Annotated in this window: 54 protein-coding genes and 3 tRNA genes (2 of these 57 only partly in view); 20 read left to right on the top strand and 37 right to left on the bottom strand. The window is 54.3% G+C overall.

The features are described from left to right. On the top strand, positions 1–980 hold the 3' portion of the coding sequence (lpxB, locus tag HF931_RS12955; RefSeq protein ID WP_035555090.1) for a lipid-A-disaccharide synthase. Its footprint begins 187 nt before the window's first position; only the last 980 of its 1,167 coding nucleotides appear in the window; the start codon falls outside the window, past its left edge; its stop codon occupies positions 978–980. Between the two features lie 11 nt (positions 981–991). Here lpxB and HF931_RS12950 read toward each other — a convergent pair whose 3' ends face one another. The 4 genes from HF931_RS12950 to HF931_RS12935 all read right to left on the bottom strand — a co-directional run bounded on the left by HF931_RS12950 (position 992) and on the right by HF931_RS12935 (position 5,667). Continuing rightward, on the bottom strand, positions 992–2,077 hold the full coding sequence (locus tag HF931_RS12950) for an FAD-dependent oxidoreductase (RefSeq protein ID WP_273240416.1): 1,086 nt from the start codon (positions 2,075–2,077) through the stop codon (positions 992–994). Between the two features lie 6 nt (positions 2,078–2,083). Then, the gene (rlmJ, locus tag HF931_RS12945; protein ID WP_051602893.1) at positions 2,084–2,881 is read right to left on the bottom strand and encodes a 23S rRNA (adenine(2030)-N(6))-methyltransferase RlmJ; all 798 of its coding nucleotides are present in this window, start codon (positions 2,879–2,881) and stop codon (positions 2,084–2,086) included. 60 nt (positions 2,882–2,941) lie between these two features. Then, the gene (locus HF931_RS12940; RefSeq protein ID WP_273240414.1) at positions 2,942–4,678 is read right to left on the bottom strand and encodes a M28 family metallopeptidase; all 1,737 of its coding nucleotides are present in this window, start codon (positions 4,676–4,678) and stop codon (positions 2,942–2,944) included. 95 nt (positions 4,679–4,773) lie between these two features. Further along, on the bottom strand, positions 4,774–5,667 hold the full coding sequence (locus HF931_RS12935; RefSeq protein ID WP_273240412.1) for a pirin family protein: 894 nt from the start codon (positions 5,665–5,667) through the stop codon (positions 4,774–4,776). A gap of 229 nt (positions 5,668–5,896) precedes the next feature. Between HF931_RS12935 and HF931_RS12930 the strand changes: the two genes are divergently transcribed. The 3 genes from HF931_RS12930 to clpX all read left to right on the top strand — a co-directional run bounded on the left by HF931_RS12930 (position 5,897) and on the right by clpX (position 9,014). Beyond that, positions 5,897–6,889: an alpha/beta fold hydrolase gene (locus tag HF931_RS12930; RefSeq protein ID WP_273240410.1), complete on the top strand. Its 993-nt coding sequence runs from the start codon at positions 5,897–5,899 to the stop codon at positions 6,887–6,889. Between the two features lie 112 nt (positions 6,890–7,001). Beyond that, positions 7,002–7,625: an ATP-dependent Clp protease proteolytic subunit gene (locus tag HF931_RS12925; protein ID WP_035555101.1), complete on the top strand. Its 624-nt coding sequence runs from the start codon at positions 7,002–7,004 to the stop codon at positions 7,623–7,625. A 126-nt stretch (positions 7,626–7,751) separates the two neighbouring features. Beyond that, positions 7,752–9,014 carry an ATP-dependent Clp protease ATP-binding subunit ClpX gene (clpX, locus tag HF931_RS12920; protein ID WP_035555104.1) on the top strand — a complete coding sequence of 421 codons (1,263 nt, stop codon included), beginning with the start codon at positions 7,752–7,754 and terminating at the stop codon, positions 9,012–9,014. Positions 9,015–9,188: 174 nt separating this feature from the next. Here clpX and glnA read toward each other — a convergent pair whose 3' ends face one another. Together glnA and HF931_RS12910 are read right to left on the bottom strand one after the other, a co-directional pair. After that, positions 9,189–10,598, bottom strand: a complete 1,410-nt coding sequence (gene glnA / locus HF931_RS12915) for a type I glutamate--ammonia ligase (RefSeq protein WP_370171250.1) — start codon at positions 10,596–10,598, stop codon at positions 9,189–9,191. A 60-nt stretch (positions 10,599–10,658) separates the two neighbouring features. After that, positions 10,659–10,997, bottom strand: coding sequence for a P-II family nitrogen regulator (locus HF931_RS12910; protein ID WP_027837435.1), 339 nt, complete (start codon positions 10,995–10,997; stop codon positions 10,659–10,661). Between the two features lie 355 nt (positions 10,998–11,352). Between HF931_RS12910 and HF931_RS12905 the strand changes: the two genes are divergently transcribed. From HF931_RS12905 to HF931_RS12890, 4 genes are all read left to right on the top strand, one after another. Continuing rightward, complete coding sequence (locus tag HF931_RS12905) at positions 11,353–11,892, top strand: histidine phosphatase family protein (RefSeq protein ID WP_035555110.1); 540 nt, start codon at positions 11,353–11,355, stop codon at positions 11,890–11,892. A gap of 9 nt (positions 11,893–11,901) precedes the next feature. Beyond that, entirely contained in the window at positions 11,902–13,344 is a 1,443-nt protein-coding gene (locus HF931_RS12900; RefSeq protein WP_035555112.1) for an NAD(P)H-hydrate dehydratase, read from the top strand. A gap of 66 nt (positions 13,345–13,410) precedes the next feature. After that, positions 13,411–13,495: transfer RNA gene (locus HF931_RS12895), tRNA-Leu, on the top strand. A 111-nt stretch (positions 13,496–13,606) separates the two neighbouring features. Beyond that, positions 13,607–14,404: a crotonase/enoyl-CoA hydratase family protein gene (locus HF931_RS12890; protein ID WP_035555115.1), complete on the top strand. Its 798-nt coding sequence runs from the start codon at positions 13,607–13,609 to the stop codon at positions 14,402–14,404. Here the strand turns inward: HF931_RS12890 and HF931_RS12885 are convergent. Beyond that, entirely contained in the window at positions 14,401–15,600 is a 1,200-nt protein-coding gene (locus HF931_RS12885; RefSeq protein WP_035555118.1) for a CaiB/BaiF CoA transferase family protein, read from the bottom strand. The two genes, HF931_RS12890 and HF931_RS12885, sit on opposite strands and share 4 nt — an antisense overlap. A 110-nt stretch (positions 15,601–15,710) precedes the next feature. Continuing rightward, a tRNA-Ser gene (locus HF931_RS12880) sits at positions 15,711–15,800 on the bottom strand. A 224-nt stretch (positions 15,801–16,024) separates the two neighbouring features. On the opposite strand from HF931_RS12880, the gene HF931_RS12875 reads away from it, so the two are divergent. The 6 genes from HF931_RS12875 (at position 16,025) to HF931_RS12850 (ending at position 21,683) form a co-directional block, all read left to right on the top strand. Continuing rightward, positions 16,025–17,245, top strand: coding sequence for a septal ring lytic transglycosylase RlpA family protein (locus tag HF931_RS12875; protein WP_035555121.1), 1,221 nt, complete (start codon positions 16,025–16,027; stop codon positions 17,243–17,245). 119 nt (positions 17,246–17,364) lie between these two features. Next, entirely contained in the window at positions 17,365–18,516 is a 1,152-nt protein-coding gene (locus HF931_RS12870) for a D-alanyl-D-alanine carboxypeptidase family protein (protein WP_035555123.1), read from the top strand. After that, the gene (gene tmk, locus HF931_RS12865; protein WP_273240405.1) at positions 18,509–19,165 is read left to right on the top strand and encodes a dTMP kinase; all 657 of its coding nucleotides are present in this window, start codon (positions 18,509–18,511) and stop codon (positions 19,163–19,165) included. The genes HF931_RS12870 and tmk overlap by 8 nt, the downstream gene beginning before the upstream one ends. Continuing rightward, positions 19,162–20,097: a DNA polymerase III subunit delta' gene (locus tag HF931_RS12860; RefSeq protein ID WP_051602897.1), complete on the top strand. Its 936-nt coding sequence runs from the start codon at positions 19,162–19,164 to the stop codon at positions 20,095–20,097. Before tmk ends, HF931_RS12860 begins: the two co-directional genes overlap by 4 nt. Before the next feature lie 9 nt (positions 20,098–20,106). After that, entirely contained in the window at positions 20,107–20,880 is a 774-nt protein-coding gene (locus tag HF931_RS12855) for a TatD family hydrolase (RefSeq protein WP_035555126.1), read from the top strand. After that, a complete protein-coding gene (locus tag HF931_RS12850) occupies positions 20,880–21,683 on the top strand; it encodes an MBL fold metallo-hydrolase (protein WP_035555130.1) in 804 nt (267 codons plus the stop codon). The genes HF931_RS12855 and HF931_RS12850 overlap by 1 nt, the downstream gene beginning before the upstream one ends. Before the next feature lie 209 nt (positions 21,684–21,892). Here the strand turns inward: HF931_RS12850 and HF931_RS12845 are convergent, their stop codons facing one another. From HF931_RS12845 to HF931_RS12775, 15 genes are all read right to left on the bottom strand, one after another. Continuing rightward, positions 21,893–22,816: a 5-oxoprolinase subunit C family protein gene (locus HF931_RS12845; RefSeq protein ID WP_162176019.1), complete on the bottom strand. Its 924-nt coding sequence runs from the start codon at positions 22,814–22,816 to the stop codon at positions 21,893–21,895. 7 nt (positions 22,817–22,823) lie between these two features. Further along, positions 22,824–23,450 (bottom strand): 5-oxoprolinase subunit B family protein, encoded by a 627-nt coding sequence (locus HF931_RS12840; RefSeq protein ID WP_051602899.1) that lies wholly within the window; start codon positions 23,448–23,450, stop codon positions 22,824–22,826. Then, positions 23,447–24,211: a 5-oxoprolinase subunit PxpA gene (gene pxpA, locus HF931_RS12835; protein WP_035555135.1), complete on the bottom strand. Its 765-nt coding sequence runs from the start codon at positions 24,209–24,211 to the stop codon at positions 23,447–23,449. Before pxpA ends, HF931_RS12840 begins: the two co-directional genes overlap by 4 nt. Then, a complete protein-coding gene (locus tag HF931_RS12830) occupies positions 24,208–25,416 on the bottom strand; it encodes an Nramp family divalent metal transporter (RefSeq protein ID WP_035555367.1) in 1,209 nt (402 codons plus the stop codon). The genes pxpA and HF931_RS12830 overlap by 4 nt, the downstream gene beginning before the upstream one ends. A 42-nt stretch (positions 25,417–25,458) precedes the next feature. Beyond that, on the bottom strand, positions 25,459–26,874 hold the full coding sequence (gene lpdA, locus HF931_RS12825) for a dihydrolipoyl dehydrogenase (protein ID WP_035555138.1): 1,416 nt from the start codon (positions 26,872–26,874) through the stop codon (positions 25,459–25,461). Continuing rightward, entirely contained in the window at positions 26,871–27,113 is a 243-nt protein-coding gene (locus tag HF931_RS12820) for a hypothetical protein (protein WP_155842007.1), read from the bottom strand. The genes lpdA and HF931_RS12820 overlap by 4 nt, the downstream gene beginning before the upstream one ends. A 140-nt stretch (positions 27,114–27,253) precedes the next feature. Further along, a complete protein-coding gene (locus tag HF931_RS12815) occupies positions 27,254–28,579 on the bottom strand; it encodes a pyruvate dehydrogenase complex dihydrolipoamide acetyltransferase (protein ID WP_035555144.1) in 1,326 nt (441 codons plus the stop codon). A 1-nt stretch (position 28,580) separates the two neighbouring features. Continuing rightward, on the bottom strand, positions 28,581–28,904 hold the full coding sequence (locus HF931_RS12810) for a DUF5076 domain-containing protein (protein ID WP_162176020.1): 324 nt from the start codon (positions 28,902–28,904) through the stop codon (positions 28,581–28,583). Beyond that, positions 28,894–30,285, bottom strand: a complete 1,392-nt coding sequence (locus HF931_RS12805) for a pyruvate dehydrogenase complex E1 component subunit beta (protein WP_035555148.1) — start codon at positions 30,283–30,285, stop codon at positions 28,894–28,896. The genes HF931_RS12810 and HF931_RS12805 overlap by 11 nt, the downstream gene beginning before the upstream one ends. 55 nt (positions 30,286–30,340) lie before the next feature. Then, on the bottom strand, positions 30,341–31,354 hold the full coding sequence (gene pdhA / locus HF931_RS12800; RefSeq protein ID WP_272983129.1) for a pyruvate dehydrogenase (acetyl-transferring) E1 component subunit alpha: 1,014 nt from the start codon (positions 31,352–31,354) through the stop codon (positions 30,341–30,343). A 68-nt stretch (positions 31,355–31,422) separates the two neighbouring features. Further along, positions 31,423–31,722 (bottom strand): FtsB family cell division protein, encoded by a 300-nt coding sequence (locus HF931_RS12795; protein ID WP_035555154.1) that lies wholly within the window; start codon positions 31,720–31,722, stop codon positions 31,423–31,425. A 66-nt stretch (positions 31,723–31,788) separates the two neighbouring features. Next, on the bottom strand, positions 31,789–33,069 hold the full coding sequence (eno, locus tag HF931_RS12790) for a phosphopyruvate hydratase (RefSeq protein WP_035555156.1): 1,281 nt from the start codon (positions 33,067–33,069) through the stop codon (positions 31,789–31,791). Between the two features lie 108 nt (positions 33,070–33,177). After that, complete coding sequence (gene rpmF, locus HF931_RS12785; protein ID WP_035555369.1) at positions 33,178–33,363, bottom strand: 50S ribosomal protein L32; 186 nt, start codon at positions 33,361–33,363, stop codon at positions 33,178–33,180. Between the two features lie 128 nt (positions 33,364–33,491). Next, the gene (locus tag HF931_RS12780) at positions 33,492–34,736 is read right to left on the bottom strand and encodes a dipeptidase (protein ID WP_241764246.1); all 1,245 of its coding nucleotides are present in this window, start codon (positions 34,734–34,736) and stop codon (positions 33,492–33,494) included. 229 nt (positions 34,737–34,965) lie between these two features. Then, positions 34,966–36,060 (bottom strand): CaiB/BaiF CoA transferase family protein, encoded by a 1,095-nt coding sequence (locus HF931_RS12775; protein ID WP_035555159.1) that lies wholly within the window; start codon positions 36,058–36,060, stop codon positions 34,966–34,968. Positions 36,061–36,236: 176 nt separating this feature from the next. Here HF931_RS12775 and HF931_RS12770 point away from each other — a divergent pair, with 176 nt between their 5' ends. After that, the gene (locus HF931_RS12770) at positions 36,237–37,433 is read left to right on the top strand and encodes a nucleotidyl cyclase domain-containing protein (protein WP_035555160.1); all 1,197 of its coding nucleotides are present in this window, start codon (positions 36,237–36,239) and stop codon (positions 37,431–37,433) included. Here HF931_RS12770 and mfd read toward each other — a convergent pair. Both mfd and HF931_RS12760 read right to left on the bottom strand, forming a co-directional pair. Next, positions 37,430–40,891, bottom strand: coding sequence for a transcription-repair coupling factor (gene mfd / locus HF931_RS12765; RefSeq protein ID WP_035555161.1), 3,462 nt, complete (start codon positions 40,889–40,891; stop codon positions 37,430–37,432). The two genes, HF931_RS12770 and mfd, sit on opposite strands and share 4 nt — an antisense overlap. A 40-nt stretch (positions 40,892–40,931) precedes the next feature. Beyond that, entirely contained in the window at positions 40,932–41,192 is a 261-nt protein-coding gene (locus HF931_RS12760; RefSeq protein WP_051602900.1) for an FAD assembly factor SdhE, read from the bottom strand. Between the two features lie 96 nt (positions 41,193–41,288). Here HF931_RS12760 and recG point away from each other — a divergent pair, with 96 nt between their 5' ends. Next, a complete protein-coding gene (recG, locus tag HF931_RS12755) occupies positions 41,289–43,361 on the top strand; it encodes an ATP-dependent DNA helicase RecG (protein WP_035555374.1) in 2,073 nt (690 codons plus the stop codon). Here recG and HF931_RS12750 read toward each other — a convergent pair. Beyond that, positions 43,333–44,076 carry a DUF502 domain-containing protein gene (locus HF931_RS12750; protein WP_081806250.1) on the bottom strand — a complete coding sequence of 248 codons (744 nt, stop codon included), beginning with the start codon at positions 44,074–44,076 and terminating at the stop codon, positions 43,333–43,335. The genes recG and HF931_RS12750 overlap by 29 nt on opposite strands. Here HF931_RS12750 and HF931_RS12745 point away from each other — a divergent pair. The 3 genes from HF931_RS12745 to HF931_RS12735 are packed head-to-tail and all read left to right on the top strand — an operon-like array spanning position 44,035 to position 46,400. After that, positions 44,035–45,156, top strand: a complete 1,122-nt coding sequence (locus tag HF931_RS12745) for a phosphotransferase family protein (protein ID WP_273240394.1) — start codon at positions 44,035–44,037, stop codon at positions 45,154–45,156. The two genes, HF931_RS12750 and HF931_RS12745, sit on opposite strands and share 42 nt — an antisense overlap. 4 nt (positions 45,157–45,160) lie before the next feature. Beyond that, entirely contained in the window at positions 45,161–45,529 is a 369-nt protein-coding gene (locus tag HF931_RS12740; protein WP_035555162.1) for a DUF6285 domain-containing protein, read from the top strand. Between the two features lie 40 nt (positions 45,530–45,569). Then, positions 45,570–46,400, top strand: coding sequence for a DUF3089 domain-containing protein (locus HF931_RS12735; protein WP_035555163.1), 831 nt, complete (start codon positions 45,570–45,572; stop codon positions 46,398–46,400). Here the strand turns inward: HF931_RS12735 and maiA are convergent. The 11 genes from maiA to HF931_RS12680 all read right to left on the bottom strand — a co-directional run bounded on the left by maiA (position 46,397) and on the right by HF931_RS12680 (position 56,529). Beyond that, positions 46,397–47,035: a maleylacetoacetate isomerase gene (gene maiA, locus HF931_RS12730; protein ID WP_035555164.1), complete on the bottom strand. Its 639-nt coding sequence runs from the start codon at positions 47,033–47,035 to the stop codon at positions 46,397–46,399. The two genes, HF931_RS12735 and maiA, sit on opposite strands and share 4 nt — an antisense overlap. After that, positions 47,035–48,357, bottom strand: coding sequence for an N-succinylarginine dihydrolase (locus HF931_RS12725; protein ID WP_035555165.1), 1,323 nt, complete (start codon positions 48,355–48,357; stop codon positions 47,035–47,037). The genes maiA and HF931_RS12725 overlap by 1 nt, the downstream gene beginning before the upstream one ends. Positions 48,358–48,374: 17 nt before the next feature. Further along, a complete protein-coding gene (astD, locus tag HF931_RS12720) occupies positions 48,375–49,829 on the bottom strand; it encodes a succinylglutamate-semialdehyde dehydrogenase (protein ID WP_273240391.1) in 1,455 nt (484 codons plus the stop codon). A 2-nt stretch (positions 49,830–49,831) separates the two neighbouring features. Next, the gene (locus HF931_RS12715) at positions 49,832–50,815 is read right to left on the bottom strand and encodes an arginine N-succinyltransferase (protein ID WP_241764250.1); all 984 of its coding nucleotides are present in this window, start codon (positions 50,813–50,815) and stop codon (positions 49,832–49,834) included. A gap of 57 nt (positions 50,816–50,872) precedes the next feature. Continuing rightward, positions 50,873–52,123, bottom strand: coding sequence for a hydrolase (locus HF931_RS12710; protein WP_035555384.1), 1,251 nt, complete (start codon positions 52,121–52,123; stop codon positions 50,873–50,875). A gap of 120 nt (positions 52,124–52,243) precedes the next feature. Next, the gene (locus HF931_RS12705; protein WP_035555173.1) at positions 52,244–53,422 is read right to left on the bottom strand and encodes an OmpA family protein; all 1,179 of its coding nucleotides are present in this window, start codon (positions 53,420–53,422) and stop codon (positions 52,244–52,246) included. A gap of 252 nt (positions 53,423–53,674) precedes the next feature. After that, positions 53,675–53,751, bottom strand: a tRNA-His gene (locus tag HF931_RS12700). A gap of 87 nt (positions 53,752–53,838) precedes the next feature. Beyond that, positions 53,839–54,381: a transcription termination/antitermination protein NusG gene (gene nusG, locus HF931_RS12695; RefSeq protein WP_035555176.1), complete on the bottom strand. Its 543-nt coding sequence runs from the start codon at positions 54,379–54,381 to the stop codon at positions 53,839–53,841. Positions 54,382–54,425: 44 nt separating this feature from the next. Beyond that, positions 54,426–54,635: a preprotein translocase subunit SecE gene (secE, locus tag HF931_RS12690; RefSeq protein ID WP_035555179.1), complete on the bottom strand. Its 210-nt coding sequence runs from the start codon at positions 54,633–54,635 to the stop codon at positions 54,426–54,428. Positions 54,636–54,758: 123 nt separating this feature from the next. Next, on the bottom strand, positions 54,759–55,643 hold the full coding sequence (locus tag HF931_RS12685) for an SMP-30/gluconolactonase/LRE family protein (RefSeq protein WP_051602902.1): 885 nt from the start codon (positions 55,641–55,643) through the stop codon (positions 54,759–54,761). A gap of 34 nt (positions 55,644–55,677) precedes the next feature. Then, on the bottom strand, positions 55,678–56,529 hold the full coding sequence (locus tag HF931_RS12680; RefSeq protein ID WP_273240389.1) for a 2-dehydro-3-deoxygalactonokinase: 852 nt from the start codon (positions 56,527–56,529) through the stop codon (positions 55,678–55,680). Between the two features lie 150 nt (positions 56,530–56,679). Between HF931_RS12680 and mazG the strand changes: the two genes are divergently transcribed. After that, positions 56,680–57,122, top strand: the 5' portion of a protein-coding gene (gene mazG, locus HF931_RS12675) for a nucleoside triphosphate pyrophosphohydrolase (RefSeq protein WP_051602903.1). 382 nt of this gene lie beyond the right edge of the window; the window shows 443 of its 825 coding nt (coding positions 1–443); the start codon lies at positions 56,680–56,682; its stop codon lies off the right edge, out of view.

Raw genomic sequence — 57,122 nt, 5'->3', positions numbered from 1 at the left:
TTGAGGGCATCAAGGCCTATGGTGATGTTGTTCGACTAGCGGATGAGGCCGCGGCCGAGATCATAAAGGATACTCCTGACGTTGTTGTTTTAGTCGACTCTTGGGGATTTATGCTACGGGTCGCTCAGAGAGTTCGCGCGCAAGCTCCAGATATTCGCCTTGTTAAACTGGTAGGGCCGCAAGTTTGGGCAACGCGGTCAGGGCGGGCAAAGACACTTGCGTCTACTGTTGATCACCTTCTGTGCATCCACGATCTGGAAGTTCCTTTTTACGAGCCTTTTGGCCTGAAGACGACGGTCATAGGCAATCCCGCAATTTCTCGACACGTGGAGGGAAATGGTCAGAGGTTTCGGGAAGCCAACGGCATTCCTGGGGATCGCCAACTTGTTCTTGTGTTGCCGGGCAGTCGACCAAGTGAAATCAAGAGAGTGGCGCCGGCACTTGTGAATGCTGCACAGCACTTGAAGCGTGATAATCCAGAATTGTCGCTTGTATTTATGCCGGCAGAGAACGTCTCCAAGTATTTTAAGTCTTCTTACTCCGATGTCGGAGATTGGGCTCTAATATCTGACGATGCTGAATCGCGATACGATGCGATGGCGGCAGCGGACTTGGCGCTCGCGTGTTCCGGGACGGTGACGACCGAACTGGCTATGCAGGATACACCAATGATCGTTGCGTATCGTACAGGCTGGATCACATGGGCGTTAGCCCGGGGATTGCTCTACAAAAAGACCCACATCTCGCTTCTCAATATTGTGAGCGATGATCAGGAGATTATTCCAGAGTTTGTTCAAACGCGGCAGAAGCCAGAGCTGATCGCATCTTTGGCGCAGCAATGGTTGCGTGATCCGAAGTTGCTAGCTTCACAGTTGGCTCGTCAGCGGGTGGCGCTGGAAAAAATGAAAGAGGGCGAACGAGACGCGAGTGAAATTGCGGCGAGTGTTATTCTTGAAGAAGCCCATTTGCGACGTTCCTGAGCGATATCAGATCAGCCCCGTACAAATGATTGATCAATGAGTTTCTTCAGGCTCCACAGACCCGGAGCCTTGAGTGTGTGACCCCATTTTTCTGCGATCGCTGACTTTCCACCCAGGCTGACAAGCTTGAGATAGTCCGTTTGTGGTTGGAAGCTACGCAGCGAGTTACCGGACATATATGCGATCAGATTGCTCATCAGAAGTTGGCCTTGTCGAACTGCGTATACGCCTGCCTTGGGAATGCTTTCGCCCATAAAATGTGCCGTGTCGCCTGCGAGGAATACGCTTTCATGTGAGACCGACTGCAATGTAGGCAAGACCATCGGAAACCCATTGTCGGTCGCCAGGCCTGACTCTTCGAGCCAGTTTGCAGCGTGCGCGCCAGTCGCCCATACTATTTGGCCAGCTTTTACTGTTTCGCCGGAACTAACACGCACTCCATTTGGTGTAATTACGTGAGCGGACGTATTTTCATGAACACCAATGCGGAATTCGGATAGTTTCCGCGCCAGCGATTTTTTCAAACTGGAGGCTGCAGACCCCAAAATCTCAGAACGATCGATGACAGTAATTGGTACATCGTCAGGAATGCCGGAAGTGCGTGCGTAATGTCGTATTGCAAGACAAAGCTCTACACCGCCCAATCCACCACCAATTATAGCCATTCCTTTGGATAGGTCGTGTCTCACTTCCAGCCATTGGTCCACAAATTTGCGCATAGGCTTCACTGGTGTGGAACTTGGCGAAGCACATGTATCTGGTGGAATTGATGTGACGCCAATATTGATTGAAGTAACATCGAAGTCGTAGGCCGCTCCTGAACGTCCTTCGAACTGCTTCCGCTTTAAATTCAGAGCGCAGATTTCATCTTGTAGAAATTGGACGCCAGCATTGGAGCATAAGCGCTTTAGATCCACTTCGATTTCATTTTGTTTGAAATGGCCGGCAACAAACCCCGGCACCATGCCGCTATAGACAGACGACGTATCGGGATCGATCAATGTGATAGACGCCGGAGGATAGCGACGCTTCGTGAGCGAGCGCAAAGCCATTATGTGCGCGTGTCCGCCGCCGATTAAAAGCAGTCGTATCGTCACTTTTCGTTACTTACCCAGTGGCTTGTCTGACCACCAGGATTGCAGCGCGGACGAAATCGCAAGGCATTCGGAATCTGAAGATTTCGGACCATTGAAGACTACCATGGCTGATCCTTCGAGGGCGGTTTCTTTCTGAGCGTCAACTGGCCATCTTGCGCCATAGACTCGGCAATCGCCTAGAGTTGTCAGGTACTCGCCAAACTCAGTTTCTCTTCCGTCGCGAAAGAGGGGGAGCCAAAGCATGAGTAGGCTTTTCGGCCAACGTTTCAGTGCCTTTGGTGTCCACAGCGCCAGAGCATCAATATCGCGTGCTGTTTCGTAGCTTGGATCAACCAAACATACGAGCCGTTCACGGCTTCTCGGCGACAGTTTGAGGGCGCTTGCATAGCCATCCACTTTCTTGATCTGAATTCGATCATCTGAACCCAATGCGTCGGAAAGGGCCTTGTGTTCGGCGGGATGCCTTTCGAACAAGATGAAGCGTGTATCAGGCGGCAGCAGCGTTTGTGCGTGAGCAGGTGAACCCGGGTAAGAGCGAATACCCGATTGTTCGACGAACTCTACCCATGGCCTCAAAGGTTTTGGGCCACGGCCATTCAGCATAGAGATTATGCCATCTCCAGCTTCATTTCCTTTTCGTGCTTGTGCGCCTTCCAGATCGTATCGGCCACGTCCTGAATGGGTTTCCACATACAGTAGCGGCTCGCCGGAATCGGCAAGCGCTTTCAGGGTCGCATGCAGAACGGCATGTTTAAGGACATCTGCTCTGTTTCCTGCATGAAAGCCATGTTGATATGAGAGCATAGATTGACACCTTCAACAGTTTGCTAGTCCCCGCCAGACTGGGCAGGGACCAGCAAACGACTATTCTTCCAAGCTCTGCTTACGAATTGCCTCAAATTCGTTGCCTTCATACCAAGTGGGCCAGTCATCAGACTGAGCGATGCGGAGCCCGACTTGATAGAGAGCCTGAATGTCTTCTTCAAATCCGGAAAGATCCCAGCCATCCGAATATTCGTCCATGGGCTTGTGATAGCGCTCTGCAGTGTACACTGCTGCCGCTGCTTTGCCTGCTGCGACGCCACCATCCAGTTTGTCCTGACCACCATCAGCGTACAGCATGGGAACGCCTTTCTTGGCGAGAGAAATATGATCTGAGCGATAAAAATAGCCTGCTTCTGGCTTTGAGTCGGGCTTTATCACTCGGTCCTGTTCCACGAGGACGTCTCGCAAGATATCTTCCAGTTCGGACGCTCCGTATCCGACGACCACCATATCCTTCGTGCGACCTATCGGAAGTGCGCCATCCATATTGATGCCTGCTACGACTTGGCTGTGAGGGATCAAAGGGTTTTCGGCGTAGAAGGCCGAGCCCAACAATCCTGATTCTTCAAGCGTCACAGAAAGGAACAAGGCTGACCGTTCGAGATCGTCAGCGGCCATTGCCTCAGCAATTTCGAGCAAGGCAGCGGAACCGGTGGCGTTGTCGACAGCGCCGTTGAAGATCTGATCTTGATAAAAGTCTTCCCCTGGAGCGCCTGTTTTTTCTTCGGACTTCTTGCCGAGATGATCCCAATGCGCCGTATACAGCACGTATTCATCGGGAGTGACTTTCCCAGTCAGCTTTCCGACAACATTACGGCTTTCCAATTGGTCAATTGACTGTGAGATTTTGCCGCTTGCTTTTACACCTTCGAGAGGCACCGGCGTGAAACTGTTTGATTTTGCCTGCTGCTTGAGGGCTTCCAGGTCGAGCCCAGCACTCGCAAACAATTCTTCTGCTGTATCTCGAGTGATCCATCCTTCAAGCATCGCGCGGTCCGCTCCGCCGTCGGAACGTACGAGGTCGGATTGGGCGCCGCTCCACGAATTGGAGACAACATCCCACCCATAGGAGGCAGGCTCCGTTTCGTGGATAATGATCGCGGCGGTTGCACCTTGCCGAGCGGCCTCTTCAAACTTGTAGGTCCAGCGACCATAATAGGTCATTGCCTTACCTTTGAAGAGCTCTGGGTCACCAGTTGCAAAACCTGGATCGTTTACCAGCATGATGACAGTTTTGCCTGAGAAGTCTGCGCCGGCGTAGTCGTCCCATTCATATTCAGGGGCGACTGAACCATATCCTACAAAGACAACATCGGTCGCATCGAATGAAAGCTCGTTCTTGTCTTGATGCTTGGTCCAGAAGACAACGTTTTCCTTTGGCGTGAGTGGCAGGGCCGTTCCGTCTGGCTTCGTAAGTTGGAAGTGGGAGTTCTCCGTATCGACGGTCTGGTTCACCATTTTGACAGTTTGGAAGAAGGTTTCATCCTCTCCGGCTGGAGATAGACCAATTCGAGCCATCTCAGCGGCAATCCAGTCTGCCGAAGCTTCGCCAGCTTCGGTTCCAGGGCCACGCCCTTCAAACGTATCGTCGGCCAACGTCTTGATCCGAATTGCCAGATCCTCAGAAACAATAGCGGGGCTCGTCTGTTCGGGAAGGGGCAACAATAGTTCGGTTTCATCCGCCGAAACTGTATCTGGTTCGATGTCGTTCGAATTGTCTTGAGCACCGCAGGCAGAAAGGGCGGCAATTGATACGGAGATAAGCAGTCGCTTCATGAATCTGTCCTCGTCGCAGGCAATGTTTGAGAGTTGTCTGGCATGCGGTTTATCAATCGGCAAGGAAGCGCCTGTTCAGAATATTATGCCTCTTATCAATGGGGAAGTGGAATCCACTCACTTTGGTCGCCGGGGACAGCGGGAAATCTGTGCGTCCCTCCGTCCCTGATGGCGGTTGTCCAGTCTTCTCTTGCCGTGGTGATCTTGGCTGTATCAGACGAGACGAAATTCCAGTCCATTTTGCGAGGGGCATCAAGAGGAGCGCCCCCGCACAGAATTGCAATGGAATCCTTTTCCAAGTTCACACTGACGTCCAAACCACTTTCGAGCACGGCCATGTCTTGCGCTTGTAACTGAGTGTCGTCGACAAATGCTGAGCCACTGACGAGATAGAGCGCGCGCTCTGTTGCCAAGTCAGAAGGCAGTGAAATGGCGCAGTCTTGATGCGTTGTTATCGTCAAATAGAGGATATCACTTGGGAAGCTCACGGGAGACGAATGCCCCCAAGCCGCGCCTGCCAATAGTTTGATACTCGCATCGCTGAGATCAAACAGTGGAAGACTTTCGGCTGGATGATGAACGAATTGTGGAGCGCAGTCTTCTTCTTCCACGGGCAGCGCTACCCAAGTTTGTATCCCATGAAGGCGCTGTCCAGCGCGTTGCTGCAAATCGGGCGTGCGCTCGGAGTGGACTATCCCGTGACCGGCCGTCATCCAGTTCACGGCGCCGGGTTCTACAACCAGATCTGTGCCGAGCGAGTCGCGATGCCGAATGGCACCTTCAAACAAGTACGTGACAGTTGATAGTCCGATATGCGGGTGAGGCCGAACATCGAAGCTGTTTCCCGGTGCATACGTTGTTGGGCCGAAATGATCAAAGAAGACAAAAGGGCCGACTGATCTTCGAGCGCGATAAGGCAGAATGCGCCTTACGACAAAATCGCCACCAAGGTTGTGGGTTCTGGGGGGAATGAGGTTCTCAATTGCCACTGGAAGATGCCTCTTTCTTTGCTTTCACTTATCAGTCGATCGCATTTCAAACTGTGCCGATCATTGCGCAGCAACTTCGAGCGTTTGTCTAGACGGCACAGGTTGAATAGGGCTATAGTGAGCAAATGATCACACTTAGTTGCAGAGCGCACGTTAAATGAGAAACCCATCAAATCGTGACAGCAGCGACCTCTTCAGGCGGCTATCCAAAGTTTGCGGGTGGAGCGGCGTGACTATTGTCATCGCGTACGCGCTTTTCTTGCTGTCTGGGTGCGTGAGCCCCGTCACAATCGGTGCCGTAGAGCGGTCGGCAACTTATTTCGCAGAGTCTGGTTTTCAGCCGGATCGCGAAGTCTTTGTATCGCATGATGGTGCTGAATTGGGGCTGACCGTCTGGCCCGCGGAAGGGATCGACGATCCCGAATACGTTGTTGTCGGGGTTCATGGCATGAATGACTTCGCAAACGCGTTCTTTATGGCGGCGCCATATTGGGCGGAGAGAGGCGTAACAACGTACGCCTATGACCAACGTGGCTTTGGGCGATCGCCTGGCAGGGGACTCTGGCCGGATGAAGAGCTTTTGCGGAAAGATCTTCGTACCGCAGTTTCTATTGCGCGGCATGAGCACCCTGAAGCAAGAGTTGCGGTGATTGGAATCTCGATGGGAGCAGCAGTTGCCATATCGGCTTTTGGCTCTGACGACCCTCCTGATGCCGATCTTCTTATCGCGTCCGGACCAGGCCTTAGAGGCTGGGGAGCCATGAATCCAATATACAAGGCCAGTCTATGGATGTCAGCGCACACAAACCCGGGTTGGATTGTGCGGCCTCCGGCTCGTTTCGTGCGAATCGAACCGAGCGATAATATCGAAATGCTTAGGGAGATATGGGCGAACCCCCTGATGCTGCGGCAGAACAGAATTGATCAGGTATACGGCGTCGTTACATTGATGGAGACCGCGCATAAAAGAGCAGCGAGGATCCCTCAAGTTATTCCCACGCTCATGTCATACGGCGCGAACGATTATGTTGTACCGGAAGAGGGGGTAAAACGAACTGCGAAAGTTCTGCCCGAACATGTGCGCACAGTATACTATGAAGCCGGGTATCATATGTTGCTGAGAGACCTGCAGTCCGAACGCGTGCATGAGGACTACCTGGCGTTCATAAAGGATCCGGGTGGCCAGTTGCCAAGTGGTTCACCAGAATGGCCCTTCCGGTAACTGTTTCCACAGCGGAATGCCTCTTGCAGTGTTGGATGCGTAGACAAATATACGTCTCTCTGCCACTTCTGTGCGGTAAAGATTCCTTTGTGAAAACATCAAGGCCTGATTCATGACGACTTCCTTCCAGACAGCGCTCAATCTTGTTCCAATGGTTGTGGAGCAAACGAGCCGCGGCGAGCGGGCCTTTGATATCTTCTCGCGTCTTTTGAAAGAGCGCATCATCTTTGTGACCGGTGGAATCGATGACGGGATGGCGGCGCTAATTACGTCCCAGCTCCTGTTCCTCGAATCCGAAAACCCGAAGAAAGATATTGCGATGTATATCAACAGCCCCGGCGGATACGTTTCGTCTGGCCTCGCGATCTACGACACCATGCAGTACATTCGTTGCCCCATTTCGACAGTTTGCATCGGTCAGGCTGCCTCTATGGGCTCTTTGCTTCTGGCGGCAGGGGAAAAAGACATGCGTATCGCTTTGCCTAATGCGCGGGTGATGCTGCATCAGCCATCTGGCGGCTACCAAGGCGTCGCAACTGATATTGAACGCCACGCTGAGGAAATTATCGAACTGAAGCGGCGGCTGAACAACATCTATGTTCGCCATACTGGCCAGGACTATGATGTGATCGAAAAGAAACTGGACCGTGATACCTTCCTGACGGCAGAAGAGGCCAGGGAATTTGGCATTGTTGACAAAGTATTTGAACGCCGAACGGCCGAGGATGATAAATAGTCGACTCATCCACCATCAGTGCGGCCTGGCTCTTGCAGGGCGGGCCCAGACGCCTATTGTTTCAACAATCGACCGAACACGGCGTCTTAAAGACGAAATTAAGCCTTATCCGGCATTGAGGACGGCATGACAAAACAAAATGGCTCAGGCGATTCCAAGAACACGCTCTACTGTTCGTTCTGTGGAAAAAGCCAGCATGAAGTAAAGAAGCTGATTGCCGGCCCGACCGTGTTCATCTGCGATGAATGCGTTGAACTGTGCATGGACATCATTCGCGAAGAGAACAAGACCTCAATGGTCCGCTCTCGTGAAGGCGTGCCTACGCCGCAAGAGATCTGCGACGTGCTGGATGACTATGTCATCGGGCAGACGCACGCAAAACGTATTCTGTCCGTTGCGGTTCACAACCATTACAAGCGCCTGTCTCACGCAGGGAAGACCGACGGGGTCGAGCTCTCCAAGTCCAACATTTTGTTGGTAGGACCAACCGGTTGCGGCAAAACTCTGCTGGCACAGACGCTGGCACGCATTCTTGATGTGCCATTCACGATGGCGGACGCCACAACGCTTACCGAGGCTGGGTATGTTGGCGAAGACGTTGAGAACATCGTTCTCAAGCTGTTGCAGGCCGCTGACTACAACGTCGAGCGTGCGCAACGTGGCATCGTTTATATTGATGAGATCGACAAGATTTCCCGTAAGTCCGACAATCCGTCGATAACGCGCGACGTGTCTGGCGAGGGTGTCCAGCAAGCGCTTCTCAAGATTATGGAAGGCACTGTTGCCGCTGTTCCGCCACAGGGTGGTCGCAAGCACCCACAGCAGGAATTTCTGCAGGTCGACACGACGAACATTCTTTTCATTTGCGGCGGCGCATTTGCCGGGCTCGACAAAATCATTTCCTCACGCGGTGAGGGAGCCTCCATCGGATTTGGCGCATCCATAAAAGATTCGGAAGAGCGCGGTGTTGGTGAAATTCTTCGCAATACCGAACCGGAAGACCTTCAGCGCTTCGGGCTCATTCCGGAGTTCATCGGGCGTTTGCCTGTGATCGCAACGCTCGAAGACCTGGATGAGAAGGCGCTTATCAAAATCCTAACAGAGCCGAAGAATGCTCTCCTGAAACAGTATCAGAAGCTGTTCGATATGGAGAATGTTGAGCTTACCTTCACACCCGAAGCGCTCACGGCAGTCGCCCGTCGGGCGATCGCTCGTAAAACCGGCGCTCGGGGACTACGCTCCATCATGGAAGGTATTTTGCTTGATACGATGTTTGAGCTGCCAAATCTGCGCGGTGTAGAAGAGGTCGTGATCAATGGCGAAGTGGTAGAGGGTAATTCAGAGCCGCTCTACGTGCACGCCAAGAAGAGCCAACCTGAGGCAGGCTGACCTCTCAACGATTTTTATAACATTGAAAAACGCCCTGATCGATTGATCGGGGCGTTTTCTTGTATACGGGTCTGTTGAGCTTAGAGCCCGTCTTTTCTCGAATTTCTGATAAAGAAGAGGCCGGTATCTTGCGATACCGGCCTCTACAAGGGTTAGAGGAGAGAGAACAGGCCCCTAGACCTTGTAGTACATGTCGAATTCCACCGGATGCGGGTGGAGTTCATAGCGCATGTTCTCTTCCATCTTGAGCTCAATATAAGCATCGATCTGGTCGTCATCGAACACGCCGCCCTTGGTAAGGAATGTACGGTCTGCATCGAGCGCTGCAAGCGCTTCTCGCAGTGAGCCGCACACTTGCGGGATCGACTTCGCCTCTTCAGGCGGCAGATCATAGAGGTCTTTGTCCATCGCGTCGCCAGGATGGATCTTGTTCTCGATGCCATCGAGGCCAGCCATGAGCAGGGCAGCGAAAGCGAGATACGGGTTCGCGGTCGGGTCCGGGAAGCGCGTTTCGATACGCTTTGCTTTCGGATTGGAACCGAATGGGATCCGGATGGAAGCAGAACGGTTGCGAGCCGAATAGGCAAGCATAACCGGAGCTTCATAACCTGGAACCAGGCGCTTGTAGCTGTTCGTTGAAGGGTTCGTCAGAGCATTCAGCGCGCGAGCGTGCTTGATGATGCCGCCGATGTAATAAAGGCAGGTCTCAGAAAGGCCGGCATACTGGTCGCCCGCGAACAATGGCTTGCCGCCGGACCAGATGGACTGGTGAACGTGCATACCAGAGCCATTGTCGGCAAACATTGGCTTCGGCATGAATGTCGCTGTCTTGCCGTACGACGCCGCCACGTTGTGGATGACATATTTGTACAGCTGAAGGCGGTCAGCCATCGTTGTAAGGGTTGAGAACTTCAGACCAAGCTCATGCTGTGCCGGAGCCACTTCATGGTGATGCTTCTCTGGATGTAGGCCAATGTCGCCCATAACGGACAGCATTTCTGAACGCATGTCCTGCTCAGAGTCGACTGGCGGTACCGGGAAATATCCACCCTTCGGACCCGGGCGGTGACCCATGTTGCCCATTGGGTATTCTTTATCCGTATTTGCCGGCAGCTCGGTCGAGTCGAAGCTGTATCCTGTCTTGTGTGGATCGGTGGACCAACGGACATCGTCAAAAACAAAGAATTCCGCTTCTGGGCCGAAGAACACGGTGTCGCCAACGCCGCTCGACTTTACATAGGCTTCTGCCTTCTTGGCGGTCGTGCGCGGGTCGCGATTGTATGCCTGTCCGGAGATCGGATCGAGAATATCGCACATCACTGCCAGCGTTGTCTGCTGGAAGAACGGGTCAATGATCGCACTGCTGGTGTCAGGCATGAGAACCATGTCGGACTCGTTGATGGCTTTCCAGCCAGCAACAGATGATCCGTCGAACATTTGGCCCTCGGTGAAGAAGTCATCTTCGACCATGTCCTTATGGAAAGACACGTGCTGCATCTTGCCGCGCGGGTCCGTAAAGCGAAGGTCGACGTACTGAACGTCTTCATCCTTCATGAGTTTAAGCAGATTTTCGGCCATTGGAATTTGCCCTCCAGTAAACAGCTCTTTTTCGTATGGGTATTCGTAATTAAACGCGCAGCCTTTTTACAGGGCTGCGTCGCCTGTTTCGCCGGTGCGGATTCTGACCGCATCGGTGATGTCAGAGATGAAGATCTTGCCGTCGCCAATCTTATCGGTGTGGGCGGCTTTCTTGATCGCATCCACGGCACCTTCGACTGCAGAGTCAGCCAAAACGATCTCGATTTTCAGCTTCGGAAGGAAGTCGACCACGTATTCTGCGCCGCGATACAATTCAGTGTGTCCGCGCTGACGACCAAAGCCTTTTGCTTCAACAACGGTCATGCCTTGCAAGCCAATTTCCTGCAGCGCTTCTTTCACATCATCCAGTTTGAAAGGTTTGATGATCGCCTCGATTTTTTTCATGGCCCGTGTCTCCCAGCCGGTTGGTTTGTGTAAGCAACGGGTATGCGCCTTCTTTGATTGAAGCGAGACCCATAGGGACACTTAGCATCACGTTGCGTTTGCGTGATCAGATTTTGGACTTCACTGCATCGAAATTGCGCATTTTATAGGCGCATGCCCCGGAAGTGTTGAAGAAACAAGCTCGGTTGGGAACCGCCTTCAAGCCTGATAATTGCGCAGATACTCGGTAGTAAGCCGATATCGGTTTGAAATCAGTCTCCCGATGGGCCAAGCAAAGCATCTGGGAAGGCCCAGAGTCTGGCGAGCACGCTATCATTGGGCAAAAAGAATCGATCTGCGATCAGAAGGGGGAAATATGCTGTATTTGATCCGACACGGCGAAGCTGCGGCCGGCTGGGGGAATCACCCCGACCCTGACCTTAGCGACCTTGGACGTCGTCAAGCGGATGCCGTAGCTCACGAACTCGAGGCGTTTGGCATCCAGCACATCATATCAAGCCCAATGAAAAGGTGCCGACAAACGGCACGTCCTCTGGAAGAGCGACTAGATATTGACGCAGAAGTCGTAAACGAAGTTTCAGAGATACTGACACCCCCGGGAATTGAGGATCGCGTAGCCTGGCTTCGTGATTTCATGGGCGGGACGTGGGCCTCTGAAGCAAAATCGCATGTTGAGTGGCGTGATGCGATCGTTCGCAAACTACTTATCATTCCAGATAATACAGCGGTGTTCAGCCACTTCGTCGCCATTAATGCGGTCGTGAGCAAATTGCAGAACAGGCCGGAGGCGCGCGTTTTCAGTCCTACATATTGCTCCGTCACTGTGCTGAAGCGCGTCGGGGATCAACTGGAAGTACAGCGATTAGGGAGCGAATCTGAAACTCGCGTGCTATGAGCCAGTCTTATGGGCAGACCTATACTTACACCGCAGGAAATGCGGGCCGCTGAAGAGAAGCTCTTTTCGACCGGCGTGGACAGCTTCAAGTTGATGCAGCAGGCAGGCAATGCCGTTGCAGAATTCGTGCATGCAAATTGGCCCGAGGGGAGGATACAGGTTCTTTGTGGTCCCGGCGGAAATGGCGGAGACGGATTTGTGGCTGCAGCCGCGCTCGCCAAACTCTGGCGAGATGTCGACGTTTATTGTCTTGTGCCAGCCGAAAAGCTTGAAGGAGACTCCGCTAAAGCAGCTGCTGAATGGGGCGATGAGATCAAGCCGCTTGAAGCTGCATTGGATGCGCCACATGACATCGTCCTGGATGCCCTCTTCGGAGGTGGGCTTTCCCGACCACTGGAAGGAGCAGCTGAAAAACTGGCAGCGCGCGGCGGGCGAGTCATTTCGATAGATGTGCCTTCGGGAATTCATGGCGAGTTGGCAAAGCCTTTGGGTGCGTGTTTCCGCGCCGAAGGCACGATCACCTTCGCAGCACTCCGCCCAGCACATGTGTTGATGCCGAGTGCCGCGTATTGTGGCGGCGTGTTCGTGGCAGATATTGGAGTGCCGGTCCAAACCAGTCTTTTGGAGAACTCCCCTTTGTTGTGGGGACGTAGGCTTCCTCAACCGGGGCAGGGCAGCCACAAGCACGCGCGCGGGCATCTGGCAGTCGTGAGTGGCAACATTATCTCCACAGGCGCCGCGCGCCTCGCAGGTCGCGCTGGTCTTCGCGCAGGCGCGGGCCTCGTCACAATGTTATCCCCGCCCGACGCTATCGCTGTAAATGCCAGCCATTTGACGGCGGTCATGCTGAAGGAAGTCGCAGATGCTGAGCAATTGCGCGCAGCCATCGAGTCGGCGAGTGTCGTGATTTTGGGGCCTGCTGCTGGCATCAACACCTCAACCAGGGAAAATGTGGAATGCTTGCTCTCGTCAAATTGCAGAGCCGTGCTGGATGCAGATGCTTTGACAGTTTTTTCTGATGATCCTGGAGCGTTCTTCAAACAACTTCGACCAGATGATTTGATCACGCCCCATATCGGTGAATTCAACAGACTGTTTGGCGACCTCTTGGAAACGGAGCCGAATAAAGTCGAAGCCACAAGAAAGGCTGCGCAACTTGCGGGGTGCGTCGTTCTTTTGAAAGGGCCGGATACGGTGATTGCCCGCCCAGACGGACCTGCAATCGTTAACACTCATGCGACGCGCTGGCTTGCCACTGCGGGATCGGGCGATGTTCTTGCCGGTATCGCGGGCGGTCTGATTGCTCAGGGTGTTGATACGTTCACAGCAGCCGCCATGGCAAGCTGGCTTCACGGTGAGGCGGGAAGGCGTATCGGAGCTGGCTTGATCGCAGAGGATCTGGAGGCAGAACTTCCCGATATTCTTAGCAGCCTCCACGGCGAACATCTCTAATTTCGCAGCATATTGGCCTTATGGGAGTTGAAGCGTTGGGAGAGCTCGCGTAGGAACACGCGTCATGCGGATGTGGCGGAATTGGTAGACGCACTGGATTTAGGTTCCAGCGCTGCAAGGCGTGGAGGTTCGAGTCCTCTCATCCGCACCACTTTTCCAAATCGACAGTGCGTCACCGCGCGGAAAACGGCCGATTGGCCGATGGACATATCCTGCGTCTCCTGCCAGCTAGGGCTGTAGAAAACGCGGAGGATTTCCAGACATGTCTATTGTGACAACAGAGAAGCGCGGATCCATCATGATCCTGACGCTAAATCGCCCGGATAGCTTAAACGCGCTTGGCGCCGAAGGCGACGGAACCGCGATTGCAGCCGCCTGCAACGACATTGTGGCGGACCCGAGCATCCGATGTGTGATCCTGACAGGCGCAGGCCGGGCATTCTCTGCGGGCGGGGATGTTAAGGCTATGAAAGAAGGAACAGGGGCGTTCGGTGGCGCGCCGCATGACATCCGTGAAGGGTATCGCCGAAATATCCACCTGATTGTGAAGTCTCTTTATAATCTTGAAGTCCCGATGATTGCCGCAGTCAACGGACCAGCTATTGGGCTTGGGTGCGACGTCGCTTGCATGGCGGACATTCGGATCGCATCTGATCGCGCGAAAATGGGCGTAACGTTCCTCAAATTAGGTCTCATTCCCGGCGATGGTGGTGCTTGGTTGCTGCCACGCTTGATCGGTTCATCACGTGCCGCTGAGCTTCTGTTTACTGGGAAGGTCATTGACGCCGCTACAGCAGAGGAGTGGGGGCTCGTGTCGAAGGTTGTGCCTGGCGACAGCCTGATGGATGAGGCGATCGCGCTGGCCGAACAGATTGCCGCTCAGCCGCCGCAAGCCCTGCGCCTTGCCAAGACACTGATGCGCCATGGCACGAATTCTTCCTACGAGACGATTATGGAGATGTCGGCTGCCTCTCAGGCCCTCATGCACAAGACAGAGGACCATATGGAGGGTGTCGACGCGATTCTCGAAAAACGCAGCCCGGAATTCAAAGGTCGCTAGTAAACAATTCCATCGGAGTAGAGAGACTTGATGGTCTCGGCCGACAGGCCGAGGCCGCCAAGCACATCCGCTGTGTGCTGGCCAAGCGCAGGTGAGGGGCCCTTGGGGCCGTCGTCAGCGCCAGGGAAGCGAACTGGAGACGCAGGCGACGCATATGTTGAGCCGTCGCCCTTCGCACTGGGAGTCTGAACAATAGCGCCTGCCGCGATGGCTTGTGGATCTTTTGCGACTTCCGCGAGTGTTTGTACCGGTGCCCAAGCAAGCGACTCCGCGTCTAGGCGTTTCGCCATTTCTGCTTTGTCGAACTTCCCGAATCCTTCGTCCAGAATATCTACGACTTCGGCTTTGTTCTTTCGGCGTGCTTTGGCAGATGTGAAGCGCTCATCTTCTATCAATTCTTCCCGGCCAATGGCGCGACATATGGGCCCCCAATCGACTTCTCCCTGACGAGACACAAGGCAGATCCAACTTCCATCTTTTGTCTCGAAGAAGTTGGTGATCGGCACGTTTTGCTCATGACGAGTCTTGGTCGATGCAACACGATCAAAGAATAGCTGGATCGCGAAATCAGATCCCAGAGCATACAAACCAGCGCGAAAGAGAGAAGCTTCGACCAATCTTCCCTTGCCGGTTCTGCCAGCTTCAACGAGCGCGGCGCAAATACCTGCGGCGGCGGACATGGACGTTGTGTGATCTCCGAAAGCGGTGCGAAGCGCAAAAAGATCCTCGCCCTTGGGGACGGTCAGCCGCGCTACGCCTGTGCGGCTCCAGAAGCTGGCAATGTCAAAGCCAGGGCGATTGGCATCTGGCCCCTGCAGGCCATACCCAGTCAGGGAGCAGTAAACGAGTTTCGGATTGATCTCTTTCAAACTGTCATAGTCGAGGCCAGACCGTTCCAGACCGCCAGGCCGTACGTTGGTCAGAAAAACGTCTGCGTCTGCAACGAGCTTTCGGACGAGTTCCTGACCTTTAGGCTTCGACGTGTCGACAACGATGGATTTTTTGCCGCGATTGTCGAAATCAAAAACTGGATTGTCCGCAATGTCTGTGCCGATAGTTTTAAAGAACAAGCGGATAGGGTCGCCGCCGGGGGGCTCGATTTTGACAACATCCGCGCCCCAGTCGCTGAGGATCGAGCCTGCGCCCGGTGCCGCCATATAGGTGGCATATTCAACGACTTTGATTCCTTCGAGCATGTTTCCTCCAGAGCTTCTAATTTTCGAGACTCTTGCAGGATGCTGTGACGAATGACCAGCCTTACGAAAGGTCACCTGATGGCGGTTCGTCGGGTTTTGACAGATTGGAGTGGCGGAGGAAGAGGGATTCGAACCCCCGGAGCCCGCGAAGGCTCAACGGTTTTCAAGACCGCCGCATTCAACCACTCTGCCATTCCTCCAGCGTCCCGGTGTTTCCACTACGCGCTTCGATTTTGCAAGCCCCGATCTGCGAATGGCTACTCTGGGCAAATTGTAAACGACCACCTAATATCATGATGAGAAATCGCTGAGCGAGTTCATGCTGTGTCCACCTTAGCGTGGTAAACGGATCAGGTACGGCAGAAAAGCCGGACGTTCAGGCGCAAAGCGCCGACACGAAACTCAGAATGAGGTGACATCGCGAATGCGCGTGCCAAAGACCAAGGTTCAAGACCGCCTTCCCGCCCTTTTTGCAAGTATGATTGCCGCTGCCGCGAGCGCGTCGCCCGCATTGGCGGACGCTGCTCCGATCGTCTACAAATCCGTATCTGACAGTGGTCGTGTCGCCGCCGAACGTCAGACCGTGTTTATCACGCCGGATCAGGCCCGCCCCAATGCCGACAAGGCGCGGGCGAGAGTTCAATTTAGCTATCCCGGATCGAACGCTCCACCACAGGCCAATCAAGCGGTTGAGCCCACATCGGGCGATAGTCCACATCCAGTTCGCGAATACGCCAGTATCAGCATGCCTATTCCATCGTCTGCTGCTCCCGTAGTTGCGGAGGTGGCTGCTCTAAAGGCTTTTGATCCGCGTGCAGCGGCACGAGAAGTCGCTGCGCAGCGCGAACCATCCTCAGTTGAGGTTTCACCTCTCGCAACGCTTGCTAAAACTCGCACGCCGGAGCCGAAAGAGCAGGGGATTCAGAATCAGCCGCCTCTTGCCGAACCTCGGACCATTACGCCTGATGCCGTGCCGGTCTTTGACCAGACGGGTGCAGCGACTGTCTTCGGTGACGAGTTCCAGGGCCTGCCTACTGCTAATGGAGAGTTGTTCGACCAATCCGAGCTCATGGCGGCTCATCCGAGCCTGCCTTTGCCGAGCCTGGTTCAGGTCGTGAATTTGGACACGAATGCGGAAGTTGTGGTTCGGGTAAACGACCGCGGACCGTTCGAGGATGGAGCAATGCTTCAGGTATCAGAGCGTGCTGCGACCGAACTCGGAATGGCCGGGGCAGGGCGTTTGAATGTTCGAGTCCGCTATCTTGGCCCTGCTCCGATAGCCACGCCGAAGCCACAGTCGGCGCAACTCGCACATAATACAAATACGCATGCCGCTCGCGCAGAAACATTTCAGGTGCAGCCGACGAATGTTTCCGACAATCGAAACACGCAGGCTTATCAGCCGGTTTCTGTTGGAAATTACTTCGTGCAAGTGGGTGCGTTCTCTCAAATTGGGAATGCAGAAAGCCTGATTGATAAAATGCCGGCGAATGTAAGCGCACAAATTGATCCAGCCCGCGTAAACGGAGCGGACTTTTTCAGAGTACGTGTTGGTCCATTCTCAAATCGTGATGCGGCTGACCGGACGCGTGATGATTTAGCCCGGCAAGGACTTGCAAATAGCCGCGTGGTTGCTCGCAACTGATAGTCCTGCAACACAGGCACCATTGACGCACATCACAAACCGGCCCTTTTTCCTGTATACGCTGGGAAAGGGCCGGATTTTGTTTCGGCCTTCCGATCAAATCCTTCCGGAGGCTTTATATGCTGCGAACGCCAAAGATTCTGACAGCCTGCGCATTGGCAGTCTTTGCGACGGGTGCTGCTCAGGCCCAGATCATGGATACGCCTGCGAGCCATGCCGTGATCATGGATCACGAGACTGGCACCATTCTTTATTCGAAAAACGGATCAGAGCCGATGATCCCTGCTTCGATGACAAAGATGATGACTGCGTTTCTCGTGTTTGAGCTCATTGAGCGTGGCGAGATATCACTCACCGACAAATTCACCGTCAGCGAAGATGCTTGGCGCCGTGGTGGGTTTCCATCAGGAACGTCGACCATGGGGCTGGCACCGGGTGATACGCCGACCGTCGAAGAATTGCTGCATGGTGTTATCATCATGTCTGGCAATGATGCGTGTATCGTACTGGCTCAAGGCATCTCAGGTTCTGAAGAAGCTTTCGCGCGTCGTATGACTGCCCTTGCCCACGAACTTGGAATGAACTCGGCAAACTTTGTAAATACGACTGGTCTCGAAGGTGTCGGCCACGTCGTGTCCGCTGAAGACCTTGCCAAGATGGCGAAACTGACAATCGACAAGTACCCGCAATACTACGACTGGTACGACATGCCCGACTACACATGGCGGGAGTACACTCAGGCAAATCGCAACCCGATTCTCAGTATTGAGGGCGTAGATGGCCTCAAGACCGGCCACCTTGAAGTATCAGGTTATGGCCTGACAGCGTCTGCCGTCAGAGACGGTGTACGCAGGACCATTGTTATCAATGGTCTGGACAGCATGGCGGAACGAGGCCGCGAAGGCGAACGTATGATGCGCATGGCCTTTCAAAGCTATGATTTGAAAGTCATCACGCCAGAAAGCGTCGAATTGCCTGCAGTCAAAGTCTGGTTGGGACAGCAACAGACTGTCCCGGTTTCACTGGCTGACAAGATGACAATAGCTGGTCACAAGGCTGCACTGGAAAAAGCGAAAACGGAGATCGTGCTGGACAGCGCACTGCAAGCTCCGGTCAAATCTGGCGACACAATCGGAACGCTCGTTGTTACTATTGAAGGACAGAGTCCGATTGAAGCGCCGATTGTCGCTGAAGCAAACGTGAAGAAGCTCGGTTTCTTTGGCAGGGCGGTTGAAGGTTTGAGCCAATTAATTGCAGGCTCCGATGGCTGAGCTAGAACCGCTCAGGTTCATTACGCTTGAGGGCGGCGAAGGCGTTGGCAAATCCACGCTGCAACGCGCCCTGGCCGAGCGCCTGAACAGTCATGGGTTTGACGTCATCACGACGCGTGAGCCTGGGGGAACCCCCTTGGCGGAAGCTGTGCGCGAGCTAGCCTTGCATCCTCCCGAAAATGACAGTTGGTCGGCGATGAGTGAGGCGTTGCTGATGAATGCGGCGCGAAGCGATCATCTTGAAAAGCTCATTCGCCCAGCGCTACGGGTGGGTAAATGGGTGATTTGTGACCGGTTTGCAGATTCGACCCGCGTGTATCAGAGCGTGAAGGGCGGTGTATCAACCGACATCCTTTCATCAATGGAAGCAACAGTGCTTGGCGAAACCCGGCCGGGCCTGACTTTGGTGCTTGATGCACCTCTGGAGACTACGGCCGGCCGGCGTTCCGCCCGAAACGGACCCAGCGATGCGTTCGAGCAGCGAGACCACGCATTCCACAATGCCGTCAGGCAAGGATTTGTCGCAATTGCGCGAGCAGAGCCGGAGCGATGCCATTTGATTGACGCCGCGTGTAGCGAGACAGAAGTATTTGTTGCAGCGTGGTCGCAAATTGTCGCCAAGTATAACCTCGGAGAATTGGTCCGATGAATATTGCGTGGCCACTCTACGGGCACGAGGCTGCGCAAGCGTCATTTCTGGCGTCTGCAACCTCAGCAAAGCTTCACCATGGATGGTTGATAGAAGGGCCGTCTGGAATCGGAAAAGCCACTCTGGCCAACCGATTGGCAGCTTATATGCTGGGCGCGCGCGGTCCGGATAATGCGCCGTTGCACGCTGCGACGACTGACCCTGTTGCTCGAATTTGCCTTGCGGGTGGACATCCGGATCTACGGACGGTCCATAGAGAACTGAACGACAAGGGCAAGCTTCGTCAGGATATCGCAGTCGATCAAATTCGCGATTTGTCGCAATTCTTTTCTCTCAAGCCGGCTCAAGGTGGCTGGCGCGTCGGCATTATTGATTCTCTGGATGAACTGAATCGAAATGGCGCGAACGCTCTACTGAAAACGCTCGAAGAGCCACCGGCCAACAGCATTCTGTTTTTGGTGAATCACGGAACTACGCCCATCCTGCCAACGATCAGATCGCGATGCAGAGTGCTGCGTCTGACAACACTGAGTGAGGATGATACGAAACGCACATTGGACTCTGCGGGTGCGTCGGCAGACGCGCTAGCATTGTCCAAAGGCCGGCCCGGACTTGGGCTGCGGCTCTCCACGCCGTCCGGACTTGCTGCGGCTCATGCAGCCAAAGTGCTGGTTCGAAGTCTGCCGAGACCCAATGACGGGCTGGTTACTGACGCGTTGCAATCTGCTAGCGCTGACGAGACGGCCATGGAGGCCTTTCAGGAAGAAATCCTGGCGTGGCTTGCAAGTAAGGCCGAACAGGAACCAGCGGCAGCGACTGCGTGGCTCAACATCTCAAGGCTTGCCGGTGAAGCGCGCGCCTTGAAAATGGATCCGGCACAAACAGCTTCGAAGCTGATTGCAGGGCTTTATAGTGCGGCGCGTTCGCACTAAGTCGTTGGCATGTTTGACACTCATGTAAATCTCCACGGCGAAACATATAAAGATGACCTGGGTGAAGTGCTGGAGCGCGCTAGCACAGCGGGTGTCGGGCGTATGCTTGCCATTTGCGACAGGCTCGACAATTTCGAAGCGGTGCGTTCGATTGCGCACACGCATGAGAATATTTGGTGCTCTGTCGGTGTTCATCCGCATCACAGCAAGGATTTTACCGACCTCAGCGTCTCCGACCTCGTGACTCGGGCCGAGGACGAGCGCGTTGTGGCGATCGGTGAGACCGGCCTGGATTTTCACTATGGTTACAGCGCCGAGGGCGATCAGGTGAAAAGCCTGCGCTCACATATACAGGCAGCGCGCGAAACAGGTTTACCACTCATCCTGCATACGCGGGAAGCTGATGACATGATGGGCGATATTCTGGAGGAAGAGCACGCTCAAGGCGGCTTCGTGCCGTTACTCCATTGCTACACGGGCGGTGCACGATTGGCCAGAAGAGGGTTGGACCTAGGCGGATTTGTTTCGGTGTCAGGTATCTTGTCGTTCAAGAGCGCGAGCGAAGTTCGGGAGGTCATTTCTGATGTCCCAATGGACAGGCTGATCCTTGAGACCGATTGTCCGTATCTTGCGCCAGTGCCGATGCGCGGCCGCCGAAATGAGCCTTCCTATCTCGTTCATGTCGCGGAGGCTCTCGCTGCTCTGAAAGGCCTGCCTCTTGAGCGTGTGCTGGAGGAAACAACGCAGAACGCCCTCAAGCTTTTTTCCAGGGTCCCTAACTGATGGGTTATGGCGCGTTCACGCTGCTTGGAACCGGATCGTCTGGTGGCGTTCCGCGTGTTGGTGGCGACTGGGGCGCATGTGACCCAAAGGAGCCAAAAAACCGGCGCCTGAGGTGTTCGGCACTCGTGCAGTCGTTCAATGATACAGGACTGTCCACCAACGTTCTGATTGATACGTCGCCTGATCTTCGTGAACAGATGCTTCGGCAGAATGTGAAGCATCTGGATGCAATTCTTTATACGCATGACCATGCGGACCAAAGTCATGGTATCGATGACGTGCGCCCGTACTTTATTCGCCAGCGAAAGCCTATTCCGACACATATGAGTGCAGAGTCCAAGCGCACTTTGATGAACCGATTTTCGTATTGTTTCGAGGGGAAGGGAGGCTATCCATCTATTCTAGCGGCGCAACCGAACCTTGAGCCTTTAACGAAAGTGACCATCGCAGGTGCCGGCAATTCTGTGGAAGTCATTCCGGTTGATATGGAGCATGGTCGTATCCGGTGCCTGGGATTTCGGTTCGGCAATCTCGCCTATTGCAATGATGTAAACGCCTTGCCCGAAAGCACTCTGGAGGCGCTGCAGGGGGTCGATACGTTCGTCGTGGACGCTCTGCGCTACACGCCACACCCATCTCACGCAAATCTTGATCAGGCGCTCGAATGGGTAGACCAAATTAAGCCGCAATTGACCGTTTTGACGAATATGCATGTGGAAATGGACTACCACACGCTATTGAAAGAACTACCTGAAGGCGTGGTACCAGGCTACGATGGAATGCGCCTTGAGTTCATTGGATAATCGATGAACATAATTTCCCATAATGATGATTATGCGATCTTCAGTTCGAAACCTGCGGTCGCCTCAACACTCGAGTTTGCATTCTTGCCGACGGTGAACCTGAGACTTCAGATTGTCTCCGCACCGGCATTGGACGAGCGGTACATAAGTACATCTGTCCTGATATCCTGGATTAGAACTCTGTTTACGAATTCGCGCCCCCTGCTCAGCTACCAATTCACTTCGCCGACCCAATCTTTAAGCAGTGCATTTTTCTGAGCCAGGTCTGCGCGCGCCTGTTCTGCTGACCTTCGAAGAAATATTATCGAGTCATCTGGTCGAACTTGACCAAGTAGGTGACGGTCGGACTTGTTCACTTGGAGAACATGCGGATATCCGCCTGTCGTCTGGCAGTCTGGAAGAAGAAGGAAGCCCCTACCCTTTGGCGGTAGTTGCAGAGCGCCCGGAAATATAGCGGCACTTGGTAAGTTCTCTTGTGTGTCAGGTTTTGGAAAGTAACCGTCAAGCTCTATGCCTATGCGGCTTGCACGGCGTGTAACGGTGTACTGGGTGGTCCACAGCGAATTTAAGTCTTCGGAATAGTCCGGACCTTCCGTTGACCGCAGCGCGTAACTGTTTCCGAGCGTGAGAATGAGATTGGTCGGTGTTTCGAAAATCGGTGGTGCCGGCACATCAATTTTGACCTCCAGGACATCCCCCTTCTGCAAGGCACGCCCAGACAGTCCTCCTAGTTTTGCCGGCATATATGTCGACGTACTTCCGAGAAACTCTTCCGCACGAAATTCGCCCGCTACCGCAACATAGAATCGGAGGCCTGCGGACGGCCTACCGATTTCGACAACATCTCCTGCATTGATTGGCAATGTGGTGTGGAAACGACGAAGGGAGCCATTTACCGAGACCGGAGCCACGGCGCCGGTTATTGCGATTGAGGCGTTCCGTTCGAAAACAGCGGCAAACGGACCATAAGTCACCTCAATGCAAGTTCCATCTGGACGATTGCCTACAAGGCGATTTGCAAGAGACATTGATAAAGGATCTGCCGCTCCGGCAGCCGGCATCCCAAACTGACGAAATCCCCCTCTGGGGGCTCCTTGCAGCGACGCTTGAGGGCCCGGATCAAGAATGCGCATTACCATTCTAAACCCATTCTATCTGAAGACCTAAGCCAGGCTTGATCAGAAATGGGTCTGACTTCGATTCATCGAAAAGAAGCGCGGCCGTCCTGCCAATAATTGGCCAACCGCCTGGACCATCCAACGCGTATATTCCGAGGTGTCCGCTTATAAACCCGACTGATCCTGCTTTTACCAGTTGGCGAGGATGTTCCAGGCGCGTGCCCTCGAGTTGCGGATCGACACCATCTACATAAGCAAAGCCGGGCGCAAAACCCAGCATATCCACACGCAGATTTGACCTTTGAATGCGTTCCAGAAACTCGATTATCGAGCAGTCATTTCTTTCTGCGCACTCAGCAAGGTCCGGAGCATTGCCGTCGTTTGTCTGGATCTTTAGAGTTCTCATTCCGTGTGCAACACTTGCGGAACCGAGATCTGATACCTCAACATCCCTCAGCCTACGAGCTACTTCGGTTGGACTGATAATGAGAGGATCAAATTGGACTGTGACGCTCCGTTTGCCAACGACAATTTCCGCCCAATTTCCGGATCTGCGCAGAAAGTCGGCAAGCTGAAATCGCTCTTCCGGCTGTGACACTGTTATTCGTATCGCATCATCACCAATGAACTGCAGATCACGCGCAGTCATTGCGGAAGATGCGCTTTGATTTCGATTTTTCTTGTCTGCAGCGCCTCCCTTATGCCGAGGGCGGACTGGATTGCTCCGGCCGTGTCGCCATGCAAGCAAATGGTCTCTACAGGAAGTGAAATCATGCTTCCATCTCGAGTCGTGACACATCCTTCTTCCGAGATGTGCAAGACTTGAGCGACTTGTTCTTGCACTGATGTCAATACAGAGCCGGGCTCTGCACGTGGGACCAATGAGCCATCCGAACTATACTGTCTGTCCGCGAAACCTTCTGCCACGAAATCGAGACCTGCTTCGAGTGCCACTTTGCGCAGAACAGAGTTCGGCGGTCCGATAACTGCGCGAATACGGTTTTGATGAGCAATGCGAACTACGATTTGTGCCAGATCCGCATCCTTCGCAGAGTCATTGTAAAGAGCACCATGTGGCTTCAGGTGGTCGAGTACGACGCCTTGCAGCCTGGCGAGACTCGAGAGCGTGCGGACTTGTTGGCGTAGTGACGCCTCAAGATCTTCAGGAGACAGGCTGACAGAAATGCGTCCAAAGTTCTTTTTATCTGGATAGGATGGATGCGCACCTGCAACTACGCCTCGGGCCTTCGCTGCCTTAAGCGTGGCGCGCATGCTATCTTCGTCGCCTGCGTGCCCTCCACATGCGATGCTGCAGCGGCTAACGACGTCCAGAATGGCGCGGTCAAGCGCACGACCAGTTTCACCTGGTAATTCGCCAATATCAGAATTCAGGCAAATCGTGCGGCTCATGGCCAGACATTTAAGGCTCTCAGGATCAGACGCAAGCCGAGACCAAAAGTAATTATAACGACAAGACTGCCCAGAACGTTCGACAATGTCGAGTTCACATACGTCCCAAGCAGTTTGGCTCTGTTCATGGCGACCAGCAGGAAAGTCGCCACGATGGGTAGGATCAGCCCGTTCGCGATCTGCGCAATCAGGATCACTTCCACCGGCCTGACACCGATCAGCGCAACAATGGTCCCAATCAGCAATACCGTTAGTGCTATGATCCGAAACTGCCAACCATCCCGGCGAAGCCCCCCAAACTCGGTCAGAGCATATGCCGTCGCCAGGGGCGCGGTGATCGAAGATGAAAGACCCGCGCCAAACAAGCCAATTCCGACAAGGTATTTGGCTGCGACACCAAACGCGGGCTCAACGGAAATAGCCATGTCTGCTGCTGACGAGACGCTGATGCCCGATCCGAAAAGTGCAGACGCGGCAGTCGACAAGATCAGGATCGATATAATTCCGCCCAAACCTACAGAGGTGATAGTGTCTGTTCTTGCCGCTTTCGTGGCTTGAGTTGTTCCATGAGGCCACTTATCGCGAACTGTGGAAGCGTGGAGAAACAAATTGTACGGCACAATGGTTGTACCGATCAGCGCAACAGCCGTCAGCAATCCACCACTCGGAATGGAGGGAATGAACCCGCGGGCCAAGGCGCTGAGATCCGGGCGGGTAATGACGACGCTGCCGATGAAGGCCGCGCTCATCATCACGACAAGTGCAATCAATAACTTTTCGATGTGTTTGTAATGGCCAAAGGCCAGGAACACAGCTGCAATCACGCTGAGACAAATGACGACAAGCTTATGTGTCCCGGCCCCACCATTGAGTAGCGCCTCAATGCCCAATGCACCGCCGGTGAGATTTCCTGCCTCATAAGCTGAGTTACCAACAGCCAAGGCCGCAACGCCCAGACTAATGATTGCCCATCGCGCAATTGGGCCGTTCTCTGGCGACGTCATAGCGGCGGCTAGCCCTTTGCCCGACACTATGCCCAAGCGGGCCGCCATCTCTTGCAGGATAATTGTGGAAACTGTCGCGAATGCCAGCGCCCATATCAATGCAAAGCCAAAATTGGCGCCTGCGACGGTACAGGCGGTAACCGTTCCGGGACCAATGAAGCCGGCTACTACCAGCGCTCCAGGTCCGACGCTCAACTTCATGATATGCTCCCCGGTGTAGGCGTCGCCGCACCGGGGCGACAATTATATGTGAATCACGCGACCTTCAGCATCGAGAACGGATTCGTGCATGCTTTCTGAGATGGTCGGATGCGGGAAGATGGTGTGCGCGAGATCCTGTTCCGTCAACTCGCCCTGACGAGCAATCACGTATCCTTGGATCAGTTCGGTGACTTCAGCGCCGATCATGTGGGCTCCCAGCAGCTCGCCGGTTTTCTTGTCAAAGATTGTTTTGACCAGTCCTTCAGAAGCACCCATTGCAATGGCCTTGCCGTTACCGATGAATGGAAAACGCCCAACCTTGATTTCGTAGCCTTTTTCCTTGGCGGCTTTCTCTGTCAGACCGACACTGGCCACTTGAGGGTGTGCGTACGTACATCCCGGCACATTCCACGGGTCGAACGGTTCTGCATGATTGGCGCCCGCGATGCCTTCCACGCATACAACACCCTCATGGGATGCCTTATGCGCGAGCCACGGAGGACCTGTAAGGTCCCCGATCGCATACAGTCCTTTCACGCCGGTTCGGCCGAAATTATCTACCTTTACATGGGTCTTCTCGACTTTCACACCGAGCGCCTCGAGACCGAGGTTTTCAACATTCCCGACAATACCGACAGCGAGAATGGCGCGATCGAACTCTTGCTTCTGCTTCTGGCCTGATTTGTCTGTGATCTCGGCTGTCACTGTAGTCTTGCCTGCGGTCAGGTTTTCCACCTTCGCGCCGGTTACGATATTGAGGCCCTGTTTCTTGAAGTCCTTCTCAGCGAGTTTGGATATCTCTTCGTCTTCCACAGGCAAGATGCGGTCCATGACTTCTGCAACCGTCACGTCAGCGCCCAGCTCATGATAGAAGCTCGCAAATTCAATTCCGATTGCGCCAGAACCAATTACGAGAAGGCGTTTTGGCATGACGTCTGGCGTCATGGCTTCGCGATAGGTCCAGATCAGTTTCTTGTCAGCAACGAGACCTGCCTGAGGAATATCTCGCGCCCGCGCGCCAGTCGCGAGCATGACGTGTTTGGCCTGGTAGGAAGTGACTTTCCCATCCTTGTCTTTCACGATCACCTTTGGCGCAGGCTCGCCTTTTTCGAGGCGCGCAGTGCCTTCGATGACGTCGATCTTGTTTTTCTTCATCAAGAACTTCACGCCAGACGACAATTGATTGGCCACGCCGCGGGAACGTTTCACGACCGCATCCAGGTCAAAATCGGCCTTGTCGATTTTGAGGCCGAAATCCTTTGCGTGTTTGGCAAGGTGCAACACTTCTGCAGAACGCAACAGCGCTTTGGTCGGTATACAGCCCCAGTTCAGGCAGATTCCGCCGAGGCTCTCACGCTCAACAATTGCGGTCTTCATACCAAGTTGAGAGGCTCGGATGGCCGACACGTATCCGCCTGGCCCGGAGCCGATCACGATGAGGTCGTACTGGGTGCTCATTGCGTTATTCCTCTCATTTCGTCCCAAGACAGCATGGCCTGAGACACGCGCAGATTTGCGCTTTCGAACATTTCAGGTGTGCAGATATATTCGGGCTCTTCGGCCGAAATCTTGTTCATCATCTCTACGCTTTCGGCCATGATGCTCTCTCGCATCTGCCGGTCGACACCCTCATATCGAAGGTCTTCCATGAAGCTGCCTAACAGATCCGGGCCTTCACGCTCGCAGAGAAGGTTCATTCCTTTTTGTATTGCGAATTCACTCGCAATGTCGCGCATCGCCTCTTCGTTCAGACGTTGCTCTAAAGGCGGCGATATGCGCTCGTCACTGCAGGCAGCCGCAAGCATAAGGCTAATCGCGATCAGCCCGGGGCGAAGCATCAGAGCAACATCGCTTCAGGCGTTTCAACGTATCGCTTGAAGGCTTGCAGCCATTTAGCTCCTTCCGCGCCGCCAATAACGCGGTGATCACAAGTCAGGGTGACGGTCATAACCGTGCGCGCAACGAGATTGCCTTGATTATCTACCACGGCACGCTTTTCACCAGCTCCCACCGAGAGGATCATGCCTTCGGGCGGGTTGATGATGGAGGCGAAGCTTTTGATGCCAAACATGCCGAGATTCGAAATGCTGAAGGTACCGCCGCTATATTCTTGCGGCTTCAGTTTGCGGTCTCGTGCGCGACTGGCAAGATCTTTCATCTCTTCCGATATTTCCGCCAGTCCTTTGGTCTCAGCCTTGAATACAACGGGTGTAATCAATCCACCATCAATCGCAACGGCGACAGATACGTGCGCGTGCTTATGATAGGCGATGCCATTATCTGTGTAAGACGCGTTGCAATCCGGCTCGTCCATAAGCGCCATTGCCGCCGCTTTGATGAGCATGTCATTCACGGACACCTTCACACCTTCAGGAGCGGCCGCGTTGATCGCGGCGCGGCTAGCTAGAAGATGGTCAAGCTCCAGATCTATATTCAGCGGGAAATGCGGCACCTGCATGAAGCTAGTCGTCAAGCGCTTAGCCACTGTTTTGCGCATACCGTCCAGAGGCACAAGTTCGTAGCTATCCGGAGAATATACTCGATCATCAAGAATTTGAGGCAGGATCAACCCATCTGGACGCGCCATTGCCCCCGAAGATGCGTTGGCGGGTGTGGGCTGGGCGTTTTCAACGTCGCGCTTGATTATGCGTCCGCGAGGTCCCGTACCTTTCAGGTCTGAGAGAGTGAGGCCTTTCATATCTGCGATACGCCGCGCAAGAGGGCTGGCCTTGATACGGCCATCCTGTGAGTTTGCAGGTGGTAAGGGCGGCTTTGATACTTGACGTGCTGGTTCTACCGACTTGTCTGATTTCGGCGTCACATCCGATTTTTCCGAAGCGTCAGATTCACCGGATGCTGCAGGCGTATCAGCTTTAGGCGTCTCTTGCTTGGACGATGGCTGAACTGAAGATGCGTCCTCGCCCTCTTCCGCGAGGACCGCAATAACTGCGTTCACTTTCACGCCTTCAGTGCCCGCCTCAACGAGAATCTTGGCGACAACCCCCTCGTCGACAGCTTCGACCTCCATCGTGGCTTTGTCCGTTTCGATCTCTGCGATCACATCACCGGACGAAATTGTATCGCCTTCTTTCACGAGCCATTTCGCGAGCGTGCCTTCCTCCATGGTTGGCGACAAGGCGGGCATTGTGATGTCGATAGCCATATCAGTCACCCATCTTCTGAACGTCGCCCGGAGACTTCGGGCCGAATTGTATGCGGTTCAGGAAACCAGTCACGATTTCCTTGATGATATCCTCTTTCTCCGGGCCGTCCGGGTGAAGATCCTTGAAGGCATCCGTGACATGCTTTGCGATGTCACCCAAGATAAACCCCCACATGGTTGGTTCTGTCGCGGGATCAGCTGCGTCTCCAACGCGAAGGCTTACATGATCGGTATTGTCGGCAATCCAGAACCGGATCATTTCCTGCGCGGCATCAGCCCCTTCAATAGAGGGAGGGGATTTGAGTTCTCGTATCTCAGTCGACATAGCAAACTCCTCGCGCGGCTTCGACAATGTCATCGGCGTTCGGAAGGCTCATGGCCTCCAGATTTGCCGCATACGGCAGAGGTACATCTTTCTGGTGCACCCGAGCCGGCGGCGCATCAAGATAGTCAAACGCTTCTGCAGTCACGGTTGCGGCAATTTCCGCGCCGATACCGAAGAACCGCCATCCCTCTTCACAGCAAACGATACGGTTGGTCTTCTTTACGCTCTCAATGATCGTGTCGGTATCGAGCGGGCGAATGGTGCGCAGGTCAATAACCTCGGCATCTATCCCCTGCTCTGCCAAGGTCTCAGCAGCTTGCAGCGCAAATCCCACCATTCGCGAGTGCGCAACCAGAGTTACGTCGTTACCGACGCGCTTCACCTTGGCTTTGCCAAGCGGCAAAATGTGATCATCAATATCCGGGACCGGGAAACTGTTGCCGTAGAGGAGTTCATGCTCCAGGAAAACGACCGGGTTCGGATCACGGATAGCTGCCTTGAGAAGACCTTTGGCATCAGCCGCATCATATGGCGCGACTACCTTGAGGCCCGGCACCTGTCCGTACCAAGCAGAATAGTCCTGGCTGTGCTGAGCGCCGACACGTGAAGCTGCGCCGTTTGGCCCGCGGAACACGATTGGACATCCCATCTGACCACCAGACATGTACAGCGTCTTGGCTGCAGAATTGATGATCTGGTCAATCGCCTGCATGGCAAAATTGAACGTCATGAATTCGACGATCGGCTTCAAGCCAGCAAATGCTGCTCCAACGCCCAGACCTGCAAACCCGTGTTCCGTAATCGGCGTGTCTACAACACGCTTCGCACCAAACTCCTGAAGCAGTTCACGCGTCACTTTGTATGCGCCCTGGTACTCTGCGACTTCTTCACCCATGACGAAGACTGACTCGTCACGGCGCATTTCTTCGGCCATCGCATCACGCAAGGCATCGCGCACTGTGGTTTCCGTGAAGGATGTGCCTTCTGGAATGGTTGGGTCAGAAAGAATCGCAGCCTGAGGTTCAGCGGCAGCTTCACTCTCATCGTCAGATTCTTTTGAAGTATTGTGCTCTGCCGCCTCTTTGGACTCGGTCGAAGAGCTTGAAGCGTTTTTCGCCTCTACGGAGGAGGCATCTTCACCGTCTTCCGCAAGCACCGCGATTACCGCGTTCACTTTTACGCCTTCGGTCCCTTCAGGCACCAGGATCTTGGCCAGTGTGCCTTCATCGACGGCTTCTACTTCCATCGTGGCCTTGTCGGTCTCGATTTCCGCAATGACGTCACCGGAAGAGACCGTATCTCCTTCCTTTTTGAGCCATTTCGAAAGAGTGCCTTCCTCCATTGTCGGAGACAGGGCAGGCATGAGAATATCTACGGACATTATTGTGCTCCGAAAAACTGGATCAAGGACTGTCGGGTTTCACAGGCGCCAGACATCAGGCCACCTCGACGTCTTTGAGAACGTCCGTCCACAGTTCCGATGGATCAGGTTCAGGGCTTTCAAGGGAAAAGTCTGCGGCCTCTTTCACGATACCCTTGATTTCCTTGTCTATATCTTTGAGCTCATCTTCGCTCGCATGGCCCTGCTCAAGGAGCTGTGTCTTCAGGCCCTCAATCGGATCATGGTGGGAGCGAATGTCATCGACCTCTTCGCGTTTGCGGTACTTGGCAGGGTCTGACATTGAGTGACCGCGGTAGCGGTAGGTCTTCATTTCCAGAATGTACGGCCCCTTTCCGGAACGCGCATACTTGACGGCTTTTTCGCCCGCCGCCCGCACGGCCATGACGTCCATGCCATCTACCTCTTCTCCTTCAATTTCAAAGGAAATGCCGCGCTTGTAGAGCTCAGTTTCTGAGGCGTGACGGGCAACACTCGTACCCATCGCGTACATGTTGTTTTCAATGACATAAACAACCGGAAGGTCCCATAGCGAAGCCATGTTGAACGCTTCGTAAACTTGGCCCTGGTTTGCGGCGCCATCACCGAAATAGGCTACGGCAACGTTGTCCGTGCCGCGATACTTGTTGGCAAATCCGAGGCCCGTGCCGATTGGCACCTGGGCTCCAACGATTCCATGACCACCGTAGAAGTTCTTTTCTTTGGAGAACATATGCATTGAGCCGCCCTTCCCTCGGGAGTAGCCGCCGATGCGTCCTGTCAGTTCTGCCATCACGCCTTTCGGATCCATGTCACAGGCCAGCATGTGCCCATGATCGCGATACCCCGTGATGATCTGGTCACCTTCCTTCAAGCAGGCCTGCATACCCGTCACAACGGCTTCCTGGCCGATATAGAGGTGGCAAAACCCGGCAATCTTTCCCATGCCGTAAAGCTGGCCGGCCTTCTCTTCAAACCGGCGGATCAGGAGCATGTCCCGATAGTATTTCAGCATCTCCGCTTTATTGCCCTTGGAGGGTGCCTTTTTGGTACTTCTAGATTTCGTCGCCATAAATCGCTCCAACCCTTTTGTGGACTTATGTATGCGCGATAACGCAACGACAAGTCAGAACAACTATGTCAATTTGCAGAGCTTGGTTCCGGAGAAAGTAAAACAATCTCGTTCGGATAGACGAAAGCGAGCTTGTCACGCGCCATGGCTTCTACGAAATCTGGGTCTACAGATCCCGGTGTCAGGCGGCGAATATCGGTTTCAAGACGAGCGAGATCCTGCTCAAGATCGGCCAGAACAGCCTTGCGATCCTCAAGCTCCATCTGGGCATCCGACCATCGGCCGAGCCCCTTCTCCCCCGCAAAGGCGTGGTAGGCAAAATACAGGACAAGAAGTGACAGGCCGACAGCCTCGAATCGCGATCTCATGACCTCACCTAAAGGCGGTTTGGTTAAGAGAAAGTGAGCGCCATCGGCCGTGTCAGGTGATGCAAATCAGGCTGCGTTGATGCGGGATCGTCCAGCAAAGATTCCAACAGGCCCCAACTCTTCTTCGATTCGAATCAGTTGGTTGTACTTTGCAATCCGATCAGAGCGGGACAGGGAACCCGTTTTGATCTGACCGCAGTTTGTCGCGACAGCGAGATCCGCAATTGTTGCGTCTTCTGTTTCTCCGGAACGGTGAGACATGACCGCAGTGTAGCCGTGCAAATGGGCTAGTTCCACAGCATCCAAAGTCTCGGACAATGTACCGATTTGGTTGACCTTCACCAGAATAGAGTTGGCCGCGCCTTTTTGGAGACCAATGGAAAGTCGGTCGGGATTGGTTACGAACAGATCGTCACCGACCAGTTGCACTTTGTCGCCAATTGCTTCTGTCAGCGAAACCCAGCCGTCCCAATCGTCTTCGGCCATGCCGTCTTCAATTGAAATGATCGGGTAACGGGCACAAAGATCGGCCAGATAGGCTGCGAACTCGTCAGAACCCAGCGACTTGTTTTCGCCTGCCAGCTCATATTTGCCGTTCTTATAGAATTCGGTCGAAGCGGCGTCCAATGCCAGCGCGATGTCTTCGCCCGGCTTGTAACCGGCCTTCTCGACCGCTTTCATGATGAAGCCAATCGCTTCGTCGGTAGACGCCAGGTTCGGAGCGAATCCGCCCTCATCCCCAACGTTGGTGTTGTGACTGGCTTCGCTCAGCGTCTTCTTCAAAGCGTGGAACACTTCGGCACCCATGCGGACAGAATCAGCGAGGCTCTCCGCGCTGACGGGCATCACCATGAATTCCTGAATATCGATCGGATTGTCCGCGTGCGCACCGCCATTTATGATGTTCATCATAGGTGTTGGCAATACGCGGGCATTGGGTCCGCCGACATAGCGATAGAGCGGCATGGCAGAGCTTTCCGCTGCAGCTTTGGCAAGCGCCATGGAGACCCCCAGAATCGCATTGGCGCCGAGACGCGATTTGTTCTCTGTGCCATCGAGATCGATCATCAACATGTCGATCATGCGTTGCTCAGTGGCGTCCAAACCTGCCAATTCATTGAAAATCTCGCCATTCACGGCGTTTACTGCTTTCAGGACGCCTTTACCGAGATAGCGCTCAGAATCGCCATCGCGTTGCTCATGCGCCTCGTAGGCGCCGGTCGATGCGCCTGAAGGCACTGCGGCGCGGCCAACAGAGCCATCTTCAAGAGTTACATCAACTTCGACTGTCGGATTCCCCCGACTATCCAGAATTTCGCGGGCATGGATGTCGATGATCTCGCTCATGTGTGGCTTTACCTTTGCGCCTGAAACTAAAAAGCGCTCCCTGCTCTGGCAGGAAGCGCTCGAACCCTTAAGCTTGTGCGCCGCAAAGCGCAACAGCAGGACGATTGTTTAGATGTCGTCGCGTGGTTCAAGAACCTGACGACCGCGATATACACCGGTCTTCAGGTCGATGTGGTGCGGGCGGCGCAGCTCACCGGAGTCTGCGTCTTCGATGTATGTGTTCATGTCGAGGCGGTCGTGCGAACGGCGCATGCCGCGACGAGACTTCGAAACTTTACTCTTAGGGACTGCCATAACAGGTATCCGGTAGTTTGGCGCAAAATTGCGCGTGAATTGGAAAGGGGCCTCATACATATCCCCTCGGTCCAATGCAAGACTACATCATCATCGCAGTATGATTTTCTTCAGTCGCCATTATTCGCTCAATTTTGTTTGGCAGCTTCGGCTTGTCGCATGATGCGCAATAGATTTCCGCCCCAAATTTTCTCCAAATCCTCTTTGGAGTAGCCTTCTTCAAGAAGTCGTTCCGTTACCTTTGGAAGATCGGAAACGTCCTCCATGCCGGCAACGCCGCCTCCCCCATCCCAATCTGCTCCCATACCGACATGGTCCGGCCCCACGATCGCAAGTGCGTGTAGCATCTGATCCATGAACACTTCGAACGATGACAGAGGCATGGGATACGTCTCATTGATCTCCTGACGACGCGCCAAATAGCGTTCACGCTCGTTGGAGCTGAGATCGAACGGGGATATTCCGTTAAACTCCTCTGATAGTGCCTCCATTGCCTCAACCCGCTCCGCTGGTGGTTCGAGATCTTCTATATATGCACCAAGAGCATTGATCTGGATAACGCCACCATCCGCCGCGACCTTTCTCAAAAGGTCGTCTGATATGTTTCGCGGATGGTCATACAGACTGCTCACTCCCGTATGAGACAGCACGACAGGCGTTGAGGAGACTTCCATAATGGCCTCGAGCGCTGAATCAGCTGCGTGAGACGCGTCGATCATCATACCCAGCCGGTTCGCTTCCCGAATCAGCTCCTCCCCCAAAGGGGTGAGTCCTCCGAGATCAGATGCGCTGAGATCGGTCGCGCTGTCTGCAAATTGGTTGTCCATAAAGTGGACAGGACCAATCAGGCGAACGCCGCGATTGTAGAACTCTTCGATCATTCCCAGGTCGGTGCCGAGTGGGTAGCTGTTCTCGATGGATTTATAGACGATTTTCTTGCCGGAGGCTGCGATTCTCTCAGCATCATCCGCGGTAGTGGCTAGCTCAAATTCGTTCGGATGCATTTCGATCAGTTGCAGAATTTCATCCGAGCGCTTCAAAGCGGCGAGCTTTGCTGCTTCATATGAGGTCACGTTGAGGGGCCCCTGTGGAGTGTAAATCACCCAAAAGCCGCCATCGAGACCGCCTCGCTCCATCTTGGGAAGATCTACCTGCACGCGCCCCAACTTGGAGGGGTTATCAGCCAGAACATCAAAGTCCGGGTTGGACAGGTTTGCAGGGGTGTCGAGGTGAGAATCTATAACCAGCAAGGCATGGTGCAGTTCCCGATAATTTTGCTCCGCAACGTCGTACCCCTCATCACGCTCAGGAGCTGAGGGGCTGCCGCACGCAGCCAAGAGAAGCGCACTCATTAATGGGATCAATTTCTTCATAAGAACTCGCTGGTTTCTGACTTGCTTCTTGCAGACTAAGGAGCGAGGGCCTCGGCGCAAGAAAAAGGATCGCCCCGCAGGGCGATCAAGGTCAGCAAGAAGGACGTTGAGCAGCAATCCCGGCTAACTGCCGGCACATGTGCTCAACGCCATGATTGTTAGCAGAACGAAACTGAATGAATCGGAATGCTTTCGGTTGTGTTGTGTTCATCTTTCAGGCGAGCTGAAGTCAGGTAATTCCCCAGTCACGCAGGATTTCGTCGGAATGTTCGCCCAGGCCGGCTGGTCGTCCTTGAATGGCGCCCGGTGTCGCCGAGAAGCGTGGCGCTGGCGCTGGCTGGACCACGCCCTCAACCTCAACGAAAGTTTGTCGATCGACATTGTGCTGGTGATGAGGTGCTTCGGACATGGACAACACCGGTGCGAAACAAATATCCGTCCCTTCCATGATCTCGCACCACTCGTCGCGAGTCTTGGTCTTGAAGACAGTCTTGATTTTTTCTTTCAGGCTTGGCCACTTCGATCGATCCATCTGTGCCTGGAATTCGGGATCTGTAAGGCCGGCCTTCTCGACAAGCAGAGCGTAGAATTGCGGCTCAATAGAGCCGATGGAGACCCACTTACCGTCTGCGCACTCGTACGTGTCATAGAAATGCGCGCCGCCATCCAACAGGTTCGCCTCACGGTCATCAGTCCAGAGGCCCATCGCCTTCATGCCGTAGAACATTGTCGCCAGCGACGCCGCGCCGTCCGACATCGCCACATCCACGACTTGCCCCTCGCCGCCATTCTTTACGTTCATCAAACCTGCGAGAAGACCCATGGCGAGATACAGAGCGCCTCCCCCATAGTCGCCAACCAGATTGAGCGGCGGTCGAGGTCGACCATCGCCGTCACCCATCGCGTGAAGCGCACCTGTAATGGCAATGTAGTTCAAGTCATGGCCAGCAGAATGCGACAGGGCCCCGGTTTGGCCCCAGCCGGTCATCCGCCCGTAGACCAGCTTGGGATTGCGCGCGAGAACTACATCTGGTCCGAGGCCGTTGCGCTCCATCACGCCAGGTCGAAACCCTTCGATGAGACCGTCAGCTTTCTCTAGCAGTTTCAACGCCGTCTCGACGTCAGCCGGATCCTTCAGGTTCAACCCAATTGAGCGTCGACCACGGCCCATGACATCGGCAGCTCGCCCTGGCCGGCCATCACCTTTGCGATCGATACGTATAACGTCAGCGCCAAGATCAGACAGGAGCATGCCGCAAAATGGTCCGGGGCCGATACCTGCGAATTCCACAATCTTCACGCCGTTAAGCGGTCCTTGAGCCATGATATTCCTACCCTTTGTCTAATCTCTCGAGGTCAATTTAGCGGATCATTAAGCCGACGAGTCGCAAAAGGAAGGGGTATCGCAACGTCGACTCCCGCAATCTTTTGAGCTTTATGAATCATCTCGCATATCTAGACCCACCAATCGAAGTCTTGGCATCCAGCCCCCGACTGGAGATGATCATGTCGCGGTTGAAGGTAGGGCGTGTCAGGCCCTTCAAGGCGGATGCGCCTCTATCTTGCCAGTCGACAGACGCTCTACTCATCGACACGGCAAGCATTGACAATGACATCCTCGATGAGGCTATCGCACAAATAGGCGCTTCTCTGCGTCCAGTCATGGTGCTTGGAGACGCCTCTGTTGCGAGTTGTTTCGAGAACGCGGTGGTCATTCCACGAGATCGCGATCTGCCTGTACTGCGGGGACGCCTTGAGGCGATCTCTCGCCGCACAAACCGTCTTTCTGAACTCAAGCTTCGTACGGAATCCGCCTCAGCGTTTGGAATTGCATTGCCGCTGCCGACATTCGAAGTTGTACCGGACATTCTCTACCTTGGAGACGGATCAGCTCGTTTTTTGGCTCTTCAAGCCAATCTCGCGGAGCATGGCATGTCACTAACGGCGGCATTCAGTGTTCGTACCGCCGCTGATTACGCCGAGCAGAAACAGTTCTCAGCAATCCTGATCGATGTGACGCAAGAGTCACAACATCTCGACCAGATAGCGGGCTGGCTTTCAAAACTTGCCTCAACTTTCTCGGACGTTCCGCTGCTTGGTCTCGTGGGCGAAGGATTGTTTCCATCTCCCACTTTCCACGACTTGATTAGCTGTCTCTCCCACGTATTTGACCACACTGTAGACGCCAGGGAGCTGGCCAAGCATGTGGAATTGTATGGACGACGGGATGCGGGATGTGGAGCAACTGCTGAAAACGCAGCGAATGTTCCGGAGTTTCTGGACGGCGACACAAAGCTATTCTCGGAACAATTCCTGCGCACGCACCTCTCCAAACAAATTGCCTTTTCGAAGGAGTATGGAACCACGTTGAGTCTGCTTGCACTTGCTGATCCAAACGGCGCAGGACTTACGAGTGATGAGCGCAAGCAAGTGGCTCAACTTTTGTTGAGCGCGTTGAGAGAATCCGATCTTCCTAGCCTTCTTGGTTCGGATGCCTTCGTGATAAGCTTGCCGGCAACCGGCTATAAAGGCGCTGTACTCATCAGTGAACGTATTATGCAGTCGCTCGCAAGTTCGTCGCCAAAACTAGCGCAGCAATTGGGATGGAGGATTGCGGAGGCACGCGCTTATCATGATGCCCCCGTACTTCTGTCTGAAGTTACATCGGGTGTCTTTCAACAGAACCGTGTGGGCTAAGCAGGTACAAGGCCAGCAGCGGCTTCAAGCTCCTTGAGAAACTTGCGAATGCCGGCGAGCCGTTCTTCCGGTGTGCCGCCGAGACCAGAATGAACCAGTTTGGAATCCGGTCTGATGCGAATCTGTGACGGGCGACTGCGCACAACATCAAGCAATCGGGCCGGATCAAGAATGGTATCTTCACGGAAAGCAAACACCGCGCCCTTCTGGCCCGCATCGAGTTTGGAGATGCCCAAGGATTTACATTGCACCTTGATTGCAGTCACTTCCAACAACTGCTTGGTCTCTTCCGGCATTGGGCCGAACCGATCAATAAGCTCAGCGGCGAAAGATTCTCTCTCAGACGCAGTCGCGATCTCTGACAGCCGTCTATAAAGGGAAAGCCGGATATTCAGGTCTTCGACATATGTTTCCGGAATCAGGACGGCAGCGCCAGTATTGATCTGCGGCGACCAGTCATCGGCGAATTCCTCATCGTCCTTTGCTCCAGACTTCAGCGCATTCACCGCGTCTTCAAGCATCGATTGATAAAGCTCTACCCCAACTTCCTTCACGTGGCCCGACTGTTGATCGCCAAGCAAATTACCGGAGCCTCGCATGTCGAGATCATGACTCGCGAGTTGGAACCCGGCTCCTAGGGAGTCCAGTGATTGGAGGATTTTCAGACGACGATCTGCCGTTTCGGTAATAACCTTGTCGCGCGGTGTGGTGAAATATGCATAGGCACGAAGTTTTGAGCGCCCGACACGGCCGCGTAACTGATACAGCTGGGCCAGACCAAACATGTCTGCGCGGTGGATGATCAGCGTATTTGCGCGCGGAATGTCCAACCCACTCTCCACGATGGTCGTCGATAACAGAACATCATACTTGCCTTCGTAGAAAGCTGTCATGATGTCTTCCAGCTCTCCGGCGGCCATTTGTCCGTGTGCAACGATGAATGAAACCTCTGGAACATTATCGCGCAAGAACCGCTCGAGTTTATCAAGATCCTGAATTCGCGGAGCCACAAAGAATGCCTGGCCACCGCGATACTTTTCCCGAAGCAAGGCTTCGCGCAACGTAACAGTATCTTCTTCTGTTATGTAAGTGCGCACAGACAAGCGATCTACTGGTGGCGTCGCAATGATTGAAAGATCTCGAATCCCCGTCAATGCCATTTGCAAGGTTCGCGGAATTGGGGTCGCTGACAAGGTCAGGACGTGTACGTCAGCCTTCAGTTCTTTCAGGCGCTCTTTGTGCTTAACGCCAAAGCGCTGCTCTTCGTCAACGATCAACAAGCCAAGCCGCTTGAACTCAATGCTCTTGGTAAGGAGCGCGTGTGTTCCTACAACGACATCGACGCTGCCATCAGCTAAACCGTCTCGGGTTTCCGCAGCCTCTTTCGCGCCAACCAGGCGAGACAGTTGTCGAACCTTGAGTGGCCATCCTGCAAAGCGCTCGGCAAATGTTTTGTAGTGCTGTCTTGCGAGAAGTGTTGTGGGCGCGATAACAGCTACCTGCTTGCCGCTCATCGCTGCGACAAACGCTCCGCGTAGAGCTACCTCGGTCTTCCCAAAACCAACATCTCCACACACCAACCGGTCCATAGGGCGGCCTGACGCCAGATCACCTATAACATCTTCGATCGCGTTCAGCTGATCGTCGGTTTCCTCATACGGGAAACGCGCAGCGAATTCTTCATACAGTCCCTGCCCGGCGTTCACAGCTTCGGCACGTTTCAGCTCACGCGCCGCCGCGATGTTCATAAGCTCTGCGGCCATCTCAAGAATGCGCTTCTTGGCTTTGGCTTTGCGTGTCTGCCAGCCAGCTCCGCCGAGCCGATCCAGCTGGTTCTCTGCATCCTCCGACCCGTAACGACTGATCAGGTCGATATTTTCCACGGGCAGGAAAATCGTGTCGCCGCCTGCATACTCAAGATGCAGGCAGTCATGCGGGGCGCCGGTCAGGTCGAGTGTCTTCAGCCCTACATAACGGCCAACACCATGATCGATATGAACAATCAGATCACCGGGATTGAGTGCAGCAGCATCCGAGATGAAATTCGCGGTCTTCCGTTTCCGCCGAGGCGCAGCAAGCCTGTCACCCAGAATGTCTGCCTCAGAAATAACGGCAACATCCGGTGTCTCAAAGCCAGCTTCGAGGGGAATCTCAACAACCGTAAAATCGGTCTTTCGAGCCGCCTCCAAGGAATGAACCAACGCTAGGTCAGTCAAACCATGATCCGCCATCACGTTGATCAATCGGTCTGCTGACCCAGTGGACCAGGCAGCAAATACGACGGGTCTGTTTGAGGACTGGAGCCGCTTGGCATGCGCAATAGCGGCTTCAAAGATATTGATATCTGCATGAAGCCGCTCAGGCGCAAAGTCCCGCCCGGGACGGGCTTGCAAATCGAAGGCTTCGGCGCTTGGCTCAGACGGGTAAAAACGTGCGGTCGCGCGTGAGGCTAAGCCTGCCTCCAATTCTCTCGGTGTCAGATAAAGTTCTTCAGGCGGAAGCACTTTTGCCTTCCGAACGTCGCCTTCACCGGCTTCGAGCCGCGCCGCATGATAGTCTTCTGCTTGCGACAAGCGCTCTGCTGCAGCTTCTCCAGCAAGGTGGCCCATGCCTATGAGAGGATCTTCTCCAATGTAGTCAAAGAGCGTCTCCATGTGGTCGTGGAACAGAGGCAACCAACCTTCGACGCCTTGCCGACGGATCGACGCCCGGGCCGCTTCGTAAGCTGGATCACCCGATGGCGGACCAAATACGGCGAGATACTTCTCACGAAACCGTGCGAGCACGTCATCATCAAAGAGGATTTCACTGACAGGTGCAAACGCAACGCTTTTCGCATCACCGGTAGATCGCTGCGTCTCGGTATCGAAAGTGCGCAGCGTCTCCAGGGTATCGCCAAAGAAGTCCAATCTGTAAGGCTCAGGGGATGTCGGCGGGAAAATGTCGATGATACCACCCCGAATTGCGAACTCACCTTGCTCCCGCACTGTGCTCGAACGGAGGTAGCCATTCACGGCAAGGTAATCTGTCAGGTCTTTCTGGTTCACAGATTCGCCAAGCCTAACCGCGAATGACGATCTACGCAGCACGCTGACCGGTGGCACTCGCTGAACAAGCGATGAGGCTGTGGTGACGATCAGAATCGCCCCTTGACTTGGCTCGTATCTAGAGAGGCGGGCCAGTGCAGCGCATCGACGTGCCGCGACACCTGCCGTTGGGCTGACACGGTCGTATGGAAGCGTATCCCAGCTTGGCAAGTCGACCTGTTCGAGCCTTGGCGAAGCGAATTGTGCAACGCGGCGAGCTGTGGCAGCGGTCTTGTCGTCTCGCGCTATGTATACACCCACGCCGCCACGGGCTTCCAAGGCGGCACAAAAGGATATCAAATCCGCGCCGAATGGCGCTCCCGACAGCGCGGCGGGACCGCTGAGGGATTTCAATAGCTGTACAGGGGTCATTGGCACGCTTGTATTCGGCTGGATCTTGGTGTTCGCGGAGTTAACCGCCCTGCGCGACGTACCGGAATGCGATCAGTTGGTCCAGCACGGGCCCCCGCTGGGATTCAGGCACAGGTGTCTGTCCGATCAGCCATGCATAGACTTCCCAGTCAGGAACTCCGAGCAGCTTCTCAAACTCGTCCAGACCGGCCTCGTCAAGTTCACCGATGTGAGCATCAGCAAATGAGCCCATGAGCAGGTCCATTTCGCGGAATCCGCGCCGCCAAGCCCTGAATTTGAGTTTTCGGCGACGAGTGTCCATGCCGGTCTCCTTATGCGTTGATCCCCATATAGAACACGCAGTCAGAATAAACAGCGACGATTGTGCACCCGTCTGCGCCCGCCTAATCTGGCGACGATGCGCGACGAACGACTCTTTTCCCTGTTTGAAGGCCTCGATAGCCTCAATGGCGTCGGCCCGAAGCTGAAGCCCGTGCTTGAGCGACTCGTCGGCGGAGACACTGTTTGGGATCTGTTGCTGCATCTCCCCGAACGCTGGGTGGACCGCCGGGTGAAAGACAGCATTGATGACGCGGTAATCGGCGAGGTGGCGACTTTGCGCGGTGAAGTTCATGCCTACAACGCCCCCTATTCTGAGCGATCCCCTCACAAGATCGTGCTGTTTGATGGCACCGGCTTTCTTACCCTGGCATTCTTCCGGGCTGACGGGCGCTGGTTGCAAGGGCAGTTTCCAATCGGAAAAGAGCGGGTCGTCTCAGGCATGGTGGAAGAGTTTCAGGGCGAACGCCAGATGACGCACCCTGATCACATAGTGGATCCTGCCAAGGGACAGATGCCACCTCCTGTCGAACCCATCTATGGACTCACAGCTGGCCTGACGAACAAGCGGGTCCATGGATTCGCGGTTCAGGCCTTAGACTACATTGCAGATGATTTACCTGAATGGGCCGACACTGAACTCGTAAAGGCGAGGAGCTGGCCGGACTTCAAGACAGCGCTCACTCGTCTTCACGCGCCTCTCGAATACGATCTGGAGTTGTTTGAACTATGTCGGCAACGACTCGCATATGACGAGGCATTGGCTCGTGAGTCGGCATTTGCGCTTGCCCGCGCGAGCAGAGCGAAACGCGCATCGCCGTCGGTTCCGGTGAACAGCGAGACCCACGCCAAGTTGCTTCAGGCATTGCCATACAAGCCAACAGGCGCCCAATTCCGAGCGTTCGACCAGATATCCAAAGACATGGCCTCCACGTCACCCATGAGGCGAATGTTACAAGGCGATGTGGGCGCGGGCAAAACGCTTGTCAGTGCTATGGCGGCCGTGCAGGCTGCGAGTGCTGGATTTCAAACCGCCTTCATGTCACCTACCGAAGTACTCGCTCGTCAACAGTTCGAGACGATGGATCGTCTATTGTCGCCGCTTGGATATTCGGTAGCGGCGCTAACGGGCCGCGACAAGGCAAGGACGCGCGAAGGCATACTCATGGGACTCGCAGATGGAAGCATTGATGTTGTGTCCGGCACCCAATCCTTGTTCCAGCAGTCGGTCAGTTTCCGTAATCTCGGTCTCGTCATTGTAGATGAACAGCACAGATTTGGCGTCGCAGACCGGATGAAACTCGCCGGCAAGGCGCTAAGCCCACACATGCTCGTCATGAGCGCGACGCCTATCCCGAGAACCCTCGCCCAAGCTGTACATGGCGATCTGGACGTTTCCATTCTCGACGAAAAACCAGCAGGGCGCGTGCCAGTGGAAACGCGCGCCGTGCCAGACACACGTCTTGACGAAGTGGTGGGCGCAATCGGGCGCGCTATCAGGCGTGGTGAGCGTGCATTCTGGGTTTGCCCTAAAGTTGATATCGATGACGATGATTCAACCGCGGTTGGCCGTCATGCCGCGTTATGCGACCAATTGAACGTTCCAGTCGGCTTGGTGCACGGGCGCATGAAGCCCGCAGAGAAAGACGCTGCTCTTGAAGATTTTCGCTTGGGACACACCAAGCTTCTGGTTGCCACCACCGTGATTGAAGTTGGCGTTGATGTGCCGGAAGCGACTATCATGGTTATCGAGCGCGCTGAGGGGTTTGGACTGGCTCAGCTTCACCAACTAAGAGGACGCGTAGGGCGTGGAGATCGCCCATCATTCTGCATTCTCCTATACCGACCACCATTGGGAGAAACGGCGCATGAGCGCCTGGACACGCTCCGTCGCACGGAGGACGGGTTCGAGATAGCGGAAGCTGATTTCAAGCTTCGCGGGCCGGGTGATATGCTGGGCCTGAAACAAGCTGGAGCAACCGACTATCGTATTCTGGATCTGGCCCGCCATTCGACTTTGTTGGAGATCGCAAAGAAGGACGCTGAATCCATTGTATCAAAAGATCCTGAACTCGCGGGGCCACGAGGCGGGGCACTCAGACTGGTTCGGGAGCTGCTCACTCCTAGGCTTCAGGCTCCAACTTCTGATTAGCAGAATCGCTCTCGCTCGAGTCTGCTGTATCGACATCCTTCACAGGCAAATGCTCTGGCACAACCAATCCTGCGGACAAGATCATCTTGGCCCCCTCCTCCACTGTCATATCGAGGCGCACGACCTCAGATGCCTCCACATACATCAGGAAGCCTGAAGTTGGATTTGGTGTCGTCGGAACGAAGACGCCAATAAAAGCTGGTCCAAGGACGCTTCTCAATTCTCCCTTTGCCGGGCTGGACACGAATCCGAGGCACCAAGTTCCTTTTTTGGGATACTCGATTAGGACGCATTCGCTGAATTGCTCGGTGTTGTTGCTAGCGAACACTTCAACCAATTGCTTGAAAGCAGAATAAACCGACCTGACAAACGGAACTCGGCTCAAAATTCGATCGGCCAGCCCGATCACCGACCGTCCGATCAGATTGGTAGCAATTCCGCCCAGTACTGTCAGGAACACGATCAGCACGATCAGGCCAAAGCCTGGAACCGCGTAATTGAGATAGGTTTCCGGCTTCAAGGCCGCTGGTAAAAGCGGAACCACGCGCTTGTCGATTTCGCTGATCAGGAATTGAAGGATCAGGAATGTAACAACGACCGGCAAGGCGATGAACATGCCGGCGAAGAAGCGCCCACGCAGCCAGCCGAAAAAGCTTAGCCGCGGCGGCTTGTCTTGTGGGAGCAGACCGTAGTCTTTCTTCTTCGATTTCGACATCAAATTAATCCTGGTGTGACACCACAAGGTGACTTGGCGTTACGCCTTGGCGTGATGGGGGTTCCGCGCGATTGTGACAAGATGGGTAGACAAGATGACATTCTAAAGGGCCTACAGGACTGGGCCGGGCAATTTTACGGCAGTGGCGCGACTGTTGAGCGGCTGGTTCGCCTGTCAGGAGGTGCCAGTCAAGAGACGTGGAGCCTCGACGTCGAGCATTCCGGCATTGTGGACGAACTGATTCTCAGGCGCGTTCCGGGCGGAGTGAGCGTCGCGCGCAATTCCGAAGCGATAGATCTCGGCACTGAAGCAAAGCTTCTGGGATGTGCTGAACATACGGTGCCCACCCCCAAAGTGCTTAAGGTATTCGATCCGAGCAGCGAGATCGGAGAAGCATTTCTGATGAATAGAATTGCTGGCCAAACCATCGCCAGAAAAATTCTACGAGACGACGTCTATGAGAATGCTCGGCAGTGTTTAACCGCCCAGTGCGGGAAAGCACTCTCTGGTATTCACGCAATTCCAATCGAGCGGCTACCAACACTTCCGAAAAGTGGGGGTCTGGATCAGTTGGCCAAGTACGAAACCATCTATCGCGGCTTTGACATCCCTCGTCCAGTTTTCGAGCTGACAATGGCTTGGCTAAAGAAGAACCAACCTCAACCTGTTGATCCAGTTCTGGTTCATGGTGATTTCAGACTTGGCAATCTTATCGTGAACGAACATGGCTTGGCTGCAGTACTCGATTGGGAACTCGCACATCTCGGCGACCCTAGAGAGGATATTGCTTGGCTATGTGTGAATTCCTGGAGGTTTGGGCAGTCGCAAAATCGCGTGGGAGGTTTTGGTCATCTGAACGAGTTGCTAGATGCCTATGAGGCATCGGGGGGGCAGAATTTCGCAGCAGATCAGATCGATTGGTGGGAAATTCTGGGCAGCCTCAAATGGGGCATCATGTGCATGATCATGTACGAAGCATTCCGGTCAGGTTCCGATCCAAGCGTGGAACGCGCCGCTATTGGACGGCGAGTATCGGAAACTGAAATCGACCTCCTGAATTTGCTGGAAACGAGAGCCTGAACTTATGCATGACGCGCCATCCCAGAAGGAAATGATCGCTGCCGTGAAGGCCTTTATCGACGACACAGCCATGCCCAACCTCAAAGGCCACGCAGCTTTTCATGCGCGAGTTGCTTCAAATGTTCTGGCAACCGTATTGCGGGAACTTGAAATTCGGCCGCTGGCAGAAAACGATGAGCGCGAAAGACTGTCATCGCTTTTGAACGCCGACCAAAACATGACGATATCAGAATTGAATTTGAAGTTGTGCGAGCTGTTGAGGCAAGGCGAATTGGGACTCGATACACCCGGATTGCTCGAGCACCTCAAAACGACCACAATTGCGCAGTTGTCTATAGACCAACCAAACTATTCTGGTTTGCCGTCCGACTGACTTGCGGCGATGCCGCTCCAAATCCTGCCAGGAACCATAGATGAAACGTCTCACTGTATTGATCGCTCTTGCGGCAGTGCTCGCGATTGGTGCGGGGCCGTGGGTATGGAACACATTCATTTCGCCTCGCCCTCAACTTGAACTCGATCCGATGAAATATACCGAGGATTCAAGTTGGTCTGCCCTACCCGTTCAGGAGCCAGAGGCTGTGTGGTCAGGCGGCTGGGGCGTGGATGTTTTCCTAATCAGTGAAGACTCCGCGTTGAGTGGTACAACGCAAGTGGCGCTTCAAAAGAAGGAGCAGCGAGGTCGGCGCCAAGCACAATCTTTGAAATCGTCTTTTGAAAAGATCGGCGAAGTTTATGCTCCCCTTTATCGGGACGCCGCAGTTCACGACGACGTGACGCGCGCTTTCGAAACCTATTTGCGCCGAGACAATCGCGGAAGAGCCCTAATCATTGCGCATGATCGACCTGTGCCAGACGCCATTCTCGCCCGTCTTGAGCAGGACAGTTCTCTGCGAGGAAGATTTGGAGGCTTTTTGTCGATTTCCGACACAAAGGATGGAATTCCATCGCTGAGTACATCAGCGTCAGAATCAGGGAATTCCGACCCAACCCCCTACTGCAATGAGCGGCTAAACGACGTGACAAGCTGCCAGATCGTTGTGCCAGCGCACCGGGAAAAAGGATTATGGGTTCTCACAAGCGAAGGTGTGCCGGGTGGTGAGATCGTTGCCAGCTTTCCTGAATGGCTGGAGGCCAATGTAGGAAAGATGGCCGAACCTCTTGGAGACTTTGAGGAAGTCGAAATCGTAGATATCCGGCGCCCGGGCGAAACTGAGGAGAATAGCGCTGCGGACGAAAACTAGGCCGAAGGTTTGCTTGGCCTGGCCTTCTGAAAAGCTTCCAATTCCAGACACTGCTTTTCGACTGCCAGCAGTGCGGGGTAAGCCGTCAAATCCATGTCATACCTTCGCGCATTGTAAATTTGTGGCACGAGAGCGATTTCCGCTATAGTGGGACCATCCCCGAACAAAAAGGCGCCGGAAGTCTCCTGCGCGGCATACTTTTCCAACGCATCAAAGCCTCTTTCAATCCATTCATGATACCAGGCCTTAATCGCATCCCCATCTGCACCAAATCGAGTACGGAGCTCTTTCAATACGGATAGGTTGTTCAACGGATGTATATCGCATGCGATGGTATCGGCGAATGCTCTGGCCTCAAGCCTGTCAGTCGCATCTGACGGCAATAAAGACGGGCCAGAGAAGGTTTCTTCGATCCATTCAATTATAGCCATTGATTGCCCGAAAACGCGACCGTCTATTTCTATCGACGGAACGCGCATCTGAGGATTCTTGGTGCGGTACACCTCACCCATTTGTTCATCAGAACCCGGCGCAATATCAACTTGCACCGATTCAAAATCCATACCTTTCAAGTGAAGCGCAATTCGGACACGATAAGAGGCCGAGGAACGCCAGTAGTCATATAGACGGATCATCAGGCCAAGGCCTCCAAGTCCAACACTTCGAGCAATGCCTCTCTTGCCACACGGCATTCGTCGGCAAACTTTGGATCCGCCAAATCGCCTGGCGCTAAACTGTCTCGATAGGTTTTCCGCACAACTGCTTGCAATGCATCAATGGTGTCGTTGTCGAGAAGAACCCCTTGATGACACGCATCAATTTCGTCTTCCGTCATAACAACGCGCAGCCTCAGGCACGCTGGCCCTCCCCCATTACGCATGGATTGCCTGACGTCCGCGAACATCACCTTTCCGATGGGGCCATTTCCTTGGATAAGGGATTCGCAGTACCGGCGAGTAGAATCAATTTCCTCGGTCTCCGTCGGCGCGATCAGAACAAGCCTATCCTCCCCGGGCAGCTGCAGAAGCTGAGAGTTAAACAGATAGGCGCGTATGGCGTCCTCTATGGGAACGTCTGCTGAAGGAACCATGACTGGTTTGAGTTCAAACAGTCCATTGGACGCTTTGCGCACTTGCTCGAGTGTTCGGTTGGTGTCTTCAAAAGCGAGTTCATGAAAGAACAGTGTGTCTAGCGCGCCAACACAGACGACATCATTATGAAAAGCGCCTGCATCAATTGCTGCACGCGACTGACGCGCGAACACCGTTCGATCGAGATCAAGGGTATGTGCACGGGCGACACTTTCGCTCGCGAGCCTCGTCTGCCTTGCGGGGTAGCCCACAGTGCTCTCTCCGGCCTCTCTTCCATAGACAAACAGCTCAACACCAGCGCCGCCATGATCTGCACAAAGCCGAACATGATTTGCTGCGCCTTCATCTGAAAAGTCTGCATGCATGGGCAATGCGCCGTGCACGGAAAAATATGCATCATCAGAAAATATGGAAATGAGGGTCGCTGTCGTGTCGGGATGCTCCTGTGAACGATGTAACATCGTCGACAAATTTGCAGTGGTGAAGTGAAGTCGACCGTCAGTCGTATCAGGCGATGGTGAGACTGTGGCAGCATTCGCGGTCCACATACTGGAGGCCGAGTAAGCTGCCTTCAGAAGGCGTGGAGCAGTCTTCGCCGCACGCTCGATGATGTTCGAATCAGAACCTGAAAACCCCGCGGAAACAAGCAAGTCGAAATTTGGTCTTGGTAACGGAGGCAAGACGCCTTGAATGAGCCCGCTGTTGACCAGCATTCTCATCTTCTCAAGTCCCTGCAGTGCTGCTTCCCTTGGGTTCGCAATATCCCCCGCATTGGCGGCGCTGGCCAAATTCCCATCGGACAGCCCCCCATAGTTATGGGAGGGACCAATCAGGCCGTCAAAGTTCACCTCATGCGCCACAATCATCACTCCAAGTTTGAGTTCTACTTTGGAAAACCCTGAGCTGTCATTCGCTCTGCTTTCGGAGCTACCTGGCTGGCCTGCGGCCATGCGCTGTAATCGGCAGCATAGTATGCTCCAGGCCGAAAGTTTCCAGACAAGCCGGGCCCGCCGAATGGCATGGCGCCACTGGCACCAGCGGTGGGGCGATTTCGATTCAATATGCCTGCGCGCATTTCATTGTGCGCCTTGTCCCAAAGCGCGTCATCGTCACTCACCACCCCCCCCGACAATCCATAGCGTGTCGCATTGGCTCTCTGAATGGCGGTGTTGAAGTCAGGAACGCGGATGATTTGCATCAGTGGGCCAAACAACTCTTCATCCGGTATATCGGATGCATTTGTCACGTCCATGACCCCTGCGGTGACAAAGCCACCTCCGCGGTCCATTCGTTTGAGACGGCGCAAACTTTTACCGCCTAGTTTTGAAATCATGGTTTGAAACTCGATCGCGTTGCTTGCCGCTTGCTCCGAAACAAGCGGCCCCATGAAGATATTTTCTTCATTCCACGCACCAATTCTCAGCGCTTTGGCTCTTGCGACAATAGCCTCAATGACAGCATCCCCAAAGCTGCCCTCCGGCAAGATTACCCTGCGCGCGCATGAACAGCGCTGTCCTGTCGTGAGAAAAGCAGACTGCGCGGCTATATCAGCAGCCGCCTCCACATCTGCTGGCTCCCAGATGATCAAGGGATTATTCCCCCCCATTTCCAGCGCAAGTATCACTTCCGGGCGCCCAGCAAAATGCTTGTGGAAGAACACGCCGGTATTGGCAGAACCGGTAAATAACACTCCGTTTATGTTGGACTGAAGAAGAGCCGCACCCGTATCTCTGCCCCCATGAACAATGTTCATCACTCCGGGCGGCAAGCCTGCTGCGTCGAAGGCATCTGCCATAATAGAGGCTACGCCGGGAGCCAGTTCGGAAGGTTTGAACACACACACATTTCCTGCCAGCAGCGCAGGAACAATGTGACCATTCGGAAGATGACCCGGAAAATTGAATGGACCGTAGACCGCCATCACTCCGTGAGGTCTATGTGTTAGATGCATTGATCCGAAAGCTGCATCCAGATCTTTGGTTCCAGCCCGTTCGTTCTGAGCCTTTATGGATACCGCAACTTTGCCGACCATTGTAGCAGCCTCGGCGCGCGATTCCCAAAGCGCCTTGCCCATATCCCGGCTGATTGCTTCTGCTATCTGGTCAGAGCGCGTCTCGAGTTCGCTGGCGTAGGCCTGCAGTATTCTGGTGCGCTCATTCTGCGGCACTCGAGACCAGCCGGCAAAAGCTACCTGAGCACTTTCGACGGCATCCTCTACGTCTTGTTTGTCAGCAGACGCACTGTCCCAAACGACATCCCCCGTCGCTGGGCAATAGTTTTGAAAGGGCAAACCATTGCCGGTGCGCCATTGTCCGTCAACAAGAACAGAATCTCTCATAATTAGCTCCTTACCCATACGCGGACGGTAGCTCCTGGCTTCAACTGCAGGCGATCAAACACGTCCTGGCTTGTCATCGCAGTATCTTGATCTCTCAACAGAATTTGCGCCTGGCTCACCCGGAAATCTGACAATACGTCGGTTGAAATCAGTCCTTGCGAAAACTCGGTGTTTGACGCGTCATCAACGAGTTGGAGTTTTACGCGTTTGCTCTCGCGGATGGTGCGAAGGTGGCGTCTCTGCACCGCGACAAGTGGTCCGCCATCAAAAATGTCGACCGTTCTATCGAACTCGAACCCTTCCCATTGCAGGAGCTTGTACGCACCTACACCATCAGAATGGCATCGTCCGATCACTTCTCGAGCCTCAGGTGGCAGAAGATCAACGTAAATCGGATACTTCGGCATCAAGTCGCAGATAAACTGATTGTCGGTTGTTGCCGACAGCTTGTCGGCTTCGTCAAAGTCCATCCGGAAAAAGTGGCGACCAAGGCACTCCCAAAATGGTGACACACCCTTCTGATCAATCACTCCGCGAAGTTCAGCCAAAACCTTTTCGCCAAACCGGTCCGGATCAGTCGCCATAAGAAGATAGCGTGATTGGGCGGCAAGTCGTCCCGCTCCCCCTCCGCGATGGTTGGCTTTAAGAAAAAGCGTTCCAACTTCTGTGTACCCAACGTACTCGTTGGTAAGAACCAACGCGTCCATGTCGAACCGCATGTTGCCAGCAGCGTGGCTCGCCTGAGATAATGTAATAATACGATAATTGAAGAATGGGTGATCTATCCCCGTACCCGCTTTGACCGCAGAACAGCCAACGACTTCCCCCGTCGACGTGTCCTCCATCATAAGCAGGTATTTGCCATACTCGATCCGTTCAAGTTGACCGCGAAACGCCTTTTCCGATTTCTCCAGGCGCTCTCTCAATATTTCTTCATCAACCGGCAAGCTAGTGAAACCGGCGCCAGATAATTCAGCGAGCTCCATCAACGCGGGAAAATCATCCAGTCGAGACGGTCGCATGATGTAAGGGCCGGACATATTCTATTGCCCCATCAAGGACTTGATATTGCGGGCGTCCATTCGGCCATCCGCCAATCTATTTAGGAGCAACGCTGACAGGGTGGCACGCTCCGAAAAGCTTTCTGTAATGACGAATTCTTCATTGGAATGAATCCGTCCACCGCGCACTCCGAGTGTGTCGACATTCGGAACACCTGCGGCGAAGATATTGTTTCCTTCACATACGCCGCCCGTGTCCACAAATTCCAGATCCAAACCAATCGCCTGCCCGGTTGCGTGCACCGCATCAAACAATGCCTGCTGTGCAGCGTTTCGTGGCTTGGGTGGACGGTAAAACCCGCCATGCATATGGCCGTGGATGCCGTCGCGAGAAGCCGCCCGGTCGTAAAGCTTGCGGATCTCTTCCGTGGCCCAAGCAGCGCTTTCAGCGTCGGGTGCGCGCGCGCCAAACCTCACAATTGCCAGATCGGGTACTATGTTTACTGCTGACCCGCCGTCTATTGAGCCAACATTTACGGTGACGCCATCCCGCTTACCGTTTAACGCCTCAAGGCCTAGAACAAGCTCGGCGGCAGCTTCGATCGCGCTCCGCCCCTCATCCTTGGCTCGCCCGGCATGAGCAGCTTTCCCGTGCAGCACGATGTCGAATACAGCGGAGCCTTTCCGGCCACCTGACATTGCACCTGTCTCCATGGCCGGCTCGTATGTCATTCCGATCATCGCGCCGGACTGGGCTGCACGAGTCAGATATTCTGCGCTGGCAAAGTTCCCTATCTCTTCGTCTGGCGTAAGGACAATCTGATAACCTAGACGATCCCGAAGTGGTCCGGCTTCAAAAGTCTTCAGCGCCTCGAGCATGACACAAAGGCCACCCTTCATGTCAGCAAGCCCAGGACCGTTGAGGCGTCCGTCGCCGATATCCGTCACACCCTCAAAAGTTCCCTTCGGGAAGACGGTGTCATAATGACCCGAGAGGATAATCTGAACCGCTGCCCGAGGTCGTCCAGTGACCAGAATCACCGGCCCCGTCTGTTGAATCTCGGTTTTGCCGGAATCTGTAACAGCCTCGAAGCCATTCGTCTGGATCAATTCGACGTCAGCTTGCAGCTCAGAAAATGCATCTGCGAGAACCGGAGCAAATTGCTTCAGTCCCTCAGTGTTCCAGCTGCCTGTATTGATATCCGACCACTCGCAAGTGCGATTGATCATGTCCTGACTGACACTGGCGAGACGCTCACGCGCCGCCTCATCGTCTCGGCTAAGAGTGTTCATTGTATCCATAGTTCCCTTGGTTTCACAGGAAACTAGAGTGGGCAAGAGCTCTGAACACGCTCGCAAACAAAAACGGCCCGGCAGATATCGCCGGGCCGTCTTCAAGCATATGGTCAGCAATTACTGAACAGTGATCACAACTTCCGAACGGCGGTTCAGAGGCTCACGAACACCGTCGCGTGTCGCTTTGGCCAGATCCGTTTCACCTTTTGCTTCCTCGGTGATGATTGAGGAATCAATGCCACGGGATGCAAGAGCGCTGGCAACGACGTTTGCGCGACGCTGAGACAGACGCTGGTTGTAGGCACTCGCACCGGAAGTATCGGTGTGGCCAGCAATAGATACCGTGTTCGGAGCACAACCTGCTTCGCCATTGATGTTGGCAACAGCCTGATCAATCACAGCAGCAGCCTGGCTGGTGAGGTCCGCGCGATCCCACTCGAAGTACACCACGAATTCCTGGTTGAGGCTTGAGCACACAACTTCCGGAGCATCCGTCGTCGTCGTTGGAGGTGGCGGCGGAGGTGGTGGTGGTGGCGGCGGCGGTGGCGGAGGTGGCGGAGGAGGCGGCGGCGGCGGAGGCGGTGGCGGCGGAGGCGTCGCACCGAAGTTCAGCCGCAGACCGACTGTCGCCAGATGAGCTGTGTAGTCAGCGTCATAGTTCGTGCCACCGTTGTAGCCACCGAATTCGAGGTCTTCGGCAACTTTGTAGCGGTAGCCAAGGTCAAGCGTCAGCTTTTCGGAAACTTTGTAACCGAGCCCCAGCAGGCCCTGGTAAGCAAAGCCAGTGTCGCTATCACCAAAGCCGTTCGCAGCGGAAACATCCGTACCGTTTGTGAAAACGAGGTTGTTCGCCTTGGCGTTTGCGCGAAGGACACCAACACCCAAACCAACGTATGGCTGGAGCGCACCCTCACGGTTGAAATCGTAAATACCATTGAACATCAGTTCCATGGTCTGCAGGTTGCCTGCAGCAGCTGGGAAAGCACCAGCTGGCGCACCATTGTAAGATGCAGCCGGAACGCTGAGCTCGGCATCGCCGTAACCGCCCACGCCTTCGAGGCGGAAGCCGTTGTCAAAGCCATAACCCAAACCCAGGTCGAAACCGATCATGTCATCTGGATCGGATTCGCCACCCATGGTGCCGATCACGTCCTGTTCAGCAGGATCGTGGTCAAGCTTACCATCGAAACCGTAAGTCGCGTCGGCGCGGGCGTACCACCCGTCCTCAGCGTGGGCAACAAAGCCAGCAGACGCAAATGCGGCCGCGGCTGTCGCGCACATAAGAGTTTTCTTCATACTCAATCCCCTTTTGTGTGCCGAATGACGGGATTGTCCTCGGCCGCAGGTTCATACGGGTCAAAACCCGAATGGTTCCTGAATAAACATATTTAGCCTGTACGGCGAGCCCTATTAAGGACGACGTGCATTTCAATCACGCCATTTTTATTCACCGCTGCTCATTTGCAACATATTATTGCGCGGATGTCACAAATATTTGAGAGAATTTTCCTCGGGATAACAACGCGCTCTGCAGTGGATAGAGGAAAATGGTACCGCCTCCCCGGTTCGAACGGGGGACCTCTAGATCCACAATCTAGCGCTCTAACCGACTGAGCTAAGGCGGCACGATGAGCGGGAAATACCGCTCAATTTGCTAGGTTTCAAGCGAAACCCGGAAGACCAACTGCGCTTCCCATGATTCGAACTCGAAATCAGAGTTTGGCGACCTGTTCGAATTCCAGATCGACTGGTGTTCCGCGACCAAAAATGGAAACGGTAACTTTCAGACGACCATTCTCTTCATCGATCTCTTCGACCGAGCCTTCAAAGCCTTGGAATGGGCCATCATTGACCTGAACCTGCTCACCAATTTCGAAGGAAATCTGTGGGCGAGGACGTTCTGCAGCCGAATCGGTGGACGTGCCGAGAATCCGATCAACTTCCTTTTGGCGCACTGGAAGCGGTTTCTTGCCACCCTCTGCGCCCAGGAACCCAGAAACTTTCGGCGTATCTTTGACGAGGTGGTAGACATCATCCGTCATCACAGCCTTCATCAACACATATCCAGGGAAGTACCGACGTTCGACGGTTTTCTTTTTGCCGCGAGCGACTTCAACGACTTCTTCGGTCGGCACCTGCATATCTTCAATGAGGTCTGCCAGTCCCTTCCGCTCAGCCTGCTCGAGAATTGTCGATGCGACCTTCTTCTCGAAGTTGGAATAAGCGTGGACGATGTACCATTTGGCTTCAGCCATGAGGCCTGCGCGCTCCTTAGTAATTGTTTGACGAACCGCCTGACTCAGAGGCCCGTGATCGCCTTTACGACGAGATTAATGACGAAATCCGCAAAGAATAGGAAAAGCGCAATCAGAATAGACATAATCACGACGAAAATTGTCGCTTGGATGGTTTCTTGACGGGACGTCCACGTCACCTTGTTCCCTTCGGCACGAACCTGCCGAAAGAAGGTAATGGGTCCTACGCGTTTCTTTTTCGCTTTATCGGCCATTCCGACTCTCTCTTGAAAAGCGGGGAGTTAGCGGTTTTGGGCCGCCACGTCCACGGTTAAGTGCACTCTAGGTTTCGTCAAGCGTAGGTGGGAACTGTTATGAATCCCGCAAGTGGGCACTTCTCACTCCCTTGCCTTGCCGAATTCTCTGGGTGGCAGTCCCGGGACATCCACTCGAACGGCGAATAGACTGCCCGACAATGGCCGCGAATCAAGTTGCGGAAACGACATGCCCGCACGTGCTGTCGTGATGAAAAGCGTTTTCAAATCCTCATCACCAAACGTCAGGCTTGTAGGACGCGGCGCTGCCAAGGTGATCGTTCGGTCAATCTCCCCATCTGGGGTTAGGCGAACAATCCGAGAGGCATCCCATAGACACGTCCAAAGACACCCTTCTGAATCGACAGCTGACCCGTCAGGATAGCCTGATAACTCAAACGTGTTTGCCAGCACCTTCCGATCGGTGACCTTCCCGGTCCCTATTTCATGCTGGAATGAAAGAACTTCCTGCTCCACCGAATCACACGTGTAGAAAACGGATCCATCAGGTGAAAACTGGAAGGTATTGGTGATCATCACTGAGGGTAGTCTCAGGGGCTCAAGTTTCCCATCAGATGTGTATCTGTAGTAATTGCCCTGAGCCACCTTTTGAGCATCGTCCATTGTTCCGAACCAGAAAGATCCATCTGGCGCGATACCGCCATCATTCGTTCGATTGGAGATGGGCTCGGCATCAAGTGTTCGCAGGCGCTCATAGGCTTCGGTAGCCGGGTCATAGATGCCAATTTCCCGCTCACCCGCCATCAGAATGTTGCCGTCGAAGAGTGCAAGCGTACTCGCCCGAATGGGCAAATCGTAACGACGGGTGTTTCCCGTCCGCGGATTGTAGCGATGCAGTTTTGCCCTTTTGATGTCCACCCACCAAAGAAATCCTTCAGAGGGGCTCCACAACGGTCCTTCGCCGAGCGTACAGCCCGTTGGCGCAACACATTCCGGCGTCATGAACATGCTAGAACAACCTCGATACAATAGATCAGTTCATTCAGGGATGAATCGATTCGTTTGACAACAAATCAGCAATCTCGGCAATTTCCCACAGCGCGTCGCTCATGCAGTCTTTCGCTGAATACTCCAAGACGTCAGCTCCGAATGCGTCCAGAGCCAAACCGTACATTTCCAGGCGCGTCTCGTCGGCTATGAGGATGACATCATCGCCTGGGTCGTAATGTGCGGCAATGTCTGCGCCTATCAGCAGTGCATTCAGCGCGCATTCGAAGTGTTCCGGGGCAAGTTGTCCTGTTCGGATTGCCGCACTCGCCGCAAGGGTGGAAACTGTGTTGTCAGTATTTAGAGACCGTTCGACCCAATCAACAAAAACACGTTCTGAAAAGAGTTGGGGCGGTAGCCTCTCCGTTTGTTCCCGCTCTTTCCGCAACAGCGCCGACAAATAGTCAGCAGTAGGCTCAGAGGACACGTCGGTGACACGCCCTGCTTCCAAGGTGAAATGAGCCGTGATTGCTAGCGGCGCACAAATCAAACCATTTGACTGCTCAATACCAAAAAGCAGACTTTCGAGACCTTCGGCATATCCGGGTGGGTTACTCTGTATCAGGCTTGGCACAAGCAACACATCCATATTGCTGACGAGGTGTCGCCGAATGTCGTCAAGTACAAAAGGAACACGCGGAGTGCTCGTCGAGACACGCCCCCCCATTGCGCCACAAACGACCATCTTGCTCTCTTGAGATTGGGCAATAAGCCAATCGCCCAAGGCCCGTTTCAGATGGCACACATTGTCCAAAGCGTCGTTCGTGAGGTGCGCCTCTACGGCGATGTACGCCTGCACTTCACCCACATCATCGTAGGACCAAGCATGTGCGCGATTCCCGTCCACAAAGACGCCAATGAGCGAGGGAGAACTCATACTGTGCTCATTGGCCGAAATGGGGCGTCAGATTCTCATGCATGAACTCACGTCGCGTGACTTAGAGGTGTTGTCAATCGAACGGTCGATTTGAGCGGTGAACCCGTTTACTGGGAAACCATGACTGATCATGGAAATTCACAATCATCTCCAGCGGACGCGATGCTTCGATTACTGGAAATTATGGCGCAACTGAGAAACCCGGAATCCGGATGCCCTTGGGATATCGAACAGAACTTTTCCACCATCGCGCCCTACACAATTGAGGAAGCTTACGAGGTAGCTGATGCAATTGATCGAAATGACATGCGCGATCTCAAAGAAGAATTGGGCGACTTGTTGTTTCAAGTCGTCTTCCATAGCCAGATGGCTCAGGAAACGGGTGAATTCGAATTTGAAGATGTCGTCGCAGCTATAAACTCGAAAATGATCCGTCGACACCCTCACGTGTTTGGCCCAGAGGGGGGCCGCTCAGCAGAACAGCAAGTCGTTGCCTGGGAGGTTATCAAAGCCCAAGAACGAGCCGGCAAGTCTCAGCCGGAGGGCACGCCCAGCGCGCTCGA

Origin of the sequence: Hyphomonas atlantica corrig., assembly GCF_017795365.1 — a bacterium.
In the GTDB taxonomy this organism is placed as follows: domain Bacteria; phylum Pseudomonadota; class Alphaproteobacteria; order Caulobacterales; family Hyphomonadaceae; genus Hyphomonas; species Hyphomonas atlantica.
Note: the sequence above shows the minus strand (reverse complement) of the source record. Positions and strands in the feature narration are given on the sequence as shown.

Excerpts from the sequence above, each read along its gene's own strand:
- rpmF (WP_035555369.1), bottom strand. The coding sequence starts at position 33,363 with ATGGCAGTCCCTAAGAGTAAAGTTTCGAAGTCTCGTCGCGGCATGCGC.
- recG (WP_035555374.1), top strand. The coding sequence starts at position 41,289 with ATGCGCGACGAACGACTCTTTTCCCTGTTTGAAGGCCTCGATAGCCTC.
- HF931_RS12685 (WP_051602902.1), bottom strand. The coding sequence starts at position 55,643 with ATGTTCATGACGCCGGAATGTGTTGCGCCAACGGGCTGTACGCTCGGC.
- rlmJ (WP_051602893.1), bottom strand. The coding sequence starts at position 2,881 with ATGCTCTCATATCAACATGGCTTTCATGCAGGAAACAGAGCAGATGTC.
- HF931_RS12715 (WP_241764250.1), bottom strand. The coding sequence starts at position 50,815 with ATGGAGCTCGCTGAATTATCTGGCGCCGGTTTCACTAGCTTGCCGGTT.
- HF931_RS12885 (WP_035555118.1), bottom strand. The coding sequence starts at position 15,600 with ATGCTCGAAGGAATCAAAGTCGTTGAATATGCCACCTATATGGCGGCA.
- HF931_RS12905 (WP_035555110.1), top strand. The coding sequence starts at position 11,353 with ATGCTGTATTTGATCCGACACGGCGAAGCTGCGGCCGGCTGGGGGAAT.
- HF931_RS12795 (WP_035555154.1), bottom strand. The coding sequence starts at position 31,722 with ATGAGATCGCGATTCGAGGCTGTCGGCCTGTCACTTCTTGTCCTGTAT.
- HF931_RS12855 (WP_035555126.1), top strand. The coding sequence starts at position 20,107 with ATGTTTGACACTCATGTAAATCTCCACGGCGAAACATATAAAGATGAC.
- HF931_RS12940 (WP_273240414.1), bottom strand. The coding sequence starts at position 4,678 with ATGAAGCGACTGCTTATCTCCGTATCAATTGCCGCCCTTTCTGCCTGC.
- clpX (WP_035555104.1), top strand. The coding sequence starts at position 7,752 with ATGACAAAACAAAATGGCTCAGGCGATTCCAAGAACACGCTCTACTGT.
- HF931_RS12770 (WP_035555160.1), top strand. The coding sequence starts at position 36,237 with ATGATCATGTCGCGGTTGAAGGTAGGGCGTGTCAGGCCCTTCAAGGCG.
- tmk (WP_273240405.1), top strand. The coding sequence starts at position 18,509 with ATGGCTGAGCTAGAACCGCTCAGGTTCATTACGCTTGAGGGCGGCGAA.
- HF931_RS12830 (WP_035555367.1), bottom strand. The coding sequence starts at position 25,416 with ATGAAGTTGAGCGTCGGACCTGGAGCGCTGGTAGTAGCCGGCTTCATT.
- HF931_RS12760 (WP_051602900.1), bottom strand. The coding sequence starts at position 41,192 with ATGGACACTCGTCGCCGAAAACTCAAATTCAGGGCTTGGCGGCGCGGA.
- nusG (WP_035555176.1), bottom strand. The coding sequence starts at position 54,381 with ATGGCTGAAGCCAAATGGTACATCGTCCACGCTTATTCCAACTTCGAG.
- mfd (WP_035555161.1), bottom strand. The coding sequence starts at position 40,891 with ATGACCCCTGTACAGCTATTGAAATCCCTCAGCGGTCCCGCCGCGCTG.
- HF931_RS12910 (WP_027837435.1), bottom strand. The coding sequence starts at position 10,997 with ATGAAAAAAATCGAGGCGATCATCAAACCTTTCAAACTGGATGATGTG.
- HF931_RS12840 (WP_051602899.1), bottom strand. The coding sequence starts at position 23,450 with ATGACTGCGCGTGATCTGCAGTTCATTGGTGATGATGCGATACGAATA.
- HF931_RS12810 (WP_162176020.1), bottom strand. The coding sequence starts at position 28,904 with ATGTCGACTGAGATACGAGAACTCAAATCCCCTCCCTCTATTGAAGGG.
- pdhA (WP_272983129.1), bottom strand. The coding sequence starts at position 31,354 with ATGGCGACGAAATCTAGAAGTACCAAAAAGGCACCCTCCAAGGGCAAT.
- HF931_RS12740 (WP_035555162.1), top strand. The coding sequence starts at position 45,161 with ATGCATGACGCGCCATCCCAGAAGGAAATGATCGCTGCCGTGAAGGCC.
- HF931_RS12735 (WP_035555163.1), top strand. The coding sequence starts at position 45,570 with ATGAAACGTCTCACTGTATTGATCGCTCTTGCGGCAGTGCTCGCGATT.
- HF931_RS12820 (WP_155842007.1), bottom strand. The coding sequence starts at position 27,113 with ATGAACCTTCTCTGCGAGCGTGAAGGCCCGGATCTGTTAGGCAGCTTC.
- HF931_RS12750 (WP_081806250.1), bottom strand. The coding sequence starts at position 44,076 with ATGTCGAAATCGAAGAAGAAAGACTACGGTCTGCTCCCACAAGACAAG.
- maiA (WP_035555164.1), bottom strand. The coding sequence starts at position 47,035 with ATGATCCGTCTATATGACTACTGGCGTTCCTCGGCCTCTTATCGTGTC.
- lpdA (WP_035555138.1), bottom strand. The coding sequence starts at position 26,874 with ATGAGCACCCAGTACGACCTCATCGTGATCGGCTCCGGGCCAGGCGGA.
- HF931_RS12850 (WP_035555130.1), top strand. The coding sequence starts at position 20,880 with ATGGGTTATGGCGCGTTCACGCTGCTTGGAACCGGATCGTCTGGTGGC.
- HF931_RS12925 (WP_035555101.1), top strand. The coding sequence starts at position 7,002 with ATGACGACTTCCTTCCAGACAGCGCTCAATCTTGTTCCAATGGTTGTG.
- HF931_RS12705 (WP_035555173.1), bottom strand. The coding sequence starts at position 53,422 with ATGAAGAAAACTCTTATGTGCGCGACAGCCGCGGCCGCATTTGCGTCT.
- HF931_RS12780 (WP_241764246.1), bottom strand. The coding sequence starts at position 34,736 with ATGAAGAAATTGATCCCATTAATGAGTGCGCTTCTCTTGGCTGCGTGC.
- pxpA (WP_035555135.1), bottom strand. The coding sequence starts at position 24,211 with ATGAGCCGCACGATTTGCCTGAATTCTGATATTGGCGAATTACCAGGT.
- HF931_RS12900 (WP_035555112.1), top strand. The coding sequence starts at position 11,902 with ATGGGCAGACCTATACTTACACCGCAGGAAATGCGGGCCGCTGAAGAG.
- HF931_RS12875 (WP_035555121.1), top strand. The coding sequence starts at position 16,025 with ATGCGCGTGCCAAAGACCAAGGTTCAAGACCGCCTTCCCGCCCTTTTT.
- secE (WP_035555179.1), bottom strand. The coding sequence starts at position 54,635 with ATGGCCGATAAAGCGAAAAAGAAACGCGTAGGACCCATTACCTTCTTT.
- HF931_RS12870 (WP_035555123.1), top strand. The coding sequence starts at position 17,365 with ATGCTGCGAACGCCAAAGATTCTGACAGCCTGCGCATTGGCAGTCTTT.
- HF931_RS12805 (WP_035555148.1), bottom strand. The coding sequence starts at position 30,285 with ATGTCCGTAGATATTCTCATGCCTGCCCTGTCTCCGACAATGGAGGAA.
- HF931_RS12815 (WP_035555144.1), bottom strand. The coding sequence starts at position 28,579 with ATGGCTATCGACATCACAATGCCCGCCTTGTCGCCAACCATGGAGGAA.
- astD (WP_273240391.1), bottom strand. The coding sequence starts at position 49,829 with ATGAGAGATTCTGTTCTTGTTGACGGACAATGGCGCACCGGCAATGGT.
- HF931_RS12845 (WP_162176019.1), bottom strand. The coding sequence starts at position 22,816 with ATGCGCATTCTTGATCCGGGCCCTCAAGCGTCGCTGCAAGGAGCCCCC.
- HF931_RS12775 (WP_035555159.1), bottom strand. The coding sequence starts at position 36,060 with ATGGCTCAAGGACCGCTTAACGGCGTGAAGATTGTGGAATTCGCAGGT.
- HF931_RS12710 (WP_035555384.1), bottom strand. The coding sequence starts at position 52,123 with ATGAACACTCTTAGCCGAGACGATGAGGCGGCGCGTGAGCGTCTCGCC.
- eno (WP_035555156.1), bottom strand. The coding sequence starts at position 33,069 with ATGAGCGAGATCATCGACATCCATGCCCGCGAAATTCTGGATAGTCGG.
- HF931_RS12725 (WP_035555165.1), bottom strand. The coding sequence starts at position 48,357 with ATGATTGTGGCGCATGAGGTGAACTTTGACGGCCTGATTGGTCCCTCC.
- HF931_RS12860 (WP_051602897.1), top strand. The coding sequence starts at position 19,162 with ATGAATATTGCGTGGCCACTCTACGGGCACGAGGCTGCGCAAGCGTCA.
- HF931_RS12890 (WP_035555115.1), top strand. The coding sequence starts at position 13,607 with ATGTCTATTGTGACAACAGAGAAGCGCGGATCCATCATGATCCTGACG.